Origin of the sequence: Kitasatospora sp. NPDC096147 (assembly GCF_044763225.1) — a bacterium.
Taxonomy (GTDB): Bacteria; Actinomycetota; Actinomycetes; order Streptomycetales; family Streptomycetaceae; genus Kitasatospora.
The window spans coordinates 1-55183 of sequence record NZ_JBIWFX010000014.1; the positions used below are offsets into that span (position 1 = coordinate 1).

General features: G+C 72.6%; 55 protein-coding genes (1 of these 55 cut by a window edge). 36 read left to right on the forward strand and 19 right to left on the reverse strand.

The annotated features are described in order from the left end of the window. Positions 1-175 precede the first annotated feature (175 nt). Positions 176-946: an alpha/beta fold hydrolase gene (locus ACIRBX_RS31190; RefSeq protein WP_402302108.1), complete on the forward strand. Its 771-nt coding sequence runs from the start codon at positions 176-178 to the stop codon at positions 944-946. A 55-nt stretch (positions 947-1001) separates the two neighbouring features. Here ACIRBX_RS31190 and ACIRBX_RS31195 read toward each other — a convergent pair whose 3' ends face one another. Beyond that, positions 1002-1478 carry an NUDIX hydrolase gene (locus tag ACIRBX_RS31195; protein WP_402302110.1) on the reverse strand — a complete coding sequence of 159 codons (477 nt, stop codon included), beginning with the start codon at positions 1476-1478 and terminating at the stop codon, positions 1002-1004. A gap of 102 nt (positions 1479-1580) precedes the next feature. Here ACIRBX_RS31195 and mshD point away from each other — a divergent pair, with 102 nt between their 5' ends. The 8 genes from mshD to pstB all read left to right on the forward strand — a co-directional run bounded on the left by mshD (position 1581) and on the right by pstB (position 10805). Continuing rightward, a complete protein-coding gene (mshD, locus tag ACIRBX_RS31200; RefSeq protein WP_402302112.1) occupies positions 1581-2492 on the forward strand; it encodes a mycothiol synthase in 912 nt (303 codons plus the stop codon). A gap of 184 nt (positions 2493-2676) precedes the next feature. Beyond that, positions 2677-4848: an RNA degradosome polyphosphate kinase gene (locus tag ACIRBX_RS31205; protein WP_402302114.1), complete on the forward strand. Its 2172-nt coding sequence runs from the start codon at positions 2677-2679 to the stop codon at positions 4846-4848. 96 nt (positions 4849-4944) lie between these two features. Next, positions 4945-6009: a CHAD domain-containing protein gene (locus ACIRBX_RS31210; protein WP_402302116.1), complete on the forward strand. Its 1065-nt coding sequence runs from the start codon at positions 4945-4947 to the stop codon at positions 6007-6009. Continuing rightward, positions 5994-6488: an NUDIX hydrolase gene (locus ACIRBX_RS31215; RefSeq protein ID WP_402302117.1), complete on the forward strand. Its 495-nt coding sequence runs from the start codon at positions 5994-5996 to the stop codon at positions 6486-6488. The genes ACIRBX_RS31210 and ACIRBX_RS31215 overlap by 16 nt, the downstream gene beginning before the upstream one ends. Before the next feature lie 171 nt (positions 6489-6659). Then, on the forward strand, positions 6660-7793 hold the full coding sequence (gene pstS / locus ACIRBX_RS31220) for a phosphate ABC transporter substrate-binding protein PstS (protein WP_402302120.1): 1134 nt from the start codon (positions 6660-6662) through the stop codon (positions 7791-7793). A 144-nt stretch (positions 7794-7937) separates the two neighbouring features. Continuing rightward, complete coding sequence (pstC, locus tag ACIRBX_RS31225; protein WP_402302122.1) at positions 7938-8912, forward strand: phosphate ABC transporter permease subunit PstC; 975 nt, start codon at positions 7938-7940, stop codon at positions 8910-8912. Next, a complete protein-coding gene (gene pstA / locus ACIRBX_RS31230) occupies positions 8912-9985 on the forward strand; it encodes a phosphate ABC transporter permease PstA (protein ID WP_402302123.1) in 1074 nt (357 codons plus the stop codon). Before pstC ends, pstA begins: the two co-directional genes overlap by 1 nt. A gap of 43 nt (positions 9986-10028) precedes the next feature. Next, complete coding sequence (pstB, locus tag ACIRBX_RS31235; protein ID WP_402302125.1) at positions 10029-10805, forward strand: phosphate ABC transporter ATP-binding protein PstB; 777 nt, start codon at positions 10029-10031, stop codon at positions 10803-10805. A 119-nt stretch (positions 10806-10924) separates the two neighbouring features. Here the strand turns inward: pstB and ACIRBX_RS31240 are convergent, their stop codons facing one another. Then, positions 10925-11920 carry an anion permease gene (locus tag ACIRBX_RS31240; protein ID WP_402302126.1) on the reverse strand — a complete coding sequence of 332 codons (996 nt, stop codon included), beginning with the start codon at positions 11918-11920 and terminating at the stop codon, positions 10925-10927. Positions 11921-11925: 5 nt separating this feature from the next. Beyond that, positions 11926-12546 (reverse strand): DUF47 family protein, encoded by a 621-nt coding sequence (locus tag ACIRBX_RS31245; RefSeq protein ID WP_345286831.1) that lies wholly within the window; start codon positions 12544-12546, stop codon positions 11926-11928. A 235-nt stretch (positions 12547-12781) separates the two neighbouring features. Here ACIRBX_RS31245 and ACIRBX_RS31250 point away from each other — a divergent pair, with 235 nt between their 5' ends. Further along, positions 12782-13141: a metal-sensitive transcriptional regulator gene (locus ACIRBX_RS31250; RefSeq protein WP_402302129.1), complete on the forward strand. Its 360-nt coding sequence runs from the start codon at positions 12782-12784 to the stop codon at positions 13139-13141. Positions 13142-13192: 51 nt separating this feature from the next. Here ACIRBX_RS31250 and ACIRBX_RS31255 read toward each other — a convergent pair whose 3' ends face one another. Together ACIRBX_RS31255 and ACIRBX_RS31260 are read right to left on the reverse strand one after the other, a co-directional pair. Beyond that, the gene (locus ACIRBX_RS31255) at positions 13193-13366 is read right to left on the reverse strand and encodes a hypothetical protein (RefSeq protein WP_402302131.1); all 174 of its coding nucleotides are present in this window, start codon (positions 13364-13366) and stop codon (positions 13193-13195) included. 124 nt (positions 13367-13490) lie between these two features. Continuing rightward, positions 13491-14351 carry a hypothetical protein gene (locus ACIRBX_RS31260; RefSeq protein ID WP_402302134.1) on the reverse strand — a complete coding sequence of 287 codons (861 nt, stop codon included), beginning with the start codon at positions 14349-14351 and terminating at the stop codon, positions 13491-13493. 111 nt (positions 14352-14462) lie between these two features. Between ACIRBX_RS31260 and ACIRBX_RS31265 the strand changes: the two genes are divergently transcribed. Then, the gene (locus tag ACIRBX_RS31265) at positions 14463-14618 is read left to right on the forward strand and encodes a hypothetical protein (RefSeq protein WP_402302137.1); all 156 of its coding nucleotides are present in this window, start codon (positions 14463-14465) and stop codon (positions 14616-14618) included. Between the two features lie 423 nt (positions 14619-15041). Here the strand turns inward: ACIRBX_RS31265 and ACIRBX_RS31270 are convergent, their stop codons facing one another. Together ACIRBX_RS31270 and ACIRBX_RS31275 are read right to left on the reverse strand one after the other, a co-directional pair. Next, positions 15042-15704 (reverse strand): phosphatase PAP2 family protein, encoded by a 663-nt coding sequence (locus tag ACIRBX_RS31270; protein WP_402302140.1) that lies wholly within the window; start codon positions 15702-15704, stop codon positions 15042-15044. 172 nt (positions 15705-15876) lie between these two features. Continuing rightward, the gene (locus ACIRBX_RS31275; protein WP_402302143.1) at positions 15877-16953 is read right to left on the reverse strand and encodes an NlpC/P60 family protein; all 1077 of its coding nucleotides are present in this window, start codon (positions 16951-16953) and stop codon (positions 15877-15879) included. 290 nt (positions 16954-17243) lie between these two features. Here ACIRBX_RS31275 and ACIRBX_RS31280 point away from each other — a divergent pair, with 290 nt between their 5' ends. The 6 genes from ACIRBX_RS31280 to ACIRBX_RS31305 all read left to right on the forward strand — a co-directional run bounded on the left by ACIRBX_RS31280 (position 17244) and on the right by ACIRBX_RS31305 (position 24876). Further along, the gene (locus ACIRBX_RS31280) at positions 17244-17555 is read left to right on the forward strand and encodes a hypothetical protein (RefSeq protein ID WP_402302440.1); all 312 of its coding nucleotides are present in this window, start codon (positions 17244-17246) and stop codon (positions 17553-17555) included. Positions 17556-17686: 131 nt separating this feature from the next. Continuing rightward, complete coding sequence (locus ACIRBX_RS31285; protein WP_402302145.1) at positions 17687-18514, forward strand: hypothetical protein; 828 nt, start codon at positions 17687-17689, stop codon at positions 18512-18514. After that, positions 18504-19766, forward strand: coding sequence for a hypothetical protein (locus ACIRBX_RS31290; protein WP_402302148.1), 1263 nt, complete (start codon positions 18504-18506; stop codon positions 19764-19766). Before ACIRBX_RS31285 ends, ACIRBX_RS31290 begins: the two co-directional genes overlap by 11 nt. Positions 19767-19773: 7 nt before the next feature. Then, a complete protein-coding gene (locus ACIRBX_RS31295; RefSeq protein WP_402302150.1) occupies positions 19774-21336 on the forward strand; it encodes an SCO6880 family protein in 1563 nt (520 codons plus the stop codon). 34 nt (positions 21337-21370) lie between these two features. Next, positions 21371-22705, forward strand: a complete 1335-nt coding sequence (locus tag ACIRBX_RS31300) for an ATP-binding protein (protein ID WP_402302443.1) — start codon at positions 21371-21373, stop codon at positions 22703-22705. A gap of 359 nt (positions 22706-23064) precedes the next feature. Continuing rightward, a complete protein-coding gene (locus ACIRBX_RS31305) occupies positions 23065-24876 on the forward strand; it encodes a bifunctional metallophosphatase/5'-nucleotidase (RefSeq protein WP_402302152.1) in 1812 nt (603 codons plus the stop codon). A gap of 70 nt (positions 24877-24946) precedes the next feature. Here the strand turns inward: ACIRBX_RS31305 and ACIRBX_RS31310 are convergent, their stop codons facing one another. From ACIRBX_RS31310 to ACIRBX_RS31330, 5 genes are all read right to left on the reverse strand, one after another. Further along, on the reverse strand, positions 24947-26413 hold the full coding sequence (locus tag ACIRBX_RS31310) for a sensor histidine kinase (RefSeq protein WP_402302153.1): 1467 nt from the start codon (positions 26411-26413) through the stop codon (positions 24947-24949). After that, the gene (locus tag ACIRBX_RS31315) at positions 26410-27183 is read right to left on the reverse strand and encodes a response regulator transcription factor (RefSeq protein WP_402302155.1); all 774 of its coding nucleotides are present in this window, start codon (positions 27181-27183) and stop codon (positions 26410-26412) included. Before ACIRBX_RS31315 ends, ACIRBX_RS31310 begins: the two co-directional genes overlap by 4 nt. Positions 27184-27267: 84 nt before the next feature. Next, positions 27268-28290: a S1C family serine protease gene (locus ACIRBX_RS31320; protein ID WP_402302156.1), complete on the reverse strand. Its 1023-nt coding sequence runs from the start codon at positions 28288-28290 to the stop codon at positions 27268-27270. A gap of 99 nt (positions 28291-28389) precedes the next feature. Further along, on the reverse strand, positions 28390-29433 hold the full coding sequence (locus ACIRBX_RS31325) for a LacI family DNA-binding transcriptional regulator (RefSeq protein ID WP_402302158.1): 1044 nt from the start codon (positions 29431-29433) through the stop codon (positions 28390-28392). Positions 29434-29613: 180 nt separating this feature from the next. Beyond that, positions 29614-30324, reverse strand: coding sequence for a response regulator transcription factor (locus tag ACIRBX_RS31330; protein WP_402302161.1), 711 nt, complete (start codon positions 30322-30324; stop codon positions 29614-29616). A gap of 664 nt (positions 30325-30988) precedes the next feature. On the opposite strand from ACIRBX_RS31330, the gene ACIRBX_RS31335 reads away from it, so the two are divergent. From ACIRBX_RS31335 to ACIRBX_RS31365, 7 genes are all read left to right on the forward strand, one after another. Further along, complete coding sequence (locus ACIRBX_RS31335; protein WP_402302163.1) at positions 30989-31300, forward strand: MoaD/ThiS family protein; 312 nt, start codon at positions 30989-30991, stop codon at positions 31298-31300. Between the two features lie 45 nt (positions 31301-31345). Next, positions 31346-32065, forward strand: coding sequence for a hypothetical protein (locus tag ACIRBX_RS31340; protein WP_402302166.1), 720 nt, complete (start codon positions 31346-31348; stop codon positions 32063-32065). A 184-nt stretch (positions 32066-32249) separates the two neighbouring features. Beyond that, a complete protein-coding gene (locus ACIRBX_RS31345; protein WP_350529122.1) occupies positions 32250-32330 on the forward strand; it encodes a putative leader peptide in 81 nt (26 codons plus the stop codon). 217 nt (positions 32331-32547) lie between these two features. Further along, a complete protein-coding gene (locus ACIRBX_RS31350; protein WP_402302169.1) occupies positions 32548-33384 on the forward strand; it encodes a sulfurtransferase in 837 nt (278 codons plus the stop codon). 36 nt (positions 33385-33420) lie between these two features. Then, positions 33421-33711, forward strand: a complete 291-nt coding sequence (locus tag ACIRBX_RS31355) for a DUF1416 domain-containing protein (RefSeq protein WP_057227860.1) — start codon at positions 33421-33423, stop codon at positions 33709-33711. 179 nt (positions 33712-33890) lie between these two features. Further along, positions 33891-35963, forward strand: a complete 2073-nt coding sequence (locus tag ACIRBX_RS31360) for a serine/threonine-protein kinase (RefSeq protein ID WP_402302171.1) — start codon at positions 33891-33893, stop codon at positions 35961-35963. Positions 35964-35998: 35 nt separating this feature from the next. Then, the gene (locus ACIRBX_RS31365; RefSeq protein WP_402302173.1) at positions 35999-36268 is read left to right on the forward strand and encodes a DUF3099 domain-containing protein; all 270 of its coding nucleotides are present in this window, start codon (positions 35999-36001) and stop codon (positions 36266-36268) included. A gap of 14 nt (positions 36269-36282) precedes the next feature. Here the strand turns inward: ACIRBX_RS31365 and ACIRBX_RS31370 are convergent, their stop codons facing one another. Continuing rightward, positions 36283-36645, reverse strand: coding sequence for a DsrE family protein (locus ACIRBX_RS31370; RefSeq protein ID WP_402302175.1), 363 nt, complete (start codon positions 36643-36645; stop codon positions 36283-36285). A 277-nt stretch (positions 36646-36922) separates the two neighbouring features. Between ACIRBX_RS31370 and ACIRBX_RS31375 the strand changes: the two genes are divergently transcribed. The 3 genes from ACIRBX_RS31375 to ACIRBX_RS31385 all read left to right on the forward strand — a co-directional run bounded on the left by ACIRBX_RS31375 (position 36923) and on the right by ACIRBX_RS31385 (position 39039). After that, positions 36923-37528, forward strand: coding sequence for an FABP family protein (locus tag ACIRBX_RS31375; protein ID WP_402302176.1), 606 nt, complete (start codon positions 36923-36925; stop codon positions 37526-37528). A 94-nt stretch (positions 37529-37622) separates the two neighbouring features. Then, positions 37623-38072, forward strand: a complete 450-nt coding sequence (locus tag ACIRBX_RS31380) for a Fur family transcriptional regulator (RefSeq protein ID WP_402302179.1) — start codon at positions 37623-37625, stop codon at positions 38070-38072. Positions 38073-38082: 10 nt separating this feature from the next. After that, complete coding sequence (locus ACIRBX_RS31385; protein ID WP_402302180.1) at positions 38083-39039, forward strand: YgfZ/GcvT domain-containing protein; 957 nt, start codon at positions 38083-38085, stop codon at positions 39037-39039. A gap of 30 nt (positions 39040-39069) precedes the next feature. On the opposite strand, the gene dtd is transcribed toward ACIRBX_RS31385, so the two are convergent. Next, positions 39070-39504 (reverse strand): D-aminoacyl-tRNA deacylase, encoded by a 435-nt coding sequence (gene dtd, locus ACIRBX_RS31390; protein ID WP_402302181.1) that lies wholly within the window; start codon positions 39502-39504, stop codon positions 39070-39072. Positions 39505-39888: 384 nt separating this feature from the next. On the opposite strand from dtd, the gene ACIRBX_RS31395 reads away from it, so the two are divergent. Together ACIRBX_RS31395 and ACIRBX_RS31400 are read left to right on the forward strand one after the other, a co-directional pair. After that, positions 39889-40419 carry an ABC transporter substrate-binding protein gene (locus ACIRBX_RS31395; protein ID WP_402302182.1) on the forward strand — a complete coding sequence of 177 codons (531 nt, stop codon included), beginning with the start codon at positions 39889-39891 and terminating at the stop codon, positions 40417-40419. 153 nt (positions 40420-40572) lie between these two features. Beyond that, a complete protein-coding gene (locus ACIRBX_RS31400; RefSeq protein ID WP_402302184.1) occupies positions 40573-40788 on the forward strand; it encodes a dodecin in 216 nt (71 codons plus the stop codon). 7 nt (positions 40789-40795) lie between these two features. Here the strand turns inward: ACIRBX_RS31400 and ACIRBX_RS31405 are convergent, their stop codons facing one another. From ACIRBX_RS31405 to ACIRBX_RS31415, 3 genes are read right to left on the reverse strand one after another with little or no spacing between them, the layout of a single operon-like run. Further along, positions 40796-41611 carry a heme ABC transporter ATP-binding protein gene (locus tag ACIRBX_RS31405; RefSeq protein ID WP_402302186.1) on the reverse strand — a complete coding sequence of 272 codons (816 nt, stop codon included), beginning with the start codon at positions 41609-41611 and terminating at the stop codon, positions 40796-40798. Next, entirely contained in the window at positions 41608-42738 is a 1131-nt protein-coding gene (locus ACIRBX_RS31410; protein ID WP_402302188.1) for a FecCD family ABC transporter permease, read from the reverse strand. Before ACIRBX_RS31410 ends, ACIRBX_RS31405 begins: the two co-directional genes overlap by 4 nt. Continuing rightward, positions 42735-43733, reverse strand: a complete 999-nt coding sequence (locus ACIRBX_RS31415; RefSeq protein ID WP_402302190.1) for a hemin ABC transporter substrate-binding protein — start codon at positions 43731-43733, stop codon at positions 42735-42737. Before ACIRBX_RS31415 ends, ACIRBX_RS31410 begins: the two co-directional genes overlap by 4 nt. 159 nt (positions 43734-43892) lie before the next feature. Here ACIRBX_RS31415 and ACIRBX_RS31420 point away from each other — a divergent pair, with 159 nt between their 5' ends. Together ACIRBX_RS31420 and ACIRBX_RS31425 are read left to right on the forward strand one after the other, a co-directional pair. Further along, entirely contained in the window at positions 43893-45401 is a 1509-nt protein-coding gene (locus tag ACIRBX_RS31420; RefSeq protein WP_402302191.1) for an HtaA domain-containing protein, read from the forward strand. A 41-nt stretch (positions 45402-45442) separates the two neighbouring features. Continuing rightward, positions 45443-47209: an HtaA domain-containing protein gene (locus ACIRBX_RS31425; RefSeq protein ID WP_402302194.1), complete on the forward strand. Its 1767-nt coding sequence runs from the start codon at positions 45443-45445 to the stop codon at positions 47207-47209. 73 nt (positions 47210-47282) lie between these two features. Here ACIRBX_RS31425 and ACIRBX_RS31430 read toward each other — a convergent pair whose 3' ends face one another. Both ACIRBX_RS31430 and ACIRBX_RS31435 read right to left on the reverse strand, forming a co-directional pair. Further along, the gene (locus ACIRBX_RS31430; protein ID WP_402302196.1) at positions 47283-47951 is read right to left on the reverse strand and encodes a heme oxygenase (biliverdin-producing); all 669 of its coding nucleotides are present in this window, start codon (positions 47949-47951) and stop codon (positions 47283-47285) included. A gap of 171 nt (positions 47952-48122) precedes the next feature. Then, positions 48123-48614: an inorganic diphosphatase gene (locus tag ACIRBX_RS31435; protein ID WP_402302198.1), complete on the reverse strand. Its 492-nt coding sequence runs from the start codon at positions 48612-48614 to the stop codon at positions 48123-48125. 75 nt (positions 48615-48689) lie between these two features. Between ACIRBX_RS31435 and dacB the strand changes: the two genes are divergently transcribed. The 5 genes from dacB to ftsH form a co-directional block, all read left to right on the forward strand. After that, complete coding sequence (gene dacB, locus ACIRBX_RS31440) at positions 48690-50072, forward strand: D-alanyl-D-alanine carboxypeptidase/D-alanyl-D-alanine-endopeptidase (protein ID WP_402302199.1); 1383 nt, start codon at positions 48690-48692, stop codon at positions 50070-50072. A gap of 143 nt (positions 50073-50215) precedes the next feature. Next, complete coding sequence (locus ACIRBX_RS31445) at positions 50216-51376, forward strand: zinc-dependent metalloprotease (RefSeq protein WP_402302201.1); 1161 nt, start codon at positions 50216-50218, stop codon at positions 51374-51376. A gap of 937 nt (positions 51377-52313) precedes the next feature. Beyond that, positions 52314-53447 carry a tRNA lysidine(34) synthetase TilS gene (gene tilS / locus ACIRBX_RS31450; RefSeq protein WP_402302203.1) on the forward strand — a complete coding sequence of 378 codons (1134 nt, stop codon included), beginning with the start codon at positions 52314-52316 and terminating at the stop codon, positions 53445-53447. A gap of 82 nt (positions 53448-53529) precedes the next feature. Next, complete coding sequence (gene hpt / locus ACIRBX_RS31455) at positions 53530-54069, forward strand: hypoxanthine phosphoribosyltransferase (protein WP_380149463.1); 540 nt, start codon at positions 53530-53532, stop codon at positions 54067-54069. 241 nt (positions 54070-54310) lie between these two features. Further along, a protein-coding gene (ftsH, locus tag ACIRBX_RS31460; protein ID WP_402302205.1) for an ATP-dependent zinc metalloprotease FtsH crosses the window boundary here: on the forward strand, positions 54311-55183 show its beginning. Its footprint extends 1152 nt past the window's final position; the window shows 873 of its 2025 coding nt (coding positions 1-873); its start codon is at positions 54311-54313; its stop codon lies off the right edge, out of view.

Consider the following 55183-nt stretch of genomic DNA (forward strand, 5'->3'; position numbering starts at 1 on the left):
GGAAGCTAAGCCTCACAGCGCCGATGGTACTGCAGGGGGGACCCTGTGGGAGAGTAGGACGCCGCCGAACAATCATTCAAGAAAGCCCCCGCCGGTTACCCGGCGGGGGCTTTCTGCATTTCCGGGCCCGAATAACCGTGTGCGTACCCGCCAAACGATCTTTAGTGTTGCGCGCATGACGATCTCTCACGACATCACCGGCGGCGCCGGCCCGTCCGTGCTCCTGCTCCACTCCACCGTCTGCGACCGCAGGATGTGGGACGGTCAGGTGGCCGCCCTCGCCGAGGCCGGTCACCGGGTGGTCCGGGCCGATCTGCGGGGGTACGGGGAGAGCCCGGCGGCGGACCGGCCCTACAACGACGCCGACGACGTCGCGGAACTGCTGGCGTCGCTGGGCATCGACCGCGTCGCGCTGGTGGGGGCATCCGGTGGCGGCGCGGTGGCCTTGGAGTTCGCGGCGCGGTTCCCGGAGCGGGTGGGGGCACTCGGGCTGCTCTGCACGGCGGCGGCGGGGCTGGAGCCGGGGGACGGGCTGCAGGCGTTCTGGGGGAAGGAGAACGAGCTGCTGGAGGCGGGCGACGTCGCGGGGGCGACCGAGCTGAACGTCACCACCTGGCTCGGCCCGGAGGCCGGCCCGGAGGTCCGGGGGACGGTCCGTCAGATGCAGCAGCACGCCTTCGAGGTGCAGCTCGCGGCGGGTGACGTCGAGGGCGTGGAGTACGAGGCCGATCCGGCCGCCGTCACCGCGCCGACCCTGCTGGTGACCGGGGCGCACGACTTCCCGGAGTTCACCGCCGTCTCCGACCGGCTCGCCGGGCTGATCCCGGGTGCCCGCCGGCTGCACCTGGACTGGGCCGGACACCTGCCCGCGCTGGAGCGGCCCGAGGAGACGGCTGCCCTGCTGGTGGACTTCCTCGCCGAGTCCGGCTGGACCGCCCGCGGCTGACCGGCCGTCAGCCCATCGACCCGTCAGCCGATCGCCCCGTCAGCCGATCGACCCGTCAGTCCGCAGTCGGGAGCTCGACCAGCCCCAGGGCCGGCCGCTCCCGGTACAGGGCCAGGGCGACGTCCACCAGATCGGCCCGGCGCAGGCCGGGGATGTCACCGATCGGAATCCAGGCGGCGAGGTCCGTCGAGCCGTCGGCCTCGGGCCGGAGTTCGCCGCCGACCACCCGGGCCGCGTAGACGATCCGCAGGCTGTGGAAGTCCCGCGCCGGGCCGCGGAGGAACGGCGGGTCGATCAGGTGGCGGGAGTCGACACCGAGCAGGGCGTCCAGCTCCACCAGGTGGCCGGTCTCCTCCTCGGCCTCCCGGACGGCGGCCAGCTGCGGTGGCTCGCCGTGGTCCAGGCCGCCGCCGGGCACCGTCCACTCGTGGCTGCCGTCCCCGAGGACGCCCCGGGCGAGCAGCATCCGGTCCTCGCCGTCGACGCACACCACGTACGCCGCCACCCGTGAGCGCTTCACCGTCTCGGTCACCCTCGAACACCTCCACCGCAGTCGACCGGACCTGACACTCAATCAGGACCGGCCGCTCCGGACCACCGCTTTACCGTCCGGCACCCGCGTAAGGTCGGTCCCATGGAGATCCTGACCAATGCTGCCCTGACCGAGGACGAAGCCGACGCCGCCCGGTCCGTCCTGAGCGCCGCCGCCGAGGCCGACGGCCGTGCGGCGGTCTCGGAGGCCGGGCGGCTGCGGCTGCGGGTGGCCGAGCCCCGGGCCGGGGTGACGCACCTGGTGCAGCGCGGCGAGGGCAGCGAGCCCGCCGGGTACGCGCAGTTGGAGTCGGGCGGGGCGGCGGCGACGGTGGAGTTCGCGGTGCACCCGGAGCTCCGGCGGCGCGGGTACGGCCGGGCACTGCTGGAGGCGGTGCTGGCGGCGGCCGGGCCGGACCGGACGGTGGACTTCTGGGCGCACGGGGGTCACCCGGGGGCCACCCGGCTGGCGGCGGAGCACGGGGCCGAGCTGGTCCGGGAGCTTAGGCAGATGCGCAAGCCGGCCGGGCCGGTGCCGGCCGAGCCGGTCCTCCCGGCCGGGGTGACGGTGCGGACCTTCGAGCCGGGGCGGGACGAGGCGGCCTGGCTGGCGTTGAACGCGCTGGCCTTCGCGCACCACCCCGAGCAGGGCAGCTGGACGGAGCGGGACCTGGCGGACCGTCAGGCCGAGCCGTGGTTCGACCCGGCGGGCTTCTTCCTGGCGGTCCGCGAGGAGGGCGGCACGGAGCGGGTGGTGGGCTTCCACTGGACCAAGGTGCACCCGGACGGCTTCGGCGAGGTCTACGTGGTGGGCGTGGACCCGGCGGAGCAGGGGAACGGTCTGGGCAAGGCGCTGACCGCGACCGGCCTGCGCCACCTGGCCGAGGACCGGAAGGTGCCGGCGGTGCTGCTGTACGTGGACGCCGACAACCACGCCGCCGTCCGGGTGTACGAGGGACAGGGGTTCACCGTGCACGAGGTGGACCTGATGTACCGCCTGCACACCGCCCCGTAGCGGGGGCGGGTACCCCGTGGCCGGGCTGCGGCCACGGGGGCGACGGACTCAGCTTTCCTCCTGGCCATGCGGTGTTTACCGTGGATTAAATTCTCGCCGCGAAGATCACAGGATGAAGTCGGCAGTGCCCCGCCCCCGGGCGACCGGTCGCTCGGAGACCGTCCTGCTGGAGGAGCTGGAACCCATGAGCATCCCCCGTCCCGTCTCCACCACCCAGACCAAGGAGTCCACCGCCCTGCCGCCCTCCCTGGTGCTGGCCGAGGGAGACCCGCTGAAGGACGAGGAGTCGGACGAGCTCCCCCAGGGCCGTTTCCTGGACCGCGAGCGCAGCTGGCTGGCCTTCAACGAGCGGGTCCTGGAGCTGGCCGAGGACCCGCAGATCCCGCTGCTGGAGCGGGCCAAGTTCCTGGCGATCTTCGCCTCGAACCTGGACGAGTTCTTCATGGTGCGGGTGGCCGGCCTGAAGCGCCGGATCGCCACCGGGGTGGCCACGCGTTCGGCCTCCGGCCTGCAGCCGCGCGAGGTGCTGGACCAGATCTGGACCCGCTCGCGCGAGCTGATGGCGCGTCACGCCGCCACCTTCCAGCAGGAGGTGCTGCCGGACCTGGCGTCCGAGGGCATCGAGCTGGTGCGCTGGTCGGAGCTGGCGGAGAAGGAGCAGGCCCGCCTGCACACCCTCTTCCGGCAGAAGATCTTCCCGGTGCTCACCCCGCTGGCGGTGGACCCGGCGCACCCCTTCCCGTACATATCCGGGCTGAGCCTCAACCTCGCCGTGGTGGTGCGCAACCCGGTCTCGGGCCACAAGCACTTCGCCCGCGTCAAGGTGCCGCAGTCCCTGTCCCGCTTCCTGGAGGCGGCGCCGCAGCGGTACGTGCCGCTGGAGGACGTGATGGGGGCTCACCTGGAGGAGCTCTTCCCGGGGATGGAGGTGCTCGCCCACCACGCCTTCCGGGTCACTCGCAACGAGGATCTGGAGGTGGAGGAGGACGACACCGAGAACATCCTGAAGGCGCTGGAGAAGGAGCTGATGCGCCGTCGGTTCGGTCCGCCGGTCCGGCTGGAGGTGGAGGAGTCGATCGACCCCTACATCCTCGACCTGCTGGTCCGCGAGCTGAACATCACCGACGCCGAGGTCTTCCCGCTGCCGGGCCCGTTGGACCTGACCGGGCTGTTCGGCATCGCCGACCTGGACCGGCCGGAGCTGCGCTACCCGAAGTTCGTGGCGGGCACCGCCCGCGGTCTGATCGACGTGGAGTCGGCCTCGCAGCCGGACATCTTCGCGGCGATGCGCGAGCGGGACGTGCTGCTGCACCACCCGTACGACTCGTTCTCCACCTCGGTGCTGGCCTTCCTGGAGCAGGCGGCCAACGACCCGGACGTGCTGGCGATCAAGCAGACGCTCTACCGCACCTCGGGCGACTCGCCGATCGTGGACGCGCTGACCGACGCGGCCGAGGCCGGCAAGCAGGTGCTGGTGCTGGTCGAGATCAAGGCGCGCTTCGACGAGCAGGCGAACATCAAGTGGGCCCGCAAGCTGGAGGAGGCGGGCTGCCACGTGGTGTACGGCCTGGTCGGCCTCAAGACGCACTGCAAGCTCTCGCTGGTGGTCCGTCAGGAGGGCGACACGCTCCGTCGCTACGCGCACGTGGGCACCGGGAACTACCACCCGAAGACGGCCCGGCTCTACGAGGACCTGGGGCTGCTGACGGCGGACCCGCAGGTCGGCGCCGACCTCTCGGACCTGTTCAACCGGCTCTCCGGGTACTCCCGACGGGAGTCCTACCGCCGGCTGATGACCGCCCCGCGCGGGCTGCGGGACGGTCTGGTGGCGCGGATCCACCAGGAGATCGCGCACCACCGGGCGGGCCGGCCGGCCTTCGTGAAGCTGAAGGTCAACTCGATCGTCGACGAGGACGTGATCGACGCGCTCTACCGGGCCTCCCAGGCCGGCGTGCCGGTGGACGTCTGGGTGCGCGGGATCTGCGCGGTGCGGCCAGGGGTGGCCGGGCTGAGCGAGAACGTCCGGGTGCGCAGCATCCTGGGCCGCTTCCTGGAGCACTCACGGATCTTCGTGTTCGGCAACGGGGGCGACCCGGAGGTCTGGTTCGGCAGCGCCGACATGATGCACCGCAACCTCGACCGGCGGATCGAGGCGCTGGTGCGGGTGACCGACCCGGCGCAGCGGGCCGAGCTGTCCGGCCTGGTGGACCTGGGGATGTCGGACGAGACCGAGTCCTGGCACCTGGGTCCGGACGGGGCCTGGACCAGGCACTCGCAGGACGCGGAGGGCCGTCGGCTGCGGCACGTGCAGGACCTGTTGATCGACTCCCGGCAGCGCCGCCGCAGCCTGCCCTGACCCGCTCCGCCCGGGACGGCCACGGCACCGTGGCCGTCCCGGGCACCACCATCCCCGGCACGGCGGGGACTTGCCTCGGGGGGACGAGGAACCAGCATGACCGATCTGCCGACCACCGCCCGGACCGACCGGCCGGCCGGGGAGGCCCTGACGGGCTACCTGACCGCCCAGGCGGGCGCCTTCCTGCGCGCCCTGCCGCTGGTGGTGGGGGAGGCCGGCGCGAGAGCGGGCACCCTGCCGGGCGGGCCGGGCGGGCAGGCCGCCACCGGGACGGCCGAGCTGCTGCGCTCGGTGCGGCGGATCGGCGGGGCGCTGCACACCTACGGGGCGGGCTTCGAGCCGGAGTGGGCGGAACGGACCAGGACGGAGCTGCGCTGGCTGCTGGAGCTGCTGGCACAGGAGCCGGGGTGTCTGCGGCGGTCGGCCCGGCTGCTGGCGGCGCTGGATTCGCTGAGCGAGACGGACCCGCGCCGGCCGGGGATGCTGGCGGGCCATCAGGGGGCGCCGAAGGCACGGGCGCTGCTGGAGCGTCAGCTCACGCTGGCCCGGACCCGGGCGCACTCCACCCTGCTGCAGGAGCTGCGCTCGGCGCGGCTGCACGCGCTGGCGGACCGGATGACGCTGCTGGCGGGCGAGGTGCCGCTGGTGGAGTACCAGCCGGAGTTGGCGGACCAGGCCGCGGGGGCGTTGGAGCTGCTGGCGGCGGGGGCGGCGGCGCTGCCGCCGGCCCGGGCCCCGTACGGGGGCGAGGGGCTGCACCGGTTGAGCGCGGCGCCGCCGCAGGTGCCGGCCCAGGGGCAGGCTCCGCCGGTGCCGGTGGGCGAGGTGGACGCGGACGCCGCGCTGGCGGCGGACGACGCGCCGTGGGGGCGGGTGCGGATCCTGGTGAAGCGGGCCCGGTACGCACTGGAGGTGTGCGGGGTGCGGCGGCCCGGGCTGGACGAGCTGGACGAGGTGCTGGACCGTCACCAGGACGCCGCCGACGCGGCGGTGACGGTGGCGACGGCGGCGCGCACGCCGAGGATCACTCCGGCGACCGCCTACGTGCTCGGTGTGGTGCATGCTGATCAACGGCTGGAGGTGGAGGCGGCGCGCTACGCCTTCGGCCGTCAGTGGCCGGCACTCCAGCAGCACGGATGGCACGAATGGGCGAGTTCCTGACCATGACCCTTCCTCCGACCCGGGGAGGGGCGGTGCGGCACGGGCAGACCGTGCTGGCGGCGGGTGTGGTGCTGTGGCGGCCGGGGCCGTTGAAGAAGGACGGGGAGCGGCGGAAGAAGCCGAGGATCGCGCTGATCCACCGGCCGAAGTACGACGACTGGTCGCTGCCCAAGGGGAAGCTGGAGCCGGGCGAGGGCTGGCGGGCGGCGGCGCTGCGGGAGGTCCGGGAGGAGACCGGGCTGAGCTGCGTGCTGGGGGCGGAGCTGCCGGCCCAGCACTACCTGGCGCAGGGGCGGGCCAAGGAGGTCCGGTACTGGGCGGGGGAGCTGACGGGTGGCTCGTTCCTGCCCAACCGGGAGGTGGACCGGCTGGAGTGGCTGGGGCCGCGCAAGGCCCGGGCCAGGCTCACCCACCGCAGGGACCGGGAGCTGGTGGACGCCCTGTTGTCCGTGCTCGGCGTGACGCACCGTCACGGGTGACCTGGTCGCGCCCTGCCCGTGACGCAACCGTTACTACCGATCGGTGTTTCCCGCCGTCCGTCGTCGGTTCACTCTCCGTTCACTTGCGACCGGCTGATGCGTCACCTGACCGGCCTAACTTCGGTGTCACCGGAGGGCCGAACGGGCCCTTCCACAGAAAGGGACACCCCTGTGAAGCTCCAGCGGAACGGCCGCTCCAAGGCCCTCGCGATCGGTGCCATGGCGCTCGTTGGCTCGCTGTCGCTCGCGGCGTGCGGCTCGGACGAGAACAAGACCACGGACGCCGGCAGCACGGCTTCGGCCGGTGCCTCCAAGTCCGCCATCGAGTGCGGCAAGGCCGGTCAGCTCCTCGGCGCGGGCTCCACCGCCCAGGGCAGCGCGATCGACGTGTGGAAGGTCGCCTACGGCGCCGCCTGCTCCGGCTCCACCATCACCTACAGCGGTGGCGGCTCCGGCGCCGGCGTCCAGCAGTTCAACCAGGGCAAGGTCGCCTTCGCGGGCACCGACTCGGCCCTGAAGCCGGCCGAGGTCGACGCCTCCAAGGAGGTCTGCAAGACCGGCCAGGGCATCAACCTGCCGATGGTGGCCGGCCTGGTCTCGATCATCTTCAACGTGGACGGCGTGGACAGCCTGGTCCTCGACGGCCCGACCATCGCGAAGATCTTCGACTCGCAGATCACCAAGTGGAACGACCCGGCGATCACCGCCCTGAACCCGTCGGCCAAGCTGCCGGACGCCGAGATCCAGGCGATCCACCGCTCGGACGACTCGGGCACCACCGAGAACCTCACCAAGTACTTCGAGAAGACCTCGGGCGGCGCCTGGAGCTACAAGCCGAGCAAGACCTGGGCGGGCAAGGGCGGCCAGTCGGCGGCCCAGAGCGCCGGTGTCTCGGCCCAGGTCAAGCAGACCAAGAACTCGATCAGCTACGCCGAGCTGGCCTACGCGCAGACCAACAACCTGAAGTCCGCCGCCATCGCCACCGGTGCCTCCAAGCCGGTCGAGGCCACCGCCGCCAACGCCGCCACCACCTTCGCCAAGGCGAAGATCGCCGGCACCGGCAGCGACCTGGCGCTGACCCTGGACTACGCGACCAAGGACGAGGGCTCGTACCCGCTGGTCCTGGTCACCTACGAGGTCGTCTGCGACAAGGGCAACAAGGCGGAGACCCTGGACGCCCTCAAGGGCTTCCTCAACTACGGCATCAGCGACGCCGGCCAGCAGGCCATCGGCGCCAAGGGCTACGTCCCGCTGCCGGCCGAGCTCGCCGCCAAGGTGAAGACCGCGGTCGCCGCGCTCGCCTGATCCTGCTCCACCCACCGGCCGGGCAGCCCTCCACGAGGGGGGCGGGGCTGCCCGGCCGGGACCAGCTGACAGCACGTCAAGTCCGGGGCACCGCCGCCAGGGTGCCGCCCTCCTTGGGCTGCGCCACCAGACCGGAGAAACACCATGACCACATCACCCCCTGCAGCCGACCGGGGCAGGGCCCGCCAGCGTGACAGCAGGCGCGGGGACAGCATCTTCTTCAACCTCTCCCGTGGTTCGGGAGTCCTGCTGCTGGTCATCATGGCCGCCATCGCAGGCTTCCTGACCTACCGTTCGGCGCTCGCGCTGGGCAAGAACGAGGGCAACTTCCTCACCACCTTCGAGTGGCTGCCGGACGCCCCGAAGCCGGTCTTCGGCATCGCCGTCCTGGCCTTCGGCACCATCGCCAGCGCGATCATCGCGATGGTCATCGCGGTGCCGGTCGCGATCGGCGTGGCGCTGTTCATCTCGCACTACGCGCCCCGGAAGATCGCCCAGCCGTTCGCCTACCTGGTGGACCTGCTGGCCGCCGTGCCGTCCATCGTCTACGGCCTGTGGGGCGCGCTCTTCCTGGTGCCGCACATGGCGGGCCTGACCAGCTGGCTGGACCAGTACCTGGGCTGGACCTACATCTTCGACGCCACCAAGACCGGTGCGGCCCCGCGTTCGCTGTTCACCGTCGGCATCGTGCTGGCCATCATGATCCTGCCGATCATCACCGCGGTCTCCCGCGAGGTCTTCAAGCAGGCGCCCCGGATGCACGAGGAGGCGGCGCTCGCCCTCGGCGCCACCCGCTGGGAGATGATCCGCACCGCGGTGCTGCCGTTCGGCCGCCCGGGCGTGATCTCGGCCGCGATGCTGGGCCTGGGCCGCGCGCTGGGCGAGACCATCGCGGTCGCCACCGTGCTGTCCGCCAGCCCGATCCTCTCGCTGCACCTGATGGACCCGGGTGGCGGCACCTTCGCGCAGAACATCGCGCTGAAGTTCGGCGAGGCCGGTGAGGTCGGCCGGAACGCGTTGATGGCCTCCGGCCTGGTCCTGTTCGTGATCACCCTGCTGGTGAACGGCGCGGCCCGGATGATCATCGCCCGTCGCAAGGAATTCTCGGGGGCCAACTGATGAGCACCAGCACCGTGACCCCCGTGGCGGACGCCCCCCGGCTGAGCCGCCGGCTGACCGCCAACCGGCTGCCCTCCTGGGCCCCGGCCGGCATCGCCGCCCTCTCGATCGCGCTCGGCATCGGCATCGGCCTGGCGGCCGGCCTGCAGAGCAGGATCCAGTGGGGCCTGATCGCCGGACTGCTCTTCGTCGCCATCACCTACGCCGCCGCCACCAAGGTGGAGGGCGCCCGCCAGGCCAAGGACCGCCTTGCCACCTCGGTGGTCTGGCTGGCCTTCGTGCTGGCGATCGTCCCGCTGGCCGCGCTGGTCTTCTACACCGTCCAGCAGGGCATCGGCGTCGTGGACGGCTACTTCCTCAGCCACTCCATGAAGGGCGTGCTCCAGACCGAGGCCGGCGGTGGTCTCTACCACGCGCTGATCGGCACCCTGGAGCAGGTCGGCCTGGCCACCCTGATGGCCGCCCCGATCGGTCTGCTGACCGCCGTCTACCTGGTGGAGTACGGCCGCGGCCGGCTCGCCAAGGCGGTCACCTTCTTCGTCGACGTCATGACGGGCATCCCGTCGATCGTCGCCGGTCTGTTCATCCTGTCGCTCTGGATCCTCCTGTTCGGCTTCCAGTACTCGGGCTTCGCGGGCAGCCTCGCGCTGGCCATCCTGATGATGCCGGTCGTGGTCCGCTCCACCGAGGAGATGCTCAAGCTCGTCCCGAACGAGCTGCGCGAGGCCTCGTACGCCCTCGGCGTGCCCAAGTGGAAGACCATCCTGCGGATCGTCCTGCCGACCGCGATCGGCGGCATCACCACCGGTGTGATGCTGGCGGTCGCCCGCATCACCGGTGAGACCGCTCCGGTCATGATGCTGGTCTTCGGCGCGGACATCATCAACGAGAACCCGTTCGAGGGTCCGCAGCAGTCGCTGCCGCTCTACATCTGGCAGCAGTACCAGACCAACAACGACTTCGGGTACGCCCGGGCCTGGGGCGCCGCGCTGGTGCTGATCGCCTTCGTGATGGCGCTCAACCTGGTCGCCCGGGCCATCGCCCGCTGGCGCTCGCCCAAGTCCGGTCACTGACACACCGACTGACGTACGAACAGACGAGAGAAGACGAACGATCATGGCCAAGCGCATCGACGTCAGCGGACTGTCCGCCTACTACGGCACCACCAAGGCCATCGAGGACATCTCGATGACCGTGGAGCCCCGCTCGGTGACCGCCTTCATCGGCCCCTCGGGCTGCGGCAAGTCGACCTTCCTGCGCACCCTCAACCGGATGCACGAGGTGATCCCCGGCGCCCGGGTCGAGGGCAAGGTGATGCTGGACGACGAGAACCTCTACGGCTCCGCGGTCGACCCGGTCGCCGTCCGCCGCAGCGTCGGCATGGTGTTCCAGCGCCCGAACCCGTTCCCCACCATGTCGATCTACGACAACGTGGTGGCCGGCCTCAAGCTGGCCGGCGTGAAGAAGAAGTCGGTGCTGGACGGCGTGGTGGAGAAGTCGCTCCAGGGCGCCAACCTCTGGAACGAGGTCAAGGACCGCCTGAACAAGCCCGGCGCCGGTCTGTCGGGCGGTCAGCAGCAGCGGCTCTGCATCGCCCGTGCCATCGCGGTCGAGCCCGAGGTGCTGCTGATGGACGAGCCCTGCTCGGCCCTCGACCCGATCTCCACCCTCGCCATCGAGGACCTGATCGGCGAGCTGAAGTCGCAGTTCACCATCGTGATCGTGACCCACAACATGCAGCAGGCGGCCCGGGTCTCCGACCGCACCGCCTTCTTCAACCTGGCCGGTGTCGGCCAGCCGGGCAAGCTGATCGAGCTGGACGACACCCAGCGGATCTTCTCCAACCCGTCCGTGCAGGCCACCGAGGACTACATCTCCGGTCGCTTCGGCTAAGCCGTACGGACCCCCGACTGCTTCGCGGTGCTGCATGGCGGTGCCGCCGCGGAGTCAGAGAAGGCCCGCCCCCGTGATGTGGGGGCGGGCCTTCGCGCTGCTCGGCGGCTGACGGACGGTCAGCCGAAGAACAGGTGGACCAGCCAGTACATGACGGCGGCCACCAGGGCGGCGGCCGGCATGGTGATGAACCAGCCCAGCACGATGTTCTTCGCCACACCCCAACGGACCGCGCGGATCCGCTTGGTGGCGCCCACGCCCATGATCGCCGAGGTGATCACGTGGGTGGTGGAGATCGGCGCCTTGAAGACGAACGAGGTGATGTACATGATCGTCGCGGCGGTGGCCTCGGCCGCGAAGCCCTGCGGCGGGTCCAGCTCGATGATCTTGCGTCCCAGGGTCCGCATGATCCGCCAGCCACCCGCGTAGGTGCCCAGCGAGAGCATGGTCGCGCAGGAGATCTTCACCCAGAGCGGGATGCCGGAGTCGTCCTGGTGGCCCGAGATGGTGAGGGCCATCACCACGATGCCCATGGTCTTCTGGGCGTCCTGGACACCGTGCGCCAGGGCCATGGCGGCGGCCGAGGCGGTCTGGGCGACCCGGAAGTTGCGCTTGGCGCGGTGCGGGTTGGCCTTCTTGAAGATCCACAGGATGGCCAGCATCACCAGGAAACCGGCCACCAGGCCGACCACCGGCGAGACGATCATCGGGATGACGATCTTCTCGATGACGCCGTGCCAGATCACCTCGGTGCCGCCGGCCAGCGCCGCGCCCACCATGCCGCCGAACAGCGCGTGCGAGGAGGAGGACGGCAGGCCGAAGTACCAGGTGACCAGGTTCCAGGTGATCGCCCCGACCAGTGCGGCGAACAGGATGGCCATGCCCTGCTGACCGGTCGGGGTCTCGATCAGGCCCTCGGAGACGGTCTTGGCGACGCCGGTGCCGAGGAAGGCGCCGGCCAGGTTCATCACGGCCGCCATCGCCAGCGCGGCCCGGGGGGTGAGCGCCCGGGTGGAGACCGAGGTGGCGATCGCGTTCGCCGAGTCGTGGAAGCCGTTGGTGTAGGTGAAGAAGAAGGCCACGCCGATGACGGCGATGAGTGCAGCCGTGTCCACGAGGGTCAGGACTCCTTGACCGCGATGGTCTCCACCGTGTTGGCCACGTGCTCGAACGCGTCGGCGGCCTCTTCGAGGACGTCCACGACCTGCTTGAGCTTCAGCACCTCGATGGCGTCGTACTGACCGCTGAACAGGTGGGCCAACAGCTTCCGGTGGATCTGGTCCGCCTGGTTCTCCAGCCGGTTGACCTCGATCCAGTACTCGGTGAGCTTGTCCATGGTGCGCAGCTTCGGCATCGCCTCGGCGGTCAGCTCGGCGGCCCGGGCCAGCACCTCGATCTGCTGCTCGATGCCCTTGGGCAGGGTCTGGATGTCGTAGAGGACGACGAGGTCGACCGCCTCCTCCATGAAGTCCATGATGTCGTCCAGCGACGAGGCGAGGGAGTAGATGTCCTCGCGGTCGAAGGGCGTGATGAAGGAGGAGTTCAGCTGGTGGAACACCGCGTGGGTGGTGTCGTCACCCGCGTGCTCGGCGGCGCGCATGCGCTCGACGATCTCCGCGCGGGCCGACACGTCCGCGCCCAGCAGTTCCAGCAGGAGCTTCGATCCGACGACCAGGTTCTCCGCGGCGGCGGCGAACATGTCGTAGAAGCTCGTCTCCTTCGGGGTCAGGCTAAAACGCACGGAAATCTCCGATGTGCGGGGGAGGGACTGAACGATGCTAGGCGCAAGCCGTCAGAACTGCGCAAACGGGGGGATGGTCACGATCCCTCAGTCTGACGGACGACGGGCGGTTTGCATCCGTCCTGCGCACGGAGATCCGGTCGCGCCGCCCGGACGGCGGAACACCGCGCGGGCCCGGCGTGTTGGACACTTGAGCCCAGTGGACGGGCGAGGACCGAGACCTAGGCGGGCCGTAATGACCAGCATCGAGACGCACGACGAGACCGGCGCGGCGGCGGCCGGCCACTGCGGTGACGCCGACGACGCGCACGGCCCGCACGGCTACAGCGCCCGCAAGGCGGAGCACCTCAAGCGGCTGCGCCGGATCGAGGGGCAGGTCCGGGGTCTCCAGCGGATGGTGGACGAGGACGTCTACTGCATCGACGTACTGACCCAGGTCTCGGCCGGGACGAAGGCGCTCCAGGCGTTCGCGCTCTCGCTGCTGGAGGAGCACCTGCGGCACTGCGTGGCCGCCGCCGCCGAACAGGGCGGGGCCGAGCTGGACGCCAAGGTGGCCGAGGCCACGGCCGCGATCTCCCGCCTGCTGCGCACCTGACCGGCCGGCCGGTCCGCGGTGGCCGTCCGGGGCGGTGCCCCTGACGGCCGCTCAGGCCTCGCCGGCCAGCAGGACCTCGTCGATCAGCTCCGGGGCGAGCCGCTCGCCCTCGCCGGCCGCCGCCGCGATCATGAGCTCGCCCGCCAGCTCGATCTCGTCCAGCGCCGCCTGCTCGTGCCCGCCGCCTTCACGGGGCGTCGAGGACACCATCCGTTCCACCCCCATGGACCCGAGCCGACCGGCAGAGCTGCCGCCCCCTACTCCAGCGTAGGCAGACGGGGCGTCAGACCCCATGGCACCAACGGGCCATCTCTGCGCACCACCCGGGCGGGGGCCTCCTGGACGCGGGCTACTTGGACGGCGAGGCGGTCGGCTTCATCGAGTAGATCTCGGACGCGGCCGGCTCGGCCGCCTGCACCGGCTGCCCGAAGTCGGAGAGCTGCACCGTGGAGACCACCTTCACCTGGTCCTTGGGCAGCTTCGACCCGGCCACCCCGGCGAACGAGAAGGTCTCGGTCACCCTGTGCAGCCGCCCCTGCCCGTCCAGCCAGGCCTCGTACGGCACCTCCTTGACGGTGAAGGTCTGGGCCGCCATCCGCAGCCCGTCACCGCCCCGGCCGCCGGTGGCCTCGGCCGCCTTGGCCAGGTCCAGGGTGCCCTTGTAGTGCTTGAGCTCCACCCCGCCGGCCGACTCCGAACCGACCAGCTCCGCGCTGACCACCCCGCGCAGCGCCCCGGCCGCGCTGGCCGGGTCGGTGGCGCCGCTGCTCACCAGGTTGCCGTCCGGGAGCTGGCGGATGTCGAGCTTGACCCACTTGCCCTCGGGGATCTTCGCCCCGCTGTTCTGCAGGTAGACCGTGCCGGGCAGCACCACCTCGACGATCTTGCCGGTGGTGGCGGCGCCGGGCGGCACGTCGATGTCCAGCCGGCCGATCCGCTTCACGTAGTCGTAGCCGCCGGCGCCCTTGAACACCGCCTTCTTGTCGCCCGACTCGGTGGTCAGCTCGGTGACGGCCTTCGCGGAGCCGGTGCGGCCGGTGATGTCCGCCGCGCTGCGCACGGCGGTCAGCGGGTCGGCCGAGAGCTGGTCGGCTGAGCTGCCGGGCTTGCGCGGCTCGCTGCTGCCGCAGGCGGTCAGGGCGGCGACGAGCAGGGCGGCGGTGGCAGCGGCGGCGCTGGTGCGGACGGTGTGCTTCACGATCGGGTACAACCCCCTCAGAGCTCTTCCAGAGCCAACGAGTTGAGGGTCCGTGAGGTTACGGGTGGACCGGCGTGCGGCTTCCGGTACGCGCCGGTCGTTCGAGCCGTTACGGTGAGGAGCGTGAACGTCGAGCACCGGGTGACGGTCGAAGAACGAGGCTCCTTCTCCACCGCCCGCTGCACCTGCGGCTGGCATGCCCCCGCCCGGCGCAGCCGCGACAAGTCCCGCCGCGACGCCGCCGCCCACCAGGCCGAGCACACCCCCGACGCCCACTGACCCACGCCCCCCCGGGGGGGCGTGGGTGCCGCGCGAGTCCCGGCAGGGCAGGCCCCCAGGGGCGCGAGGAACTGCGCGGGGTCCGGTAGGGCAGGCGCCCAGGGGGTGTGGGTGCCGCGCGAGGTCCGGCAGGGCAGGCGCCCAGGGGCGCAGGTGCCGCGCGAGGTCCGGCAGGGCAGGGCCCCCAGGGGCGCGAGGAACTGCGCGAGTCCCGGTAGGGCAGGCGCCCAGGGGCGCGAGGAACTGCGCGAGTCGGAAGGCGGCCCGGCATGGGATCGGGGCACGTCGGTCAGATGCAGGTGGTGCCGTTCCCCGGCGCGCAGTTCCTCGCGCCCCCGGGCGCTGCAACCGACCCTTCGTCAGTCAGGTGTGCGTGGTGCCGTTCCCCGGCGCGCAGTTCCCCGGGCGTTCCCGCCGGGGGCGTCACGCCGCGAGGTCGCGTTCGATGCGGCGGCGCCCGGTGCGGCGGGGCGCGGCGATGACCAGCGGGCGGAGGGCGGTCCGGCCGAGGGCGTGGGTGAAGGGCACGAGGACGGCCATCGCGATCGGGGCGAGCAGCAGGACCACGGCCGCCGCCAAGGCGAAGCCGCCGAGCACGTCGGTGGGGTAGTGCACCCCGACGTACATCCGGGCGACGCCCTGGAGCACGGCGAGCACCCCGGCGATCAGCCCCAGTCTGCGGTTCACCAGGTAGAGCCCGATCGCCAGCCCCATGGCCATCGCGGAGTGGTCGCTGACGAAGGAGAGGGTGCCCTCCTTGCCCTGCACGAGCACCTGGAGCTCGGGGTGGTCGACGAACGGCCGGGGCCGGTCGACGATCGCCGAGATCGGCAGGTTGGCGAGTTCGCAGAGGGCGACCGCGAGCGGGGCCCAGAGCAGGCCGGCCACCGCGACGGGGGCGTCGGGGCGGCGGCGGGCCTGGAGCCAGCCGACCGCGAGGAGCAGGCCGAGGCCGAGCAGCAGGCCGTACTCGCCGAGCCAGGCGACGGTGGAGTCGACCCAGGAGGGGGCGGAGTCGGCGAGCCCGTTCACTGCCTTCAGCAGGTCCAGGTCCGGGCCGGCGGTGTCGCCCAGCAGCGTCGACACGCCGCACCTCCGTCGTGGCCCTCGCGAGCCCCTTGATCATCAGACTGACAAGGGGCACAACGCGGCAGCCGGTCCGGCGGTTTCAGAATTCACGCACCGTTATCAAACCTTGACTGACCGTCCACTGGACGTCCACGGCGAGCGGTGCTCCGTGGTCGCCCCGGACGGGGCGTCAACTGTCGTTCGGGTCCCGGCCGGTGCCCTGCCCGCCGCTGGCGATCTGCCCGTCGGCCTGCCGGGCCGGGAGCGAGAGGGCTCCGTCGGGGGTGATCCGGGTGGCGCCGTAGTACTTGGGGCGGTCGATCTTGTCGTAGCGGATCACCGCGTTGGTGTGCGGGGCGTTGATCATGTACCCGCCGCCGACGTAGATGCCGACGTGGTCGATGGAGCGCGGGTCGCCCTGGTCGGTGGCGAAGAACACCAGGTCGCCCGGCCGGAGCTGGCTGCGCTCGATGTGCGGGCCGGCGTTCCACTGGTCGTTGGCCACCCGGGGGAGGGTGATGCCCACGCTGCCGAAGGCCGCCACGGTGAGGCCGGAGCAGTCGAACCGGCCGCCCTCGGCCGCCGTGCCGTTCCCGCCCCAGAGGTAGGGGGTGCCGAGGGTGGTCTGGGCGAAGTAGATCGCACCGGACGCCTGGGGCGAGAGTGCCGTGTTGGGGACGGTGGTGCCGGAATCGGCGGCCGGGGGCGCGGTGAAGTTCGCCGCCAGGGTTTTGATGTTCTTCACGTACCCCTGGGTCTCCCGGTACGGCGGGACGCCGCTGTACTTGATGACCGCGTACGGACCGGCGTTGTAGGCGGCGAGCAGATTCGACTGCCGGTCACCGGGGACTTTCGCAATGTCCTTGGCGAGGGCGCAGTCGTAGGTCGCGGCGGAGGCGATCGCGTCGGCCGCGTTCCAGACGTCCTTCTTCCCGTCGTTGTCGCCGTCGGTGGCGTACCCGGGCCAGGTGGCCGGCATGAACTGGGCCATGCCCTGGGCGCCGACCGGGCTCCGGGCCAGCGGGTTGAAGCCGCTCTCCTGGTAGAGCTGGGCGGCCAGCATGGGCGGTGAGATCTCCGGGCAGAGCGCGCCCCACTGCTGGAAGAGCGGCTGGTAGGCGGCCGGCACGGTGCGGCCCGCGAGTCTGGGCTGGACCGTCTGCGGGGTGCCGCTGGCGGCGAAGGTGCCGACCACCACCACGCCGACGAATCCGACGCCCGTCAGGGCCGCCGCGGCGGCTGCCGCGCCCGCCTTCCGCAGTACCATCAGCACCGTCCCGACGAACCGTCAGTTACCCGTGGCCCAGAAGGCATTGCTCATCACAATCATCGCAGATGCAAAGGGTGGGCGGTATCCTTCGCACGGTGGACATCCTGGCGTACGGGCCCCGTGCTCCACGACCGATCCGCGAGAAACAGCCAAGTCGAAGTCGGATCTGGCCAAGAATGGGGTGCGGCCCTTCGCGTCACCCCGGTCCTGGGCCTTGAATTTGCCTGATCGGGCGGTGAGATGGAATGAACCTGAGCAGCGTGTTGCACAGTGACCGGGTCCGGCTCCTGGCGGAGGACCCACCCAAGAAGGCCAACATCGACACCATCATCGGCGGCATCGCACCGGACTGGGGCCCGTTCGCCAGTCTGGGCGCGGAGGCCCGGACGATGATCCAGGTGGTGATGGCGGTCGCCATCCTGGGCTGCCTGGGCATCGCCGTCTGGGGGGCGGCCAAGCAGCGGATCGGTGCCACCGCGATGCGGGACAGCTTCAGCGCCGAGCAGGGCAAGGGGCTGATCGTGGCGGGGCTGACCGGCGTGTTCATCATCGGTTCGCTCACCACTCTGTTCACCATTGTGTACGGCATGGCGATCTGACGATCCGACAGACTTGCCCCGGCGGAGCGGCCCCGTGGGTGGCCGTCCCCGCCGGGTCGTCGCGCTTCCCGCGCTGACCGCGCGTACCAGCTAGGGAGTCCGCAGGGGCTCCCCGTACCAGGAGGGCCGCCGTGCCGGTGTCCGACGACCAGCCGCACACCCGGACGCGGCTGCCGGTCGGCGAGCAGTCCGTCTACCAGCAGCAGCAGACGGGCCGTCAGGGCAGGCCGCTGCGGACCCTGCTGGCGGTCCTGGTGGTCGTGCTGCTGCTGGTGGTCGCGGTCTCGATCGCGAACCGGGACAAGCCGGACCCGAAGGCGGGCGGCCGGACCGGCTCGGCCGACCGGGCGACCCCGGCCGCGCCCGCCCCGGCCACCACCGCGCCCACCGGCCAGCTCCCGGTGGCGACCAGCTCGAACGGGATCGGCGTGGGTCACCCGCACACCTCGCAGGGCGCCCAGTCGGCGGCCGCCAACTACGCGGTGGCGCTGGGCTCGGAGGAGATGTTCCGGGCCGACACCCGGGCCACCCTGCTGGGCACGGTGGCCGACCAGAGCGCGCTGCCCGCCCTCAAGGCCCGGCTGGACGCGGCCTTCGGGCCGGAGCAGCTGGCCGGCTTCGGCCTGGACGACAAGGGCCGGCCGGCCAAGGGGCTGACCTTCGTCAGCCGCACCGTGCCGGTCGGCACCAAGCTCACCAACCAGGCCGACACCGCCACCGTGGTGCAGGTCTGGTGCACCGGCCTGCTCGGCCTGGCCGGCCAGGGCTCCACCCAGCCGGTCTCCGAGAACTGGTTCACCCTCACCCTCACCATGCGCTGGACCGGCAGCGACTGGAAGCTCACCGACTTCGCCCGGACGTCCGGCCCGGCACCCGTCCCCGGCGACCAGCAGGCCGCCACCGCCGAGGAGATCACCGGCGCCGTCCAGGACTTCGGAGGCTTCCGCTATGCCCGTTGACGCTGCCCCGGCCGCCCGGCGGCGGACCGCCAGGGCCTCGGTGGTGCTCGGCTCGCTGCCCGCGCTGGTGCTGCTGACGGCGGCCCGGGCGTTCGCCGACCCGACCCCCTCGCCGTCCGCCTCGGTGAAGTGCAACCTGCCGGTGCCCGGTGCGGACCGGGCCTGTGCCCCGGACGTCCCCGGGGTGGTGGTCACCGGCCCCGGCGGCGGCACCATCGGCGGGGTCACCGACCCGCTCGGCTCGCTGGCCAAGGGCTGCGCCGAGGCGGCTGCCTGGGTCACCCGGAAGCTGGCCGACGCCATCGACTCGACCACCCAGGTGGACTTCACCAACGCCGCCTTCCTCCAGCAGTACGCGGTGGTGTTCGCCGGCTCCACGGTGCTCACCCTGATCCTCTGGCTGCTCGCGGTGACCAAGCGCGCGGTGCGCGGCGCCTCGCTGACCACCGCGATCTCCGAGGCGATCGGCTTCCTCTGGCTGACCGTCATCGCCTCCGCCTTCACCCCGCTGGTGCTCTTCACCCTGGTCTCGGCCACCGACGGGGTGACCGCCGCCATCGCGGCCGGCACCAAGTCGGACACCGGCACCTACCTGGGCGGCTTCGCCGACACCTTGGAGAAGGGCTCGCTGGGCGGCGGCCCGCTGATCCTGATCATCGTCTCGCTGGTCGCGGTGCTGGCCGCCGCGGTGCTCTGGATCGAGCTGCTGATCCGGGCCGCGATGCTCTACGTCGGCGCACTGCTGGGCACCGCTGTGTACGCGGGGCTGGTGGACAAGCAGCTCTGGAAGCACGTCCGGCGCTGGGCCGGGGTGATGCTCGCGGTGGACCTGGCCAAGCCGATCATCGTGATCATCCTCGGCCTGGCCGGCGCGGTGGCCACCGGCGCCGGGAGCACCGACGACTTCGCCAAGGTGATCTCCGGGCTCTCCATCCTGTTCCTGTCGATCTTCGCCAGCGCCGCCGTCTACCGCTTCGTACCGGGCTTCGGCGACGAGCTGATGCAGATGCGGCACGCCCGGGCCAGCGCCGTCTCGGCCGGCTCCGCGATGATCAACGGCCCGGCCAACCTGGTGAAGCAGGGCATCTCCACCCACGGCGCGCGCGGTGGTGGCGGCGGAGCCCCGTCCACCGCCAACGCCTCCACCGGCTCGGCGGCGGCCGGCATCGCCGCCCACGGATCCCGCACCGCGGCACCCCCGCCGCAGACCCCCACCCAGGCCCCGGCCGCCAATCCAGTGAAGGGACCGTGATCCGCGCGTGAGCAGCGAACCGCTCGGCCAGTACGGCGCCGCGTACACCCACCAGCGCCGTACCTACCTGATCGGCAAGGCCAGGCCGAACGCGCCGATCGGCCGCAACCGGGAGTCCGGGGAGATCGTGCTGATCATCTTCGGCGCCTTCCTCGGCATGGTCTGGGGCCTGGCGATGCCGATCCTGCCGCTCCGGATCGCCGGCCTGGTCGGCCTGCCGCTGCTCGCGATCATGGCGGTCTACGTGCCGTACAAGCGCCGCACCTTCTACAAGTGGGTGGAGATCAACCGGACCTACCGCCGCACCCTGCGCAGCGGCCGGGCGGTCTGGAAGTCCGAGGTGGTGGACGCCGGCACCCGCTTCGACGGCCGCGAGGTGGAGATCGGCCCGCCGCCCGGCGTGGGCCGGCTGCACTGGCTGACCGCGCCGTTCGGCCCGGACGAGGTCGGGGTGCTGATGCACCTGGAGCGCCGCACCGTGACCGCCGCGATCGAGATCGAGGGCCCGGGCGTCGGCCTGCGCGACTCGGAGGACCAGGAGGCGCTGGTCGACCGCTTCGGCACCCTGCTCAAGCACGTGGCCAACGGCGACGGCTTCGTGACGCGCCTCCAGATCCTGGCCCGCACCCTCCCGGCCGACCCGGACGCGCACGCCAAGGACGTCGAGCGACGGGGCGACACCTCGGCCCCGGGCTGGCTCCAGGACTCCTACGACCAGCTCCAGTCGATGGTCTCCACCTCCTCCGAGCAGCACCGGGCCTACCTGGTCGCCTGCATGCACTACAACCGCGAACTCGCCGCCGAGGCCCATGTGATGGGCCGCACGGCGGGCGGCGGCAAGGCCCGGGACGACGACGGCCTGGCCGCCGTGATGGCCCGTGAGCTGACCGACATCTGCGCCCGGCTCGCCGAGGCGGACATCCGGGTCCGGCAGCCGCTCGGCCAGGCCCGGCTCTCCTCGCTGCTGCACTCGATGTACGACCCGGACCACCCGATCGACCACATCCAGGCGATGTCCCAGCGGAACGCCTGGCCGGCCGAACTCGACGCCACCCACCCGCAGTACCTCGCGGCGAAGACCCGCGAGTCGTCGACCCGGGAGCCGTGGTGCCACGCCACCGCCTGGGTCAAGGAGTGGCCGCTGACCCCCGTCGGGGTCAACTTCCTGGCCCCGCTGCTGGTGCACACCCCGGACGTGATCCGGACGGTGGCCGTCACCATGGACCTGGAGCCGACCGACGTCGCGATCGAGCGGATGCTCACCGAGAAGACCAACGACGAGGCCGAGGCCAGCCGGGCCGCCAAGATGAACCGCACCATCGACCCGCGCGACCTGGCCCACACCGGCCGGGTGGACCAGCGCGGCGACGACCTCGCCTCCGGCGCGGCCGGGGTCAACCTGGTCGGCTACATCACCGTCTCGTCCCGCTCGCCCGAGGCGCTGGCCCGCGACAAGCGGACCATCCGGGCCTCGGCCGGCAAGAGCTTCCTCAAGCTGGAGTGGTGCGACCGCGAGCACCACCGGGCCTTCGTCAACACCCTCCCGTTCGCCACGGGCATCCGCCGCTGACCCGCTAGGAGTCCTTGCCATGGCCATCGGCAGCATGACCGACGCCTTCACCAGCCTGATGTTCGGCAAGGTGGAGACCACCCGGCTCCCGGTCCGGACCTCCACCGGCCAGGCCCAGGCGGTCTACCTCCCCACCGCCGCACCGGGGTTGGGCGACTCGGGCGTGATCATCGGCCGCGAGGTGTACTCCGGCAAGGGGTACGTCTACGACCCGTTCCAGCTCTACGGCCAGCAGCTCCCCGCCCCGCACTGGCTGGTGCTCGGCGAGTCCGGCAACGGCAAGTCCGCACTGGAGAAGACCTACGTGCTGCGGCAGCTGCGCTTCCGCGACCGCCAGGTGGTGGTGCTGGACGCCCAGGGCGAGGACGGCGTCGGCGAGTGGAACCTGATCGCCAACGCGCTGGGGATAAAGTCCATCCGCCTCGACCCGATGGCCGCCCGGGACGGCGGCGTCAAGCTCAACCCGCTCGACCCGGCCATCACCACCACCGGCCAGCTCTCGCTGCTGCGCACCATCATCGAGGTGGCCATGGGCCGCGGCCTCGACGAGCGGGCCGGCTTCGCCCTGAAGGCCGCCCACGCCCACGTCACGGCCACCGTGACGGGCCGTCAGCCGGTGCTCAACGACATCATCGACACCCTGCGCAGCCCCGAGCCCTCCTCGGTGGAGGCGCTCGGCGTCGGCGTCGACGAGGTCCAGGCCTGGGGCCTGGACGTGGCCCTGGTGCTCGACCGCCTGGTCGACGGTGACCTGCGCGGCATGTTCGACGGGTCCACCACGGACGGCATCGACCTGGACGCCCCGCTGATCGTCTTCGACCTCTCGCACATCGACCGCAACTCGATCGCGATGCCGATCCTGATGGCCATCGTCGGCGTCTGGCTGGAGCACACCTGGATCCGCCCCGACCGGAAGAAGCGCATCTTCCTGGTCGAGGAGGCCTGGCACATCATCAACAGCCCCTTCGTGGCCCAGCTCTTCCAGCGCCTGCTGAAGTTCGGCCGCCGTCTCGGCCTCTCCTTCGTCGCCGTCGTCCACCACCTCTCCGACGTGGTCGACGGCGCCGCCGCCAAGGAGGCCTCCGCCATCCTCAAGATGGCCTCCACCCGCACCGTCTACATGCAGAAGGCCGACGAGGCCAGAGCCACCGGCCGGGTCCTCGGCCTGCCCCGCTGGGCGGTCGAGATCATCCCCACCCTCTCCCCGGGCATCGCCGTCTGGGACGTCAACGGCAACGTCCAGGTGGTCAAGCACATCATCACCGACGCCGAACGCCCCCTGGTCTACACCGACCGCGCCATGACCGAGGACGCCGTCGCCGAACGCCACCGCGCGGAGCGCCAGTTGGCCGCCGAGCCGGGGGTCTGACGGCCTGTGGTCGATTGGGCAGCAGCTTGCTGCCCAATCGGCTCGGGCTGCCTCTCGGCGCCGGGTGCTGAGGATCCGTCGGACCCGTGCCCGCTGCTGTAGATCTCGGACTTGATGGCGTGCCGAGTGGGGGAACGTTCCTGCTCACCCGATCGGTGGGGGGTGCGGAGTGCGGTACCGGCGCGTGGGGGTACGTGTGCGGTGGAGCCCCGCGTCTGACGGTTCTTCGGGGGATGGAAACCCTCTCGTTACTCGCGGGGTCCTGACAGCTACGCGCGTTGACCCTAGGCTGCGGTGGTCACGTCACCTTCTCGGCTCCGGCCCCACGGCGGAGCCCCCAACGGTGCAGGGGATCCCTCATGTCCAACTCCGGCCGCACCGGCCGTTTCCGTCGCCCGGCGTACGCCGCGGCCGCCGCCGTCGGTCTCTTCGGGACCCTGCTGGTACCGGGCACCGCCTCGGCCCACGGCTGGGACTGGGACTGGCACAAGCCGAAGACCGAGGACCTCCAGATCCTCGCCATCAACGACCTGCACGGGAACCTGGAGCCCCCGGCCGGCTCCTCGGGGAGCATCAAGGAGGTGGACCCGGCCACCGGCAAGGTGGTCGACACCCCGGCGGGCGGCATGGAGTACCTGGCCACCGCGCTGCGGCAGGCCCGGGAGGGGCACCGCAACACCGTGACGGTGGCGGCCGGTGACCTGGTGGGTGCCAGCCCGCTGCTGTCCGGGCTGTTCCACGACGAGCCCACGGTCGAGGCGCTGAACAAGGTCGGACTGGACGTCACCTCGGTGGGCAACCACGAGTTCGACGAGGGCTCCAAGGAGCTGCTCCGCCTGCAGAACGGCGGCTGCCACCCGACCGACGGCTGCTACGAGAAGGGCCGCAAGTTCCGCGGCGCCGACTTCGAGTACCTGGCCGCCAACGTCACCTACGAGAAGACCGGCCGCCCGATCCTCAAGCCGTACTGGGTGAAGAACGTCCGCGGCACCAAGGTCGGCTTCATCGGCGCGACCCTCGAGGGCACCCCGAACATCGTCACCGCCGAGGGCATCAAGGGCCTGAAGTTCGGCGACGAGATCGAGACCATCAACAAGTACGCCAAGGAGCTCAAGCGCCAGGGCGTGGACTCGATCGTGGCGCTGATCCACGAGGGCGGCTACCCGGCCTCCACCACCTACAACTACGACTGCGGCGCGGCCGGCCAGGGCATCTCGGGCCCGATCGTGGACATCGCCAAGGGCCTCGACCCGGCGATCGGCGCGATCGTCACCGGCCACACCCACAACTCCTACGCCTGCGCGATCCCGGACCCGAAGGGCCAGCTCCGGTCGGTGACCAGCGCGGCCTCCTTCGGCCGCCTGTACACCGAGATCAACCTCAAGCTGGACAAGAGGACCGGCGCCATCGTCCGCCCGTCGGTGACCGCCGCCAACCACGTGGTGCGGCGCGACCTCGCCAAGGCCGACGACATCACCAAGCTGATCGAGCGCTACGGCAAGCTGGCCGCCCCGATCGCCAACCGTCCGCTCGGCTTCATCGGCGCGGACATCAACGGCCGCGGCTCCACCGCCTACGAGAAGCCGCTCGGTGACGTGATCGCCGACGCCCAGCTGGCCGGCCTGGCGCCCGCCGACAAGGGCGGCGCGCAGATCGCCTTCATGAACCCCGGCGGCATCCGCTCCGACCTGGTCTTCAAGGCCAGCGGCGCCGAGGGCGACGGCGTGGTGACCTACGGCGAGGCGTTCACCGTCCAGCCGTTCACCAACATGATGCAGGTCAAGACCATGACGGGTGCCCAGATCGTCAAGGTCCTGCAGGAGCAGGTCAGCGGCCCGAACCAGGCCGCCCCGAAGATCCTCCAGATCTCCAAGGGCCTGACCTACACCCTGAACCTCAACAAGGCCGGCGCGGACCGGATCGCGGACGTCAGGTTCAACGGCGCCCCGATCGACCTCAACGCCTCCTTCCGGGTCGCGGCCAACGAGTTCCTGCACGGCGGCGGCGACGGCTTCCCGACCTTCACGGCCGGCACGGACAAGCTTGTCGGCGCCTCCGACCTGGACCTGTTCGCCGCCTACCTGGGCGCGAACTCCACCGCCTCGGCCCCGCTGAAGGTCCCGGCGCAGGACCGGATCAAGGTCATCGGCGTCGGCGAGGACGTCAACTGACCTGGTCCTGATGCAGGTTGCGGGGCTCTTCTCCACCCGGAGGGGAGCCCCGTTCCCGTTCCCGCTCCCGTCAGGGGGCGGTGGACTGCCCCGGCAGTCGGACGGTGGCGACGGTGCCGGGCCCGCCGTCGGTGGCCGGGCCGAGCGAGACCTCGCCGCCGGCCTCCTGGACGGCCTGCGCCACGATCGACAGCCCGAGCCCGGAGCCCGGCAGCTGGCGGGAGGACGGAGAGCGCCAGAACCGGTCGAAGACGTACTGCAGCTCGTCCGGCGGGATGCCCGGCCCGTGGTCCCGGACGGTCAGCCGGCCGTCCTGGAGCGCGAGTTGGACGGTGCCGCCGGGCGGGGAGTACTTCACCGCGTTGTCCAGCAGGTTGATCACCGCGCGCTCCAGGCCGGGGCCGTCCCCGTGCACGTACCAGGGGTCGACCACCAGGGCGAACTGCAGCCCGGGCCCGCGCAGCCGGGCCCGCTCCACCGCCCGGTGGACGATCTCGTGCAGCGCCACCACGGTGTGCTCGCGCTCCGGCCTGGAGGTCTCCGGGCGGGAGAGCTGGAGCAAGTCGCCGATCAGCACCGTGAGTTCCTGCATCTGGGCCTTCATGCTGGCCAGCAGCTTGGTCCTGGTCGCGGGCGGGAGCGGACGGCCGGTGTCGTCGGAGCGGATCAGCAGGTCGACGTTGGTGCGCAGTGAGGTCAGCGGGGTGCGGAGCTCGTGCCCGGCGTCGGCGATCAGCCTGGTCTGCCGCTCCCGGGAGTTGGCGAGCGCGGTCGACATCGAGTTGAACGAGGAGGACAGCCGGGCGAGTTCGTCGTCACCCCGGACCGGGATGGTGGTCCCGACCTCCTCGGTCCGGGCGATGTGCTCCACCGCGTTGGTCAGCTGGTCCACGGGCTTGAGAGCCGAACGCGCCACCAGCCGCCCGGTGAGCCCGGCGCCGATCACCCCCAGCGCGGCCACCCCGCCCAGCAGCAGGGCCAGTTGCTGGAGCGAGTCGTGCATCTCCTTGGTCGGGCTGGCGGTGAGCACCACGACGTGCTCGTACCGGCTCACCCGGACCAGGGCGGGTGCACCGCCGACGTAGGTGCCGTCGCGGTAGCTGACCTGGTTCGGCTGGTAGGACAGTGCGTCCAGGTCGGCCGGATCGACGGTGACGGCCTTGGTGGCGCCGAACTGGAGGCAGACCGTGCCGTCCCCGGCGACCAGTTGGCTGTTCCACTGGTAGAAGCCGCGCCCGCCGGGCTGCTGGCCGCCGAGCAGCTTCGTGGTGGTGGCCTGGGTGGCGGTCAGGGCCGCGGCGGCGTTCGCTCCGCAGTTGCTGCTCGGCCAGTCGAGGTTCTGGAGGTTCCTCGGCCCGAACGGGCTCAGCGGCGCGTTGGCGAGGTTGGTCTTCACCTGCTGGTACAGCCGGTCCCGGACGATGAACCAGCAGGCCAGCGCCGACAGCGCGATGGCCACCGCCACGGCGGCAGCCGTCAGCATCGCGAGCCGGCTGCGCAGCGAGCGCCCCCCGTACCAGCCCGCGAGGCGCTTCACGCCGCCGCGCCGGTCGCGGAGCGCAGCGCGTAGCCGACGCCCCGGACGGTCTGGATGATCCGCGGCATGCCGCCCTGTTCGGTCTTGCGGCGCAGGTACATCACGTACACGTCCAGCGAGTTGGAGGAGGGCTCGAAGTCGAAGCCCCAGACCGCCTTGAGGATCTGCTCCCGGGTCAGCACCTGCCGCGGGTGCGCCAGGAACATCTCCAGCAGCATGAACTCGGTGCGGGTCAGCTCGATCGGCCTGCCGTCCCGGGTGACCTCCCGGGTCGCGGTGTTCATCCGCAGGTCGGCGAAGGCCAGCACCTCGCTGGCGTCGGCCTCCACCGCCGCGCGGGCGGCGGCCTCGCTGGCCAGTGCCGAGCGGCGGAGCAACGCCCGGACGCGGGCCAGGAGTTCGTCGAGTTCGAAGGGCTTGGCCAGGTAGTCGTCGGCGCCGACGTCGAGGCCGGTGACGCGGTCGCCGACGGCGTCCCGGGCGGTGAGCATCAGGACCGGGACGGCGTCGCCCCGGGACCGCATCCGGCGGACGGCGGTGAGGCCGTCCATCCGGGGCATCATGATGTCGAGCAGCACCAGGTCGGGGCGGTCGCGTTCGACCGCGTCCAGGGCCTCGAAGCCGTCGGTGGCGGTGGTCACCTCGTAGCCCTCGAAGGCGAGGCTGTTCTCCAGGGCGTCCCGCAGGGCGGGTTCGTCGTCGACCACGAGGATGCGGGCGGTGGGGCCCGGGGTCTCGGCAGGGGTGCGGTCGTCGGCGGGCGGGGTCATCGGCGCGGGGCCTTTCCTGGTGGTCCGGTCTGGCTGGTCGGGCTGGGTCTCATTGTCCGTCAGGAGGGCCTGCCGGAGCGGGCGTCAGAGCCGCTGGCCGGCTTCGAGCTTCGGCAGCAGCTGCTTGACGTCGTTGATCGGGATGGCGAAGCCGAGGCCGACGCTGCCCGCGCTGCCGGAGGCGGCGGTGGCGCCGGCGCCACTGGCGGAGTACATCGCGGAGTTGATGCCGATCACCTGGCCGGCCGCGTCGATCAGCGGGCCGCCGGAGTTGCCGGGGTTGAGCGCGGCGTCGGTCTGCAGCGCCTTGTAGCTGGCGGTGTCGGCGGAGGACGAGCCGGAGCCGCCGGACCGGGACTGCAGGCCGGGCAGGTTCGGGAAGCCGAAGCCGCCGTTGCCACTGGTGGTGGAGTCGTCGACCTGGACGGTGACGGGGCGGTCCTTGGCGCTGATGATGCCGGAGGTGACGGTGCCGGTCAGGCCCTCGGGATTGCCGATGGCGACCACCGAGTCGCCGACCCGGACGCCGTCGGAGTCGCCGAGGGTGGCGGTCTTCAGGCCGCTGACGCCGGAGGCGGTGATCAGCGCGATGTCGGTGGACTCGGCGGTGCCGGTGACGGTGGCGCCGGCGGTGGAGCCGTCCTGGAAGGTGACGGTGATCTGGCCGCCGGAGCCGACCGCGCCGGAGATCACGTGGTAGTTCGTCAGGATCTTCCCGTCGGCGCTGAGCACCATACCCGTACCGGTGGCGGTGCCGTTGGCGGTCTTCACGGTGATCTCGACGACGGCGGGGGAGACGGCCGCGTTGACCGCCGCGACGTTCGCGGTGCCGTCGGAGTTGGCGGAGACCGGGCTGACCACGGTGGAGCCGCCGCCGGAGGCGGTGGCGGTGGCGCGGTCGCCGGCGATCACCCCGCCGGTGACGCCGCCGATCAGGGCGGCCGTCACGGCGACGGCGGTCACCAGGGCGAGGCGGCCCTTGAGGAAGCCCGTGCGGACGGGGCCGGCCGGTGAAGCCGGGGCCGGTGCGGCCGGCTGCGGGGTGGTGGTCCAGTCGGCGTAGACGAAAGGACCCTGGTCTTCGGTGCTTCGCTGCTGGTCGCTCATGGATCCAAGGTCCGCCCGGCCGATGAGAGCCGGATGAGAGCCGAATCAGAGTCAGCCGAGAAGCCCGTTGGCTTCTCATAAAGCCTGGTCAGGCCGGGCTCAGGCGCCCGAGGGGCCTCCGCAGCCGCAGGAACGGCGGATGACCAGGCGGGACGGGAAGGTCCGCACCCGCTCGGTCTCCGAGCCGGGCACCATCAGCGACTCGTCCAGCACCAGGTCGACCGCGGCCCGGGCCATCGCGTCCCGGTCGGAGGCGACGGTGGTCAGCGGCGGGTCGGCCAGCGCGGCCTCGGGGATGTCGTCGAAGCCGGCCACCGCCAGGTCCTCCGGGACCCGCAGGCCGACCTCGCGGGCGGCCCGCAGCACGCCGATCGCCTGGTCGTCGGTGGAGCAGAAGATCGCGGTCGGGCGGTCCGGCGAGCGGAGCAGTTCGACGGCGACCTCGTAGGCGCCGTAGCGGTGGAACGGGGCGTCCACCAGGTGCGGCTCGACCGGCAGCGCGTGCGCGGTCATCGCCCGCTCCCAGCCCTCGACGTGGTCGATCACCGGGTCGCCGGGGGCGGGGGACTCGACCGGGCCGCCGAAGCAGACCACGGCGGCGTGCCCGTGCACCTCCAGCAGGTGGCGGACGGCCGCCTCGGCGCCGCCGACGTCGTCGGTGGTGACGGCCACGTCGTCGATCGCCTCGGGGCGGCGGTGCAGCAGCACCACCTTGGCGCCCTCCATCGCGGCGAACTCCTCGGCGGCCCGCTGCGAGGGGCCCTGGCTGACCAGGATCAGGCCGGAGACCCGCATGCCGAGGAAGGCGCGGACGTAGTGCACCTCGCGGTCGTCCACGTAGTCGGAGTTGCCGATCAGCACCAGCTTGCCGCGCTCGGAGGCGGCGCGTTCGACCGCGTGCGCCATCTCGGCGAAGAACGGCTGGCGGGCGTCGGGGACGACCATGCCGATCAGGTTGGTGCGCCGGGAGGCCATCGCCTGGGCGACGCTGTTCGGCCGGTAGCCGAGCTGCTCGATCGCCGCGAGCACCTTCTCCTTGGTCGCGGGCGCGACCGGGCGCGGCCCGTTGTTGATGACGTAGGAGACGACCGCGGTCGAAGTCCCAGCCAGTCGGGCTACATCGTCGCGCGTCACCTTGGCCACGGGGGGAGTCTACGCGGGTGGCTGGGCGCAGTCAGGGGGGATACCCGCCGTCCGGCCGACCGGCACCGGACAGCCCGGGGCACAGTCGGACAGAACGGACGGTCGTTCGGCGGGGGCGGTCGGAGCCGACGGTCCGCCGGACGTCCGACGGGGTCCGCCGGGGGTCCGGCGGACCCCCGGTCAGGCGTCCTGCGGGGTGCGCTGCTCGGTGCGCTCGCCCTTCTCCGGGACGACGAAGCGGTAGCCGACGTTGCGCACGGTGCCGATCAGCTGCTCGTGCTCGACACCGAGCTTGGCCCGCAGCCGCCGCACGTGCACGTCCACCGTCCGGGTGCCGCCGAAGTAGTCGTAGCCCCAGACCTCCTGGAGCAGCTGAGCCCGGGTGAAGACCCGGCCCGGGTGCTGCGCCAGGTACTTCAGCAGCTCGAACTCCTTGAAGGTGAGGTCCAGCACCCGGCCCTTGAGCTTGGCCGAGTAGGTGGCCTCGTCGACCGAGAGGTCGCCGTTGCGGATCTCCATCGGGCTGTCGTCGGCGGTGACCTGCATGCGGCCCATCGCCAGCCGGATGCGGGCCTCGACCTCGGCCGGGCCGGCCGTGTCCAGCAGGACGTCGTCGATGCCCCACTCGGCGGTGACGGCGGCCAGGCCGCCCTCGGTGACCACCAGGACCAGCGGGCAGCCGATGCCGGTGGAGCGGAGCAGCTGGCAGAGGCTGCGGATCTGCGGCAGGTCGCGCCGTCCGTCGACCAGGATCACGTCGGCGGACGGGGTGTCCACCAGGGCCGAGCCCTCGGCGGGGGCCACCCGGACGTTGTGCAGCAGCAGTCCGAGGGCGGGCAGCACCTCGGCCGAGGGCTGCAGGGCGTTGGTGAGGAGCAGGAGCGAACTCATACCCGGTGGTCCCCTTTCGGGGTCGTCGCGGACGCGGCCGGCGCTCCTGACGGAGCGTCGGCGACGCGAGGGGTGGGGGTGAGGACGTCCGAGGGGCGAGACGCGACCGGTTCGGGGGTGAACAGTGCGGGGCGGGGCGCACGGGCGGGGTCCCGCAACCCCGGGTGCGCCTGGTGCTCCGTCACTGCCCTGCTCATCCGCGAACCTTCCGGTCTGCTCCCGTCGCACACCGCCCGTCCGTGCCCCGCACGTCCTTGTGCGGAGCACCGGCCGGGCGGCCCTCCGGAGCGGCCGGTGCGGGTGGGGCACCGGCTCCCGGAGGCCATCCGTACGTGGCGTCCTGAAAGCACAAAAGGACCCGGGGGCGACTCTGCCCAGGTCCCTCTCTGGCCACGAGAATAGCCGACCACCCTCCGGCAGGGGAGGGGCACGCAACGATGCCTGGGCCACACTGCGGCCGTCCGGGCGTGACCCGGGGGCGTCCGGCGGCGTTCTCCGGGTGCCGTCGCGCGCCACGCGCGAGCAGCGGGGTTACGGCATCCGGGTCGGGGCGGTCCATCATGGGAGCCGCACCGGCCGCACCGTACGTGTACACCTTTGGCGTGGGTGCCCCGGCAGCAGGGCGGGGGCGTCGCACCGGGCGGGGACGTAGAGGAGGACAGCCATGACGGCGATCGCGGACCACACTTCCACCGCGCGGGTGACGGACCCCGGGGCCGCCCGGGTGACCGTCCGGTACTGGGCGGCGGCCAAGGCCGCCGCCGGGCTGGCCGAGGAGGAGGTGCCCGCCGGCGACCTGGCCGGGGCCCTCGCGGCCGTCCGGGCGCGGCACGCCGGGAACGCCCGGCTGCACCAGGTGCTGGCGCACTGCTCCTACCTGGTGGACGGTCAGCAGGTCGGCAACCGCGACCACGCCACCGTCGCCCTCCCGCCCGGTGCCACCGTCGAGGCCCTGCCGCCCTTCGCCGGCGGCTGACGGTCCGTCGCAGCTGCCCGCACCCGAACCGCCGAGGAGCACCGCATGACCCTCACCGCCGAGCCGGTCCGCCGGACCGGGACGCCGATCGTCGAGCCGGGCCCGTCGGTCGCGGCGCTGACCGCAGGGCTGTGCGGGGTGCTGGCGGCGGCCTCGCTGCTCGGCGGGCGGTACGGGCTGGCGGCCGGGCTGACGGCGGCTCAGGCGCTGACCGCCGTCGGCTGGTTCCGGCTGCACGGGATGTGGCCGGCCCGGCAGGGGATCGCCGGGGTGGCGCTGGCCGGGGTGGTGGCGGACCTCGCGGTGCTGACCCACGGGGCGGCCGGGCTGCTCGGCGCGCTCGGGGTGTACCTGGTGGTGGTGCTGGTCTGGCAGACCTTCCGGCCGGCCGATCCGGCGGAGCGGTTCTACGCCCTGACGGTGCTGGGCTCGGGCGTGCTGCTGGCGGGGCTGGAGGCCTCGCTGCTGCTCGGCACCCACACCCCGGCCGCGCTGCTGGCGGTGGCGGTCACCGTGCTGCTGGCGTCCTGCCCGGCCCCGGCGGCGGTGGCCGCCTCGGCGGCGCTGCTGCTCGGCACCGCCGCGGGGGTGCTGGCCGGCGGCCCGCCGGTGCAGGCGGTGCTGGTGGCGGTCGGGGCCCTGGTCGGACGACGGGTCGCCTCGTACGATTTCCCGTCCAGGTTCGTGCACTTCACCGCCGGGGTGGTGCTGCCGTTGGCGGTGGCCGCGCCGCTGGCCTGGATCGGTTCGGCGCTGCTGCCCTGACGTCCGCCTGTCGAGACGGGGTGTCCATGGTCAAGCCGGAGCGGACGGCCGGGGCGCCCCCGGGTCGCCCGGGGCCGGGTGGCCGAGCGGCGCGATCGCTCGGCATCTCGGAATGCGAGTCGATTCGTCTCAGTATTCGACATGCTGATGACAGCGGCCGTACCGGTTCCCTAGCATCGTCGGCATGAAGCGACAGGCGGACCTCACGAAGCGGCGGGCGGTAGACCTGTGCCGCGTGTCCGCCTGCCTGTGTCGAATGCGCTGACCGGGCGGTTCTGACCGGCACGTCCGGCCCCGTCCACCCCCGCCGAGCACTCTGGCCTGGTAGTTCCTGCCGTGGCCCCCTCGGCCTCCGATCTCTTGCCCCACCCCGGCTGCACCCGTTCCCGTCTCGGCATCCGAGACGAGGATCGGTACGGGCTGCCGCCGGGTGCTGCCCGCACACACCTTCCGCAGTACCGCCCCCGGATGGAGACACCACCATGAGCCGCAGTGACGTCCTGGTCGACGCCGACTGGGTCGAGGCGAACCTCGACAACCCGAAGGTCGTCGTCGTCGAGGTCGACGAGGACACCGCAGCCTACGAGCTGAACCACATCCGCAACGCGGTCCGGATCGACTGGAAGCAGGACCTCCAGGACCCGGTCCGCCGCGACTTCGTCGACCAGGCCGGCTTCGAGGCGCTGCTCTCCAAGAAGGGCATCGGCAACGACGACACCGTGGTGCTCTACGGCGGCAACAACAACTGGTTCGCCTCGTACGCCTACTGGTACTTCAAGCTCTACGGCCACGGTGACGTCCGCCTGCTCGACGGTGGCCGCAAGAAGTGGGAGCTGGACGCCCGCGAGCTGGTCACCGAGGTGCCCGAGCGCGCCGCGACCGAGTACAAGGCCCAGGAGCAGGACAAGTCCATCCGCGCCTTCCGCGACGACGTGGTGAACGCGATCGGCACCCTGAACCTGGTCGACGTGCGCTCGCCCGACGAGTTCGCCGGCCGCCTGCTCGCCCCGGCCCACCTGCCGCAGGAGCAGTCCCAGCGTCCGGGCCACGTCCCGACCGCCAGCAACATCCCGTGGGCCAAGAACGCCAACGACGACGGCACCTTCAAGTCGGACGAGGAGCTCGCGGCGCTCTACACCGCCGAGGGCGTCGACCTGGCGAAGGACACCATCGCCTACTGCCGCATCGGCGAGCGCTCCGCGCTCACCTGGTTCGTGCTGCACGAGCTGCTCGGCCAGACCAACGTCAAGAACTACGACGGCTCGTGGACCGAGTACGGCAGCCTGGTCGGCGTCCCGATCGCGCTCGGCGACAACTGAGCCCCGGCGCTCGAACCGTAGGGAAGGAACAGAGACATGTGCGGTGCGAAGGCCGGCGGCCCCGACCTGGCAGGAGTTGACGTGGCCAAGGAGACGATCATCCAGGGTTCCGTGACCCGCGACGGCGAGCCCGTCAACGGTTACGTCCGCCTCCTCGACGAGGGCGGCGAGTTCACGGCCGAGGTGCCCACCTCGGCGACCGGGCAGTTCCGCTTCTTCGCCCGACCGGGCAAGTGGACGCTGCGCGCGCTGGTCCCCGGCGCGACCGTCGACCGCGTCGTGGTCGCCTCCCAGGGCGCCCAGACCGAGGTCGCGATCGCGGTCTGAGGACCCGTCACGGTGCCATCCGTGTGAGCGACGGCGGCCCCGTCACCCCTGGCGACAGGGGGGCGGGGCCGTCCGCCGTCCCGGTGTCGGACGCCTTACCCCGTAGGGTGGTTGCCCTGCGACCTACCCGCCGGTTCTCATGGGAGGGGAGAGAGCCGGCGGAGGGCGGGGGGAGCTCGATGACTGGGGCACGGGTGGTGCCGTTGGCCGGGGACGACCCGGTCCGGCTGGGGCCGTACCGGCTGCTCGGACGGCTGGGGGCCGGCGGCATGGGCCGGGTCTACCTGGCCCGCGAGGACGGTGCGGACGGGCCGCTGGCGGCGGTCAAGACCCTGCTGCCGGAGGGCAGTTCGGAGTGGGTCGACCGGCAGCGGTTCGCCCGGGAGGCCCGGCTCGCCCAGCGGGTGGAGAGCGAGCACACCGTCCGGGTGCGCGGCGCCGACCCGGACGGCGACCCGCCCTGGCTGGCCCTCGACTACGTGCCGGCCCCCTCGCTCGGCGAACTGGTGCGCACCGCCGGGCGGTTGCCCGGCTCCGCGGTCCGCTGGCTGGCCGCCGGGACGGCCGAGGCGCTGATGGTGCTGCACGCGCACCGGATCGTGCACCGGGACGTGAAGCCCTCCAACATCCTGCTGCCGCTGGACGGCCCCCGGCTGATCGACTTCGGCATCTCGCACGCCGCCGACCTCACCCGCACCGGCCTCACCCTCGGCACCCTCACCTTCACCTCGCCCGAACAGGCCCGGGGCGAACGCTCGGAGGCCGCCTCCGACGTCTACTCGCTCGGCGCCACGCTGTTCCACCTCGCCGTCGGCCGCCCGCCCTACCCCGTCCACCAGGACACCCTGCACCTGCTGGCCCTGGTGCAGCACAACCGGCTCGACCTGACCGGCCTGCCCAAGGAGCTCATCCCGCTGGTGGTGCCCTGCCTGGCCGCCGCCCCCGCCGACCGGCCCACCCCCGCCGAACTGCACGCCGCCTTCCTCGCCTCACTGGACGGCCTGCCGGTCTCCTCCAGCGGGAGCCGCTGGCTGCCGCCCCGCTGGACGGCACTGATCGGCGCGTACGAGCGGCGCGGCCGGGACCTGGAGCGGGCCCACCCGCCCGGCCCGGCCCCGATCCCGGGCGGCCCGGGGGAGTCCACCCCCGCCCGGCTCGGCCGGGTGCGCCGCTCCGGCTACGTCCCGGCGCCGTCCGCCGGACCGCCCACGCCCGCCGCGCCACCCGCGACCTCCGGCCCGGCTCCCTCCGGCCCGGCTCCCAGCGGCCCGACTCCCGGTGTACCGGCTCCCAGTGCACCGGCCTCCGCGTCGGCCCCCGGTGTGCCGACCCCTGGGCGCCCGTCGATTGACGCTCCGTCAGCCGCAGTGGGCCCGCCGGCGGTTCGGCCGCCCGTCGAGGAAGCGGAAGCGGCGGCGGGCCCGGTGCCGGCGCCACCCGTGGTCCCGTCCGCCGCGACCGTCCCGCTCCGGCGGGCCTCGGTCCCCTCGCCGTCCTCGCCGTCCCCGTCCCCCTCGTCGCCGTCGCCGTCGCCCGCGCCCGCCGGGCCGGCGGAGCGGCGGCCGGAGCCGCCCCGCACCCGCTGGTGGCCGGTCCTGCTGGCGGGGGTGCTGGTGTTCGTGGTGGCGGCCGGCGCCGTGATCCTCCGGCCCTGGCAGTGGGGCGGAGCCCCCGGAGCGGGAGGCGCCACCGCCCGGATCACCACACCGCCGGCCTCCCCGCCCGCCACCCCGCCCACCGACGACCCCGGGCTGATCGCCAACCTGGCGTTCCAGGGCGTGGCGGCCGGCGAGTGCCTGCGCACCGAGCGGACGCCCGGCGGTGCCTGGTCGACACCGCTGCCGGAGGAGGTGGCCTGCGACGCCCCCGGGGCGTACCTCAAGGTGCTCGCGGCGAGTCCGGGCGTCCACCCCGGGGACTGCCCCGGCGGCCCCGGCCGCACCAACTGGACGCACCCGGCGCCGATGGCCGAGACCACCCTCTGCGTGGAGCGGCAGTACCGGGAGGGCGACTGCTTCCCGGTCCGGGAGCAGGGCGGGCAGCCGAAGGTGCGGGCGGAGGACCTGCTGCTCCGCTGGGACTGCGCGGCGCCGCCCGCCGCCCAGGGCTACGACGCGGTGCTGCGGACCGTCGCCGTCCGTCCGGCGCCGCTGCCGGCCGACGGGTGCCGCCGGGGTCCGGACGACACGGCCGAGTACCGGCAGCTGGAGGTGAACGGCGGCGCCACCGTGCTGTGCACCACCCGGAACTGACCCGCCGGGCCGGTCAACCGCCGTACGGTGGAAGGGTGCAGGGACGCCGGAGACACCGCTGGTACTTCGTCATGATGGGCGTCTGCCTGACGACGTTCGTCCTGGCCTGGGCCGTGGTGCGCCTGTGGTCGGTGCCGGTGGCGATCGGGATGTGCGTCTTCGCCGCCGTGATCCCGCCGGTGGCGGCGGTCTTCGCGAACAAGCGCGACCCGGACGACGACTGGTGGAACGACCCGCGCTGGGACGATCCGCGCTGGGACGACCCCGGCCACGACCGGGACCGCCCCGACGACGAGGGCCGATGAGAGGGACGGGGCCGTCAGTAGACCAGTGCCTGGACGTCCTCGGCCATGATCTCCTGCACGAAGAGCTGCGCCCCGGCGATCCGGGCGCCCTCGATCAGGTCCTTCTCCTCGATGCCCCGGCGCGCCGCGCACTGGGTGCAGAGGGTGACCTGACCGCCTGCCAGCACCGACTCCAGGAGGTCCGGCAGCGGTGCGGCGTGCGGCAGCTCGAACTCGGCGGCCCGCCCCGGCAGCACGAACCAGGACGCCTCGCCGGTCAGCCAGAGCGAGACCTCCACCCCACTGGCGACGGCGACCGCCGCCACCGTGAACGCCTGTGAACAGCGCTCCGGCGCCTCGGGCCCGGCGGTGACCTTGATGACCAGCTTCTTCGGCATGCTGACACCCTATAAGCCGCTCCACGCCACGTGGCGGGGCTCACCGAGTCCGCCGCGGTAGGGGCCGATAGACTCGGGCCGTCCTGTTCAGTCTCCGCAACGCCGCATCTGGGAGCGCCCCGTGTCCGGTCTGGAAATCTTCTTCGACGGTCTGCTCATCCTGGTGGCCCTCCTGGTCACCTGGTTCGCCGTCTTCGCCGTCATGAAGCTCTACCAGGGCCAGCGCTGACCACTGCCGTACGGTTGAGGTTCCACCCCGACGACAGCGACCAGGAACATGATCGAGATCCCTTCTGACCTCCACCCGGACGTCGTTTCGCTGGCCTTCCTCCTCGGTACCTGGGAGGGCGCGGGCGTCTACGCCCCCCTGCCCGGCGAAGAGGGCCCGGGCACCGAGAAGTGCAACTTCGGCCAGGAGATCGTGTTCCGGCACGACGGCCGGCCGTTCCTGGAGTTCCGCTCCCGCAGCTGGGAGCTGGACGCCGAGGGCGAGAAGATCCGTCCGCTGGAGACCGAGCACGCCTTCTGGCGGGTCACCACCAACCAGCACGGCACCAGCGGCGAGCGCGAGATCGAGGTCTCCTCGGTCCGCGACGACGGCACCGTGGAGATCTGGTACGGCAAGCTGCACGACGGCAAGCCGCAGATCGACCTGGCCACCGACGCGGTCGCCCGGATCAGCGACGAGATCCGCTACTCGGGCGGCAAGCGCCTGTACGGCCTGGTCAACGGCGAGGACCTGGCCTGGGTCGGCGAGAAGTCCGCGCCCGAGGTGCCGCTGCGCCCGTACATGTCGGCGCAGCTGAAGAAGGTGCTCAACCCGGCGAAGCTGATCCAGGACATCGCGGACCTGCCGGACGACGGCATCGCGTTCTTCCGCTGAGCCGTCCGGGCACCGGCCCGGCGAGGTAGGGACCGGCCCCCGGCCGGTCCCTACACTTGTCGGCACGACCTCGACGAGACCCAGGGCAGGAACCGTGGCAGGCACCGAGACCCCCTCCGACTGGAAGGCCGACCTGCGCGAGCGGGGGTACCGGCTCACTCCGCAGCGGCAGTTGGTGCTGGAGGCGGTCGACCGGCTGGACCACGCCACCCCGGACGACATCCTGCACGAGGTGCGCAGGACCGCCAGCGGCGTCAACATCTCCACCGTCTACCGGACCCTGGAGCTGCTGGAGGAGCTGCGGCTGGTCTCGCACACCCACCTCGGCCACGGCGCCCCGACCTACCACCTGGCGGGCCGTCACCACCACCTGCACCTGGTCTGCCGTGACTGCGAGTCGGTCACCGAGACCGACACCGCTGTCGCCGCCCCGCTGGTGGCGGGCCTGAAGGCGGCGCACGGCTTCGACACCGACCTCAAGCACTTCGCCATCTTCGGCCGTTGTGCCGACTGCACCGCCAAGCTCGACGCGCCGCAGTCGTAAGCTTGCGGGCATGAAGAGTCCGCTGCTTGCCCTGCCCGGTGCCGTCCCCGCCGAAGGAGCCGACGAGGGGGTGGCCGCGCACTACGGCGACCTCTTCCGCGAGCAGCGCGAACTGGCCGCCGGGCGCGGCTTCGTGGACCTCTCGCACCGGGCGGTGGTCACCGTCACCGGCGCCGACCGGCTCTCCTGGCTGCACCTGCTGCTCACCCAGCACGTCTCGGCGCTGCCGGCCCAGCAGGCCACCGAGGCGCTGATCCTCTCCCCGAACGGCCACGTCGAGCACGCGCTCTACCTGGTGGACGACGGGGAGACCACCTGGGCGCACGTGGAGCCGGGCACCCAGGCCGCGCTGATCGGCTACCTGGAGAGCATGAAGTTCTTCTACCGGGTCGAGGTCGCCGACCGGTCCGACGAGCTGGCCGTGGTGCACCTGCCGGCCGGCTCCGCGGCGTCCGCCGAGGGCGCCCTCGCGGTGCGCGAACTCCCGTACGGGCGGGACCTGTTCGTCCCGCGTGCGGAGCTGGGGACGTTGACGGCGGGCTACGGCCCGGCGGCCGGGATCTGGGCCTACGAGGCGCTGCGGATCGAGGGCCACCGGCCCCGGCTGGGCTTCGAGACCGACCACCGGACCATCCCGCACGAGGTGGACTGGCTGACCAGCGCGGTGCACCTGCAGAAGGGCTGCTACCGGGGCCAGGAGACGGTCGCCCGGGTGCACAACCTGGGCCGGCCTCCGCGCCGGCTGGTCTTCCTGCACCTGGACGGCACCGAGGAGAAGCTGCCCGCGCACGGCGCCGAGGTGCTCCGACCGGGCCAGGACCGCCCGGTCGGCTTCGTCACCTCCTCGGCCCGCCACCACGAGCTGGGGCCGATCGCGCTGGCCCTGGTGAAGCGGAACGTGCCGGTGGACGAGGTGCTGCTGGCCGACGGCGTGCCGGGCAGCCAGGACGTGATCGTCCCGGCCTGACCGGCCCGGTGTCGGCAGGGGCCCGAGCCTTCAGATCTCCAGCAGCACGGTGAACGGCCCGTCGTTCACCAGGCTGACCTTCATGTCCGCGCCGAACCGGCCGGTGGCCACGGTGGCCCCCAGCGCCCGGAGTTCGGCCACCACGGCGTCCACCAGCGGCTCGGCCTTCGGGCCGGGCGCGGCGGCGTTCCAGGTGGGGCGGCGCCCCTTGCGGGCGTCGCCGTACAGGGTGAACTGACTGATCACCAGCAGTGGCGCGTCGATGTCCGAGCAGCTCTGCTCGGTCTCGCCGTGCGAGAACAGCCGCAGGGTCCAGAGCTTGCGGGCCAGTTGGGCCGCCTTCTCCGGGGTGTCCTCGTGCGTCACGCCGACCAGGACGCAGAGCCCCGGGCCCTCGATCGCGCCGACCGTCTCGCCGTCCACCGTCACGGCCGCCTCGGCGGCCCGCTGCACCACTGCTCGCATGCGGCACATTCTGCCCCAGGCGTCACAACGCGCCCCCGGCGCGTGTGGCGGAGCTGCGCGCCGGGGGCGCACTGGGCCCGCCGACCGGGACCCCTCGCGGCCTGCGGATTGTCCCGGGTGCGACTCCTTCACATCAGCCACCCCCCTTCGCCAGGGGGCCGTTCGGGGGTACGGGCGGTGCGGGGGCGGGCTGCGGATGGCACGCTGTGGACGGCGCGCGGGCGGCCTCTGTTCGGAGGTCTCGAACGCTCGCATCCCTCGCACGGGTGGTCTCCCCTTCCGACGGGAACCTCCGGTGCCGGGCGGTCGTGCACGAGGTGACGGGGCGTCAGGGGGCACTCTGAGGGGGGTACGGTGACCGGAACAGCGGCAGGCGGTTGGTTGATGGACGCGAGCAGCACGGCCCACGACGAGCAGACGTACGGGCTCACCGGCCTGGGGCTGGAGCAGCTGCGGCTGATCCGCCGGGACGCCAACGACCAGGAGGCCGACCTCTCCTACCTGCGGCGGCTGCTGCACGGGCGGATGGACATCCTCCGGGCCGAGCTGGAGCGCCGCCGGCTGGCCACCGAGCACCCGGAGGCGGAGGACCTGGTCGGCCGGCTGCCGTCGATCCTGGCCGACGCCCCGTCCGGCGTCCGCCGGCCGGCCCGGCACCTGCGGATGGGCCCGCCGCGCGGTGAGCGCTACCAGCGGGAGGCGGACGCCCTGATGGGTGACGTCCAGCTGGCCGACCTCGGTGCGCACGCCACCGAGGAGCTGCTGGCCGCCGTGGAGCGGCTGACGGTGCACGAGCGGGAGGTCTCCGGCCGCCGCCAGGCACTCCAGCGGCGGGCCGACGACTGCAGCGCGGAGATCACCCGCCGGTACCGGGAGGGCGAGGCCCGGGTGGACGACCTGCTGTCCGGGAGCTGACGGCCCGCCACCCCGGCCCCGTCCCCGGCCCGCGTCCGATGGCGCCCTGCCCCGGGCGGCGCGCTGCGCGTGCGGCGGGCACCCGGGTGGGGCACGGTGGGTGGGGTCGGGGGGCCGTCACGGAGCAGCCGTCCTCAGCGTTGGGAGCCAGCCATGACCGACCACGTCTACCGGGTCACCGAGATCGTCGGATCGTCCACCGAGAGCGTGGACGCCGCGATCCGCAACGGCGTCAGCCGCGCCTCCCGGACCCTGCGCAACCTCGACTGGTTCGAGGTGACCCAGATCCGCGGCCACCTCGCCGACGGCGCGGTGGCGCACTACCAGGTCGGCCTCAAGGTCGGCTTCCGCCTCGACGACGAGGACTGACGCGGGCTCAGGCGCGCATCGGCAGGACCAGCGGCGCGCCGGTCCCGGGGTGCGGGAGGACCTCGACGGGGTGGCCGTAGACCTCGCTGAGCAGCCCGGCCGAGAGCACCTCGGCGACCGGCCCGTCGGCCACCGGCCGCCCCTGCGCGAGCAGGGTGATCCGGTCCGCGTAGGCAGCGGCCAGCGAGAGGTCGTGCAGCACGACCACCACCGCGTCCCCGGCGGCGGCCCGCTCCCGGGCCACCCGGAGCACCAGCTCCTGGTGGCGCAGGTCGAGCGCCGCCGTCGGCTCGTCCAGCAGCAGCACGGCGGCCCGCTGGGCCAGCACCCGGGCCAGCGCCACCCGGGCCCGCTCGCCGCCGGAGAGCGCGGTGAACGGGCGCTCGGCGAAGGCGGTGGCCTCGGTGGCGGCCATCGCCCCGGCCACCACCTCCTCGTCCTCCGCCTCGGCGGCGGTGCCGGCCCACGGGGCACGGCCCATCCGGACCACCTCGCCGGCCGTGAACGGGAAGGTCAGCCCGGAGTGCTGGGGCAGCAGCGCGCGGTGCAGGGCCAGCTCGGCCGGCCGGTAGGAGCCGAGCGGGCGGCCGAGCAGCCGGACCCGGCCGTCCGTCGGGGCGTTGTCCCCGGCCAGCACCGAGAGCAGGGTGGACTTGCCCGCGCCGTTCGGCCCGAGCAGCGCCAGCACCTCGCCGGCCCGGACCACCAGGTCGACCCCGGCGAGCAGTTCACGCCCGCCCAGGCTCAGCCGCAGCCCCTCGGTGGAGAGCACCTCGGTGCCCGGCGCGGGGCGCTCCGGGACCTGCCGTCGTGGCCGCCTCATGCCCAACCCCCTTGCTTGGTACGGGTCCTGCGGAGCAGCCAGAAGAAGAACGGGCTGCCGATCAGCGCGGTGAGCACCCCGAGCGGCAGCTCGGCGGGCTGGGCCAGGGTGCGGGCGGCCAGGTCGCCGAGCAGCAGCACCAGGGCGCCGGCCAGCGCGCTGCCGGGCAGCAGGAAGCGGTGGCCGGGCCCGGCCAGCATCCGGAGCAGGTGCGGGACGACCAAGCCGACGAAGCCGATGATGCCGCTGACCGAGACGGCGGCGGCGGTCAGCAGGGCGACCACGGTGATCAGCACCAGGCGCATCCGCTCCACGTCCACCCCGAGGTGCCGGGCCGGGCGCTCGCCGAGCGCCAGCAGGTCCAGCTTCCCGGCGTAGAACGGCGCGACGGCCAGGCCGAGCAGGGCGAACGGCAGCACCGCCAGCACCTTGCCCCAGGTCGCCTGGGCCAGCGAGCCGAGCTGCCAGAAGGTCACCTGGTTGATCGCGGCCGAGTCGGCGGTGAACAGGAACAGGCCGATCAGCGCGCCGCAGAAGGCGTTCACCGCGACACCGGTGAGCACCAGGGTGACCACCTCGGTCCGGCCGCCGGAGCGGGACAGCGCGTAGACCGCGAAGACCGTGATCAGGCCGGAGCCGAAGGCGAAGGCGGTGATCGTCCAACTGCCCAGCGAATCCAGGCCGAGCACGATGCAGGCCACCGCGCCGACCGCGCCGCCGGAGGAGACCCCGATCACCCCGGGCTCGGCCAGCGGATTGCCGAACACGCCCTGCATCAGCGCCCCGGCACAGCCCAGCGAGCCGCCGACCAGCAGGGCCAGCACCACCCGGGGGAAGCGGACGTTCCACAGCACCGACTCGGGCACCCGCTCCAGCGCGTGGCCGCCGAGGCCGAGGCGGTGGGCGACGGAGGCCAGCACGTCACCGAGCGGGACGGCGTAGGCGCCCGTCCCGGCGGCCAGCAGGGCGGCCACCAGCAGGGCGGCGGCCAGACCGCCGGTCAGCAGGGCGGTGCGGGACGGGCGGCGGCTCTTCGACGGCTTCCCGGCCCCGGCCCCGGTCCCGGCCCCGGCGGTGGCGGTGGTGGCGGTGGTGGCGGCGGCCGGAGGGTCCTGAAGGGTCGTCACTTGCCGCTCCCGTAGAGCTGGCCGGCGATCGACTTCAGCACCTCGGGGGTGCGCGGGCCGTAGCTGAGCAGCTCGCCGTCCGGCACCGAGACCACCCGGCGGTCCAGCCCGGCCGGGGTCTGGGCCACGCCGGGGAGCTTCAGCAGCCCGTCCACGCCGCCGACTGACTCCAGGCCCTTGCCCATCACCAGGATGGCGTCCGGGGCGGCCTTGACCAGGGCCTCGCTGGTGAGCGGGGTGAAGTCGCCGGTCAGCCCGGCGGCGGTGCCCGCGTCGGTGCCGCCGACCGCCTCGATCAGCGAGACGGCGCCGGAGGCCGGGCCGCCGAGCAGGAAGACCGAGGCGCTGCCGCGCAGGTAGAGGAAGGCCACCTTGGGGTGCTTGCCGGCGGCGTCGATCCCGGCCCGGACCTCGGCGGTGCGGGCGGCCGTACGCTCCGTCAACTGCCGCCCGGCGTCCGGCACCCCGAGGGCGCCGGCCACCCTGGCGATCCGGGCGTCCACGTCGGAGAGCTGCTTGGCGTCGTCCAGCACCACCAGCGGCACCCCGGCGGCCCGGATCTGGGCGACCGCCTCGGCCGGGCCGGTGGAGCGGTCGGCCAGCACCAGGGTGGGGCGCAGCGAGAGCACGCCCTCGGCCGAGACGTCGTGCGCCTGGGTGATCACCGGCAGCTGCGCCGCCTGTTCGAAGGTGGTGGAGACGTCCCGGGCGACCACCTTGGCGCCGAGGCCGAGCGAGAAGACCAGCTCGGACAGGCTGCCGTTCAGCGGGATGATCCGCTCGGCACTGGTCACGGTGACCTGGCGGCCGTCGGCCGAGTCCACCGTGACCGGCAGGACGGGCACCGGGACGGCGGCCGGCGGCTCGATCCGGTCGGGTGCGGCGGCGGCCGTCGGGGCGGCCTTGCCGGTGGCGGCCCCGCCGCAGCCGACGGCGGTGGCGAGCAGCAGGGCGAGGCCCAGCGCGCGGACGCGGATTCGGTACTTCGCCGTCAACTGCTGCTCCTCTGAAGGGTGCTGGGCGCCACCGGAAGGTGATGCGGGGGTGGACCCGGGGTGACTCTTGACGCATATATTAGGTTAGCCTTACCTCAGAAACGCAAGGGGGGGTCACCTTCGACCCCTCTGCACCCCGCTGCCCTGGAGCGCTCCGCCATGTCCTTCTCGCGCCGCCTGCGCCGCTTCGCCGCCACCCTGGTCGCGGCCCTCGCGACGCTGCTGACCCTGGCGGTCGTGCCGGCCGTCGCCGCCCCCGGCACGGTCTCCGGCGGGCGGCTCGACTGGGGCATCAAGCACTCCTTCCTCAGCTACGTCACCGGCCCGATCGCCAAGGGCAGTTGGAGCCTGACCGGCGGCGCCTCCACGGTCGGCGGCGACACCTTCCGGTTCCACTCGGCCACCGGCTCCTACGACCCGGAGAGCGGTGCGCTGACCGCCGCGCTCTCCGGCGGGGTGAACTTCAAGGGCCACGAGAGCAACGGCACCTTCGCCCTGGACATGAAGCTCAGCCGGTTCACCGTGAAGGCGGGCAGCGGCAGCGGCGGGCTCTACGCCGACGTGGTCAGCAAGGCCAAGGACACCGGCACGGTCAGCAGTGCGAGCCAGGTGAAGCTGGCCGACCTCGGGCTCGGCGGCATCGACCTGCGCGGCCAGGGCGGCACCATCACGCTCTCCGGCGTGCCCGCCACCATGACCGCCGCCGGGGCCACCGCCTTCGGCAACTTCTACCCGGCCGGCACCCAGCTCGACCCGCTGACCCTCTCGGTCAACGTCAAGGCCGCCGCCGAGCCGGCCCCGAGCACCGCGCCGACGCCGTCCGCGAGCGCCAAGCCGAAGCCTGCCGACACCCCGTCGGCCGCCGCCTCCTCGTCGGCGCCCCCGGCCCCGGCCGAGACGCCCGCCGAGACTCCCACGGCGGCGGCGAGCCCGACCGCCGCCCCCCGCACCGAGTTCGCCAACGGCGCCCTGGACTGGGGCGTGCGGCGCACCTTCCGGGACTACGTCACCGGCACCATCGCCAAGGGCGGCTGGCAGCTGGAGGGCGGTGCGGCCGACGGCGGTGCCTTCTTCCGCTGGACCCCGGCCAAGGGCGCGTACGACCCCGCCACCGGCGAGCTGACCGCCGCCTTCACCGGCACGGTCCGCTTCCGGGGCATGGAGAGCGGCGGCGCGTACGGCCTCGACCTGGCGCTGACCTCCCCGGCCGTGAAGGTGGCGGGCGGCAAGGGCACGCTGAGCGCCGACGTGTCGGGCAAGTCCCCGAACGGCGAGGCCCAGCAGCTCACCGGCGTACCGCTGGCCACCTTCGACGCCGCCGCGCTCAAGCCCGAGGGCGGCCTGCTCAAGGCTGCCGAACTCCCGCTCGCCCTCACCGAGGAGGGCAGCAAGGCCTTCGGCGGGCTCTACCCGGCCGGCACCGCGATGGACCCGCTGAGCTTCGCCGTCGCGCTCGACCCGGCCGCCGCCCTGCCGCCGCTGCCGGACCTCGGTCCGGCCGCCCCGAGTGCCTCCGCGAGCACTCCGGCCACCCCCGCCGCCACCCCCGTGGCCGCCGCCTCCGACTCCGGCTCCGGCTGGGTGCCGGTCGCCGTCGTCGGCGGGGTGCTGGTGGCCGGTGCCGCCGTGGGCACCGTCCTGCTGGTCCGCCGTCGCCGGGCCGCCTGAACTCCCCTTCCCCTTCCCCCGCTTGAAGGAGCATCACCGTCATGCCCGTCACCACCGACCGCACCCGCGCCACCCGCAACCGCACCCCGCTCCCGGCCCTGGCCGCCGCCGCCATCGGCCTCACCCTGACCGCCGTCAGCGTGCCCAGCCTGGCCTTCGGCGCCGGGCCGGCCAAGGTGGTCTACGACCAGGGCTCGTTCGACTGGGGTGTGAAGAGCAGCTTCCTCAAGTACCTGGAGGGCCCGGCCTCCCAGGGCGGCAAGGTCGAGCTGACCGGCGGCGCGACCCGGAACGCGGACGGCAGCCTGCACTTCGACGGCTCGGGCGAGTACGACACCACCACCCACGCGCTCTCCGGCACCTTCGCCGGTGGGGTCCGGTTCACCGCCCACGGCGGCCAGATGGACATCACCCTGACCGACTTCAAGCTCGCCACGAGCGGGGCCACCGGCTCGATCACCGCCGACGCCTCGACGGTGGAGCTGGTCGAGGACCCGGTCACCAAGGCGAAGAGCCCCAAGGTGGTCAAGCGCGAGGACGCCCCGCTGGTCACCTTCGCGGTCGGCCGGGACACCACCACCGGCGTGCCGGCGGCGGCCACCCTGACGGCGGACGGCTCGGCGGTCTTCGGCGGCTTCTACCAGGCGGGTGCCGCGATGGACCCGGTGAAGATCGTGCTCGCCAAGTCCACGCCCACCAACACGCCCTCGCCCTCCGCCTCCCCGTCGGACCCGGCCTCGCCGTCGCCCTCGGCGTCGGCCTCCCCGTCCGCCTCGGCGTCCCCGTCCGCCTCGGCGTCCCCGTCCGCCTCGGCTTCGCCGTCGGCGTCGGCCTCCCCGTCGGCTTCGCCCTCGGCCTCGCCCTCCGCATCGGCGTCCCCGTCCGCGTCCGCCTCGCCCTCGGCGTCCGCCTCCCCGTCCGCTTCAGCCTCGCCCAGCACCGCCCCGGTCGAACTGCCGATCGTGGACGGCACCCTGGACTGGGGCGTCAAGGAGTCGTTCCGCAAGTACCTGGCCATGCCGATGAGCGGCGGCAAGGTGGAGTTCGGCGGCGGTGCGGCCGACTACCGGTTCGGCAAGGGCAGCGGTGCGTACAACACCAAGACCCACGCCGTCACGGCCGGCTTCCAGGGCTCGGTCCGCTTCCTGGCCCACCCCAAGGGCGACACCTACGAGCTGGACCTGAGCATCGCCAACCCGGGTGTGCTGATAGAGCGTTCCGGCGCCTTCCTGACCGCCGACCTCAGCTCCAAGGGGACCGACGGCAACACCGCCCAGTGGAAGGGCGTGAAGCTGGCCGCACTGGACGTCTCCAAGGCGAGCTTCGCCCCGGTCAACGGCGTGGTGACGCTCAACCAGCTCCCGGCCACCCTGACGGCGGAGGGCGCCACCGCCTTCGCCGGCTTCTACAAGGAGGGTGACGCGCTGGACCCGGTGACCGCCTCCCTCGCCTTCGAGCAGGGCGCCACCCTGCCGACCACCAAGCCCTCCACCCCGGCCCCCTCGGCCGGCACGGGCGGCACCACCGGCGGCACCAACGGCGGTGCCACGGGCGGCGGTTCGACCGGTGGCGGCTCGACGGGCGGCGGGGCCGTGCTGACCAGCACCGGTTCGACCGGCTCCATCGGCAGCACCGGCTCCGTTGGCAGCACCGGCTCCGTCGGCAGCACCGGTGGCTCGCTCGACTCGACCGGTCAGCTGGCCTCCACCGGCATGGACACCCCGCTGGTCCCGCTGGTGGCCACCGCCGCCGGTCTGCTGCTGCTCGGCGGCGGCACCACCGTGCTGGTCCGGCGCCGGACCCGCTGACCCGCGACACCAGGACGCGACGGTGCCCCCGTCGGGAGTCGAACTCCCGGCGGGGGCACCGTCGTCGAGGGGCTCAGGCGCTGAGCGGGTACCGCAGGTCGAGATCGGTGAAGATCGCGCCGTTCAGCTGGAAGGCCCGCTTGGTCTCCTCGACCACCCGGCGCTGCTCGACCTCGTCCAGCGCCAGCCCGGCGGCGTCCAGCTTGGCCCGGTAGTCGCGCTTGAAGGCGGCCGGGTTGTCGATCTGGTCGAAGACGTAGAAGTGCACCCCGGCGCCCTTCTTCTCGAAGCCCCAGGTCTTCTCGGCGATGCCGCGGATGATCTGACCGCCCGACAGGTCGCCCAGGTAGCGGGTGTAGTGGTGGGCCAGGTACCCGGCCGGCCAGGTCTCCACCAGCTCCTCCAGCCGGGCCGCGTACGCGGCGGTGGCGGGCAGGGCGACCAGCCCGTCGCGCCAGCCCTCGCCGCGCAGGTGGAGCAGGTCGGCCTCCAGGGCGGCGGTGCGGAACAGCGCCGGGTCGATGAACCGGCCGATCACCGGGTGCTCGGCCAGCTCGGCCGCCCGGCCCTCCAGCGCCTGGTAGACGAACCAGAGTTGACCCGAGAGCTCGGCGTAGGCGTCCACCCCGAGCCGGCCCTTGAGCAGGTGGCCCATGAAGGGCGAGCTCTCGGCGGCCTCGTGCTCGGCGGCACTGGCGGTGCGCAGCACGGTGGAGAACGGAACGGGCTCGACAACGGTCACGGGGGCCTCCGGGTTCAAGGGGGGAGCTGGTCCGATTCTCTATGGTTAGCCTTACCTAAGTCAACGTGATGCCGACAGACTGTCGGTAAAAGTACCCGTCGCACGGGGGGATGAAAAAGGACCGGGGCGAGCAGATGACTGCTCGCCCCGGTCCCGGGAAGTGACGGGGCCTCAGTGGCCGCCGTTCTCCTCGAAGCGCTTCACCGACGCGTTGATCTCGGCCTCGGCCTCGGTGCGGCCGACCCAGTCGGCACCCTGGACCGACTTGCCGGGCTCCAGGTCCTTGTAGACCTCGAAGAAGTGCTGGATCTCCAGACGGTCGAACTCCGACACGTGCTGGATGTCCTGCAGGTGCGACCAGCGCGGGTCGGTCGCCGGGACGCAGAGCAGCTTGTCGTCGCCGCCGGCCTCGTCGGTCATCTTGAACATGCCGATGGCGCGGCACTTGATCAGGCAGCCGGGGAAGGTCGGCTCCTCCAGGATGACCAGCGCGTCCAGCGGGTCGCCGTCGTCCGCGAGGGTGCCCTCGACGTAGCCGTAGTCGGCCGGGTAGCGGGTCGAGGTGAAGAGCATCCGGTCAAGGCGCAGGCGACCGGACTCGTGGTCGACCTCGTACTTGTTACGGGAGCCCTTCGGGATCTCGATCAGGACGTCGAACTCCAACGGTTCCTCCAAGGTAGGGACTGGCAGGATCTAGTGTCTCCTACGGCAAGGTGTGCTCAGGAAAGGGGCCCGGTGGTGCAGCGAGGGACGGGGGTGCGGCACGGCCGCACGGCGGCGTTGGCCGGGGTGCTGGCGGTGGCGGTCGCCACCGGCGGGCTGACCACCGCGACGGCCGGGCAGAAGCTGGCCCCCACCGGGGGAGCGGTGCTGGCCGCCAGCGTGGGCGGGGACACCGGCCTGCCGACCACCGCCGGGCTCCAGCGCGACCTGGGTGCGCTGCTCCAGGACAAGGCGCTCGGCACGCTCAGCTTCGCCGTCACCGACGGGGTCACCGGCGCCCTGCTGCTCGGCGGCAACGAGAACAACGCGGCCACCCCGGCCTCCACCACCAAGCTGCTCACCGCCGTCGCCGCGCTGCACCTCGTCCCGGGCGACACCCGGCTCGCCACCAAGGTGGTGCGGGGCGCCGCTCCCGACGAGATCGTGCTGGTCGGCGGTGGCGACCCGACGCTCTCCACCCTGCCCCGGGCCGACGTCCGGGTCGGCGGCCTGCCGGTCGACGACGACACCGCCCCGGCCACCCTGGCCGACCTGGCCCAGCGGACCGCCACCGCACTGAAGGCGGCCGGCGTCACCTCGGTGAAGCTCGGCTACGACACCACCCTCTTCACCGGCCCGGCCCGGCACGCCCAGCACGACGCGACCAACATCTCCGACGTCACCGCCCTGATGGTGGACGAGGCCAAGGCCGACCCGCGCGACCCCAGTGAGGCTCCGCTGCGGGTCGCCGACCCGCAGATCCGGGCCGCCGAGGCGTTCGCCGCCCAGCTCGGCGGACTCGGCATCGCGGTCCAGGGCAAGCCCTCCGCCCAGCCGGCTGCGGCCGGTGCGGCCGAGCTGGGGTCGGTGACGTCACCGACCCTGGACCGCCTGGTCGAGCGCTTCCTGACCACCTCGGACAACCTGCTCACCGAGACGATCGCCCGTCAGGTCGCGCTCGCCGCCAAGCTGCCCGCCAGCTTCGAGGGCGCCGCGCAGGCCACCAAGCAGACCCTGGAGTCGCTCGGGGTGCCGATGGGCGGCGTGGTCCTGCTGGACGGCAGCGGCCTGCACACCGGGGACCAGATCTCCCCGCTGGTGCTCGCCAAGGTGCTGGCGCTCGCCTCCTCGCCCGAACACCCCCGGCTGCGACCGGTGTTGACCGGCCTGCCGATCGCCGGCTTCACCGGGACGATGGCCGGCCGCTTCGCCAAGTCCCCCGAGGGGCTGGGCATCGTCCGGGCCAAGACCGGCACCCTGGGCGGCAGCGGCATCTACACCCTGGCCGGCACCGCGATGGACGCCGAGGGCCGTCCGCTCACCTTCGCCCTGATGACCAGGACCACCGCCCTCGGCGACGCCGCCCGTGCCGCCATCGACCGGGTGGTCGGCCGGCTGGCCGCCTGCGGCTGCCACTGACGGTCCGTCAGGAGGCCGTCCGGGCGCTGCGGGCCGCATCCGGCGGCTGTCGGGGTCGCGTCCGGGCTGCGTCGGGGATCCGTCGGGGTCGCGTCCGTCGCGCAAGCATGTGCCTCGGGCGGGCGTTCCCGTACGGTGAAGGCATGACGAGCGCGAGCGGTGGGGCTGGGATGGTCGACTGGGATCTCGCGGTCGCTACGGCGACCCGGTTGGCACGGCCCGGCCCGCAGGTGACCCGGTCCGAGGCGGCCGAGGTGGTCTCCGAACTCCGGCGCCACGCGCTGGAGGCGGAGCAGCACGTCCGCGCCTACACCCGGATGGCCTCCTCCAGCCTGCTGGCCACCGAGGCCACCCCCGTGCTGGTGGTGGACCGCCCCGGCTGGGTGCGGGCCAACGTGGCCGGCTTCCGCACCGTGGTCCAGCCGCTGGTCGAGAAGCTCCAGGCCCGCCGCACCGACACCCCCGGCGCCGCCGTGTTCGGCACGATCGGCGAGAAGGCCACCGGCGTCGAGATCGGCGCGGTGCTCGCCTTCCTCTCCGGGAAGGTGCTCGGCCAGTACGAGACCTTCGCCCCGGCCGAGTACCCCGGACCGCTGCCGAGCGCCCCGGACAGCCCCGAGGGGATCATGGACTCGCCCCGGGTGGGCCTGCGTCCGCCGTCCCCCGGCCGGCTGCTGCTGGTCGCCCCGAACATCGTCCAGGTGGAGCGCGAACTCGACGTGGACCCGCACGACTTCCGGCTCTGGGTCTGCCTGCACGAGGAGACCCACCGCACCCAGTTCACCGCCGTGCCGTGGCTGCGCGACCACATCCAGTCCGAGGTGCAGTCCTTCCTGGCGCAGACCGAGGTCGATCCGGTCGCGCTGCTGGAGCGGGCGCGCGGGCTGCTCGCCGGGCGCGGCGAGGGGGAGCGCGAGCGGGGCTCGCTGCTGGAGGTGGTGCAGTCCCCGGTGCAGCGCGAGACCCTGAACCGGCTGACTGCGGTGATGTCCCTGCTGGAGGGCCACGCGGACGTGGTGATGGACGGCGTCGGGCCGGTCGTGGTGCCCAGCGTGGGGGAGATCCGGGAGAAGTTCCAGCAGCGCCGGGCCGTCGGCGCGGGGCGGCTCGACCTGGTCATCCGCCGCCTGCTCGGCATGGACGCCAAGCTCCGCCAGTACCAGGACGGCGCGGTCTTCGTCCGGGGCGTGGTGGACCGGGTCGGCATGGACGGCTTCAACCGGGTCTGGACCTCGCCGAACACGCTCCCCACCAAGGAGGAGATCCACAACCCCGCCGCCTGGGTCGCCCGCGTCACGCCTTAGCGGCGGGCATGCCGGAGCTCGCCTGCGGCGGGCTTGTGGGGCAAGGAAGTTCTGGGTGTGGTGGGGGTCGCCTGCGGCGGGCTTGTCGGGCCTGCGCTGAGCCCTGCCTGCGGCGGGCTTGTGGGGGCTGCGCCGGAGCTCGCCTGCGGAGGGCTTGTGGCGCAAGGAACTTCTGGGCGTGGTGGGGGTCGCCTGCGGCGGGCTTGTCGGGCCCGCGCTGAGCCCTGCCTGCGGCGGGCTTGCGGGGGTTGCGCCGGATCTCGCCTGCGGCGGGCTTGGGGGGTAAGGGTGTTCTGGGTGTGGTGGGGACCGTCTGCGGTGGGCTTGTCGGGCCCGCGCTGAGCCCTGCCTGCGGCGGGCTTGCGGGGTAAGGGTGGTCTGGCTGTGGTGCGGGTGTTGTGGGGGCTGCCTGCGGCAGGCTTGTCGGACCCGCGCTGAGCCCTGCCTGCGGCGGGCTCGGGGGTAAGGGTGTTCTGGGCGTGGTGGGGGGTTGTCTGCGCCGGGCATGTCGGGCCTGCGCCGAGCCCCGTCTGCGGCGGGTGCGCCGGGTGAGTCGTTCCGACTGCCTGTGGCGAGCCCGGCGGGCGGTCCGGGCCCGGGCGGGTCGCCTGCCGAGGGTCGGCTCGCCGGTTCTGGTGCATGCTTCGCCCCGGGCGGGTGCCGTGGCTCCGGCGGGTCCTTCGCCTCCGGTGGGACTCCGCTCCCTGCTGACGGTGGGTCAGTCGGGCGGGGGTCGTACACGGGTGCCTCCGGGTTGACCCGTTGGCGATGGGTGAACGTTTCTTCATTCACTCGTACGTGGGACCGTGGTCGTACCGGTGGCGCGGGTGGCGTAGCCGGTGCCCGGATTCTGCGACCATCTGTGAGCATCCGGTGACTCTGGGCTGACGCCGTGTCACCGTTCCCGCTCCGCCCCCGTGCCAAGGAGTGCCTCCCCGTGGGACCACACCCCGCCGTCGCGGCGATACGCCTCGCCGTCCGCCGCACCCTCGCCGAACTCGCCGCAGACCTGGGCGACATCACCCCGGCCGCCCGCTCGCCGCGCGGCCGCCCGGCCGCCCTCGCGCTCAGCGGGGCGCCGGCCCCCGAGAGCGCCACCACGCTGATCGGCAACGCCCGACGGCACCCCTCCGGACTGCCCCGCACCCCCGCCGCCCCCGGTTCGCCGCTGGTGCTGGTCGCGGTGAGCGGCGGCGCCGACTCGATGGCGCTGGCCATCGCCACCGCCTTCGAGGCGCCCAAGCTCGGCCTGCGGGTGGGCGCGGTGACGGTGGATCACGGACTGCAGGACGGCTCCGGGCAGCGGGCCCGCCAGGTGGCGGACCGGCTCGCCGAGCTGGGGCTGGACCCGGTGGAGGCGGTCGAGGTGCTGGTGGGCCGTCAGGGCGGGCCGGAGAACGCCGCCCGGGAGGCGCGGTACGCCGCGCTGGACGAGGCGGCCGAGCGCTTCGGTGCGGTGGCGGTGCTGCTCGGGCACACCAGGGACGACCAGGCCGAGACGGTGCTGATGGGCCTGGCCCGGGGGTCGGGCGCCCGGTCGCTGGCCGGGATGCCGGCCCAGAAGGGCCGCTACCGGCGGCCGTTGCTGGAGCTGGACCGGGCGGCCACCCGGACGGCCTGTCAGGAGCAGTCGATCCCGGTCTGGGACGACCCGCACAACGCGGACCCGGCCTACACCCGGGCCCGGGTGCGGCACGAGGTGCTGCCGGTGCTGGAGAAGCACCTGGGCACCGGGGTGGTGGAGGCATTGGCCCGGACCGCCCGGCTGTTCCGCGACGACGCCGACGCGCTGGACCAGTGGGCCGCGCTGGCCGAGCGCGACCTCCGGACGGCCGAAGGGGCGCTGGACGTCCCGAGGCTGGCCGAACTGCCGCCGGCCGTCCGCCGCCGGCTGCTGCGACGGGCCGCGCTGCGGGCGGGCTGTCCGGCCGGTGACCTGTTCGCCCGTCACCTCGAAACGGTGGACCTGCTGGTCACCGGATGGCGTGGCCAGGGGCCGTTGCACCTACCCGGAGGGGTGGAGGTCACCCGCACGTGTGGCACGCTGGTGTTCCGGCGCCAGGGCGACTGACGGATGAACACCAGGTCGCAGGGCCGCCGCCGACACAGGACCCCGAACGTTTGAGGACGTATCCCCGGTGGATCACAACGACATGGGCGCCGACCTGGCGAAGGTGCTCATCAGCAAGGACGAGATCGACGCCAAGCTCCTGGAGCTGGGCGAGCGGATCGACCAGGACTACGCCGGCCGCGACCTGCTCATCGTCGGCGTGCTCAAGGGCGCCGTGATGGTGATGGCGGACCTGTCCCGGGTGCTGCACTCCAAGGTCACCATGGACTGGATGGCGGTCTCCTCGTACGGGATGGGCACCAAGTCCTCGGGCGTGGTCCGGATCCTCAAGGACCTGGACACCGACATCTCGGGCCGGGACGTCCTGATCGTCGAGGACATCATCGACTCCGGTCTGACCCTGTCCTGGCTGCTGAACAACCTGCGCTCGCGCGGTCCGGCCTCCCTGGAGGTCTGCACCCTGCTGCGCAAGCCGGACGCCGCCAAGGTCGAGATCGACGTCAAGTACGTCGGCTTCGACATCCCGAACGAGTTCGTGGTGGGCTACGGCCTGGACTACGCCGAGAAGCTGCGGAACCTGCCGTTCATCGGCACCCTGGCGCCGCACGTCTACGGCGGCTGACGCACCGTCGGCGAAATGCTGCCCCGATCGGGCGACGGGCGGGAACAGTGCGATGTTCCCGCCCGTTGTGCCGGGGTAGGAAAATACGTCGTAGTCGTCGTGCTCCCGCCGTCGGCGGTGAAGGCTGCGGTACGGTCCCATAAACCGCTCTTCTCATGAGCACATACCGGATGCGCCGACGGCCACAGCCGATCAGCGCTGTTGAGTGGCAGGAGGGACGGGGCGGCAACGCCCCGCATGGATGGACGTCAAGCGATACTTCCGTGCGCCGATCATGTGGATCGTGCTGGCCGTCCTCGCCGTCATTGTGCTGATGCAGGTCGTCTCCGACTCCAGCGGCTCCAAGACGGCGGACACCAGCCAGGTCGTCTCCGCGATCAAGGGCAACCAGGCGCAGTCGGTGCAGATCACCACCGGCGACTCGAACCTCATCAAGGTCGAGCTGAGGGACGGTCAGAAGCTGCCCGCCGGCAGCAACGGCAAGGTGCCCTCGGGCTCCAAGTTCCAGGCTTCCTACGTCGACACCCAGGGCGCGGCCCTGGCCGACTGGCTGACCGACAACCCGGCCAGCGTGCCCAAGGGCTACACCGTGGTGCCCGAGAAGCAGTCCACCATCGTCAGCCTGCTGCTGTCGATGCTGCCGATCGTCATCATCGTGCTGGTCTTCCTGTTCCTGATGAACCAGATGCAGGGCGGCGGCTCGCGGGTCATGCAGTTCGGCAAGTCCAAGGCCAAGCTGCTCACCAAGGACACCCCGAAGACCACCTTCGCCGACGTGGCGGGTGCGGACGAGGCGGTGGAGGAGCTCCACGAGATCAAGGAGTTCCTCCAGGAGCCGGCCAAGTTCCAGGCGGTCGGTGCCAAGATCCCCAAGGGCGTGCTGCTGTACGGCCCGCCCGGGACCGGCAAGACCCTGCTGGCCCGCGCGGTGGCCGGCGAGGCGGGCGTGCCGTTCTACTCGATCTCCGGCTCGGACTTCGTCGAGATGTTCGTCGGTGTCGGTGCCTCCCGGGTCCGTGACCTGTTCGAGCAGGCCAAGGCGAACGCCCCGGCGATCGTCTTCGTCGACGAGATCGACGCGGTCGGCCGCCACCGCGGCGCCGGCCTCGGCGGC

What these genes read in the sequence shown, in the direction of transcription:
- ACIRBX_RS31190 (WP_402302108.1), top strand. Translation starts at nt 176, where the DNA reads ATGACGATCTCTCACGACATCACCGGCGGCGCCGGCCCGTCCGTGCTC.
- mshD (WP_402302112.1), top strand. Translation starts at nt 1,581, where the DNA reads ATGGAGATCCTGACCAATGCTGCCCTGACCGAGGACGAAGCCGACGCC.
- ACIRBX_RS31205 (WP_402302114.1), top strand. Translation starts at nt 2,677, where the DNA reads ATGAGCATCCCCCGTCCCGTCTCCACCACCCAGACCAAGGAGTCCACC.
- ACIRBX_RS31210 (WP_402302116.1), top strand. Translation starts at nt 4,945, where the DNA reads ATGACCGATCTGCCGACCACCGCCCGGACCGACCGGCCGGCCGGGGAG.
- ACIRBX_RS31215 (WP_402302117.1), top strand. Translation starts at nt 5,994, where the DNA reads ATGGGCGAGTTCCTGACCATGACCCTTCCTCCGACCCGGGGAGGGGCG.
- pstC (WP_402302122.1), top strand. Translation starts at nt 7,938, where the DNA reads ATGACCACATCACCCCCTGCAGCCGACCGGGGCAGGGCCCGCCAGCGT.
- pstA (WP_402302123.1), top strand. Translation starts at nt 8,912, where the DNA reads ATGAGCACCAGCACCGTGACCCCCGTGGCGGACGCCCCCCGGCTGAGC.
- pstB (WP_402302125.1), top strand. Translation starts at nt 10,029, where the DNA reads ATGGCCAAGCGCATCGACGTCAGCGGACTGTCCGCCTACTACGGCACC.
- ACIRBX_RS31250 (WP_402302129.1), top strand. Translation starts at nt 12,782, where the DNA reads ATGACCAGCATCGAGACGCACGACGAGACCGGCGCGGCGGCGGCCGGC.
- ACIRBX_RS31255 (WP_402302131.1), bottom strand. Translation starts at nt 13,366, where the DNA reads ATGGGGGTGGAACGGATGGTGTCCTCGACGCCCCGTGAAGGCGGCGGG.
- ACIRBX_RS31275 (WP_402302143.1), bottom strand. Translation starts at nt 16,953, where the DNA reads ATGGTACTGCGGAAGGCGGGCGCGGCAGCCGCCGCGGCGGCCCTGACG.
- ACIRBX_RS31290 (WP_402302148.1), top strand. Translation starts at nt 18,504, where the DNA reads ATGCCCGTTGACGCTGCCCCGGCCGCCCGGCGGCGGACCGCCAGGGCC.
- ACIRBX_RS31300 (WP_402302443.1), top strand. Translation starts at nt 21,371, where the DNA reads ATGACCGACGCCTTCACCAGCCTGATGTTCGGCAAGGTGGAGACCACC.
- ACIRBX_RS31305 (WP_402302152.1), top strand. Translation starts at nt 23,065, where the DNA reads ATGTCCAACTCCGGCCGCACCGGCCGTTTCCGTCGCCCGGCGTACGCC.
- ACIRBX_RS31315 (WP_402302155.1), bottom strand. Translation starts at nt 27,183, where the DNA reads ATGACCCCGCCCGCCGACGACCGCACCCCTGCCGAGACCCCGGGCCCC.
- ACIRBX_RS31320 (WP_402302156.1), bottom strand. Translation starts at nt 28,290, where the DNA reads ATGAGCGACCAGCAGCGAAGCACCGAAGACCAGGGTCCTTTCGTCTAC.
- ACIRBX_RS31330 (WP_402302161.1), bottom strand. Translation starts at nt 30,324, where the DNA reads ATGAGTTCGCTCCTGCTCCTCACCAACGCCCTGCAGCCCTCGGCCGAG.
- ACIRBX_RS31335 (WP_402302163.1), top strand. Translation starts at nt 30,989, where the DNA reads ATGACGGCGATCGCGGACCACACTTCCACCGCGCGGGTGACGGACCCC.
- ACIRBX_RS31340 (WP_402302166.1), top strand. Translation starts at nt 31,346, where the DNA reads ATGACCCTCACCGCCGAGCCGGTCCGCCGGACCGGGACGCCGATCGTC.
- ACIRBX_RS31345 (WP_350529122.1), top strand. Translation starts at nt 32,250, where the DNA reads ATGAAGCGACAGGCGGACCTCACGAAGCGGCGGGCGGTAGACCTGTGC.
- ACIRBX_RS31350 (WP_402302169.1), top strand. Translation starts at nt 32,548, where the DNA reads ATGAGCCGCAGTGACGTCCTGGTCGACGCCGACTGGGTCGAGGCGAAC.
- ACIRBX_RS31355 (WP_057227860.1), top strand. Translation starts at nt 33,421, where the DNA reads ATGTGCGGTGCGAAGGCCGGCGGCCCCGACCTGGCAGGAGTTGACGTG.
- ACIRBX_RS31360 (WP_402302171.1), top strand. Translation starts at nt 33,891, where the DNA reads ATGACTGGGGCACGGGTGGTGCCGTTGGCCGGGGACGACCCGGTCCGG.
- ACIRBX_RS31370 (WP_402302175.1), bottom strand. Translation starts at nt 36,645, where the DNA reads ATGCCGAAGAAGCTGGTCATCAAGGTCACCGCCGGGCCCGAGGCGCCG.
- ACIRBX_RS31375 (WP_402302176.1), top strand. Translation starts at nt 36,923, where the DNA reads ATGATCGAGATCCCTTCTGACCTCCACCCGGACGTCGTTTCGCTGGCC.
- ACIRBX_RS31385 (WP_402302180.1), top strand. Translation starts at nt 38,083, where the DNA reads ATGAAGAGTCCGCTGCTTGCCCTGCCCGGTGCCGTCCCCGCCGAAGGA.
- dtd (WP_402302181.1), bottom strand. Translation starts at nt 39,504, where the DNA reads ATGCGAGCAGTGGTGCAGCGGGCCGCCGAGGCGGCCGTGACGGTGGAC.
- ACIRBX_RS31395 (WP_402302182.1), top strand. Translation starts at nt 39,889, where the DNA reads ATGGACGCGAGCAGCACGGCCCACGACGAGCAGACGTACGGGCTCACC.
- ACIRBX_RS31400 (WP_402302184.1), top strand. Translation starts at nt 40,573, where the DNA reads ATGACCGACCACGTCTACCGGGTCACCGAGATCGTCGGATCGTCCACC.
- ACIRBX_RS31405 (WP_402302186.1), bottom strand. Translation starts at nt 41,611, where the DNA reads ATGAGGCGGCCACGACGGCAGGTCCCGGAGCGCCCCGCGCCGGGCACC.
- ACIRBX_RS31420 (WP_402302191.1), top strand. Translation starts at nt 43,893, where the DNA reads ATGTCCTTCTCGCGCCGCCTGCGCCGCTTCGCCGCCACCCTGGTCGCG.
- ACIRBX_RS31425 (WP_402302194.1), top strand. Translation starts at nt 45,443, where the DNA reads ATGCCCGTCACCACCGACCGCACCCGCGCCACCCGCAACCGCACCCCG.
- ACIRBX_RS31445 (WP_402302201.1), top strand. Translation starts at nt 50,216, where the DNA reads ATGACGAGCGCGAGCGGTGGGGCTGGGATGGTCGACTGGGATCTCGCG.
- hpt (WP_380149463.1), top strand. Translation starts at nt 53,530, where the DNA reads ATGGGCGCCGACCTGGCGAAGGTGCTCATCAGCAAGGACGAGATCGAC.